Annotated in this window: 49 protein-coding genes (2 of these 49 running past the window's edge); 19 read left to right on the top strand and 30 right to left on the bottom strand. The window is 62.8% G+C overall.

Going from position 1 to position 57671, the window contains the following annotated elements; translation table 11 throughout:
• The 3 genes in view from KUW18_RS08555 to KUW18_RS08545 are tightly spaced (at most 29 nt apart) and all read left to right on the top strand, a layout consistent with a single transcriptional unit that may run on beyond the window.
• A protein-coding gene (locus KUW18_RS08555; protein WP_222561177.1) for a putative selenate ABC transporter substrate-binding protein crosses the window boundary here: on the top strand, positions 1–272 show its final stretch. The gene continues 604 nt to the left of window position 1, outside the view; the window shows 272 of its 876 coding nt (coding positions 605–876); its start codon lies beyond the left edge, outside the window; the stop codon is at positions 270–272.
• Between the two features lie 29 nt (positions 273–301).
• Entirely contained in the window at positions 302–1027 is a 726-nt protein-coding gene (locus KUW18_RS08550) for an ATP-binding cassette domain-containing protein (protein ID WP_206941255.1), read from the top strand.
• Entirely contained in the window at positions 1024–2529 is a 1506-nt protein-coding gene (locus KUW18_RS08545) for a PhnE/PtxC family ABC transporter permease (protein ID WP_261396486.1), read from the top strand. Before KUW18_RS08550 ends, KUW18_RS08545 begins: the two co-directional genes overlap by 4 nt.
• Before the next feature lie 109 nt (positions 2530–2638).
• Here the strand turns inward: KUW18_RS08545 and KUW18_RS08540 are convergent, their stop codons facing one another.
• Complete coding sequence (locus tag KUW18_RS08540; protein ID WP_222561176.1) at positions 2639–2998, bottom strand: RidA family protein; 360 nt, start codon at positions 2996–2998, stop codon at positions 2639–2641.
• A gap of 242 nt (positions 2999–3240) precedes the next feature.
• Between KUW18_RS08540 and KUW18_RS08535 the strand changes: the two genes are divergently transcribed.
• From KUW18_RS08535 to KUW18_RS08520, 4 genes are all read left to right on the top strand, one after another.
• On the top strand, positions 3241–3519 hold the full coding sequence (locus KUW18_RS08535) for a DUF2282 domain-containing protein (protein WP_206941259.1): 279 nt from the start codon (positions 3241–3243) through the stop codon (positions 3517–3519).
• 172 nt (positions 3520–3691) lie between these two features.
• A complete protein-coding gene (locus tag KUW18_RS08530) occupies positions 3692–4702 on the top strand; it encodes a DUF692 domain-containing protein (protein WP_261396484.1) in 1011 nt (336 codons plus the stop codon).
• Positions 4699–5622, top strand: a complete 924-nt coding sequence (locus KUW18_RS08525; RefSeq protein ID WP_222561175.1) for a putative DNA-binding domain-containing protein — start codon at positions 4699–4701, stop codon at positions 5620–5622. Before KUW18_RS08530 ends, KUW18_RS08525 begins: the two co-directional genes overlap by 4 nt.
• Before the next feature lie 59 nt (positions 5623–5681).
• Complete coding sequence (locus tag KUW18_RS08520) at positions 5682–6155, top strand: DoxX family protein (protein ID WP_222162762.1); 474 nt, start codon at positions 5682–5684, stop codon at positions 6153–6155.
• Positions 6156–6293: 138 nt separating this feature from the next.
• Here KUW18_RS08520 and KUW18_RS08515 read toward each other — a convergent pair whose 3' ends face one another.
• Positions 6294–7148, bottom strand: a complete 855-nt coding sequence (locus KUW18_RS08515; RefSeq protein ID WP_222484088.1) for a universal stress protein — start codon at positions 7146–7148, stop codon at positions 6294–6296.
• A 169-nt stretch (positions 7149–7317) separates the two neighbouring features.
• The gene (locus KUW18_RS08510; RefSeq protein ID WP_206941266.1) at positions 7318–8814 is read right to left on the bottom strand and encodes a SulP family inorganic anion transporter; all 1497 of its coding nucleotides are present in this window, start codon (positions 8812–8814) and stop codon (positions 7318–7320) included.
• Between the two features lie 275 nt (positions 8815–9089).
• On the opposite strand from KUW18_RS08510, the gene KUW18_RS08505 reads away from it, so the two are divergent.
• The 8 genes from KUW18_RS08505 to KUW18_RS08470 are packed head-to-tail and all read left to right on the top strand — an operon-like array spanning position 9090 to position 16191.
• On the top strand, positions 9090–10199 hold the full coding sequence (locus KUW18_RS08505) for an aminoglycoside phosphotransferase family protein (RefSeq protein ID WP_222561174.1): 1110 nt from the start codon (positions 9090–9092) through the stop codon (positions 10197–10199).
• Between the two features lie 45 nt (positions 10200–10244).
• On the top strand, positions 10245–11537 hold the full coding sequence (locus KUW18_RS08500) for an ABC transporter substrate-binding protein (RefSeq protein WP_261396481.1): 1293 nt from the start codon (positions 10245–10247) through the stop codon (positions 11535–11537).
• Entirely contained in the window at positions 11524–13251 is a 1728-nt protein-coding gene (locus tag KUW18_RS08495; protein WP_222561173.1) for an ABC transporter permease, read from the top strand. The genes KUW18_RS08500 and KUW18_RS08495 overlap by 14 nt, the downstream gene beginning before the upstream one ends.
• A 24-nt stretch (positions 13252–13275) precedes the next feature.
• Positions 13276–13995, top strand: coding sequence for an ATP-binding cassette domain-containing protein (locus KUW18_RS08490; protein ID WP_206941269.1), 720 nt, complete (start codon positions 13276–13278; stop codon positions 13993–13995).
• The gene (locus KUW18_RS08485) at positions 13982–14689 is read left to right on the top strand and encodes a TIGR04283 family arsenosugar biosynthesis glycosyltransferase (protein WP_222561172.1); all 708 of its coding nucleotides are present in this window, start codon (positions 13982–13984) and stop codon (positions 14687–14689) included. Before KUW18_RS08490 ends, KUW18_RS08485 begins: the two co-directional genes overlap by 14 nt.
• Positions 14679–15347 carry a TIGR04282 family arsenosugar biosynthesis glycosyltransferase gene (locus KUW18_RS08480; RefSeq protein ID WP_222162757.1) on the top strand — a complete coding sequence of 223 codons (669 nt, stop codon included), beginning with the start codon at positions 14679–14681 and terminating at the stop codon, positions 15345–15347. The genes KUW18_RS08485 and KUW18_RS08480 overlap by 11 nt, the downstream gene beginning before the upstream one ends.
• On the top strand, positions 15344–15925 hold the full coding sequence (locus KUW18_RS08475; protein ID WP_206941272.1) for a sigma-70 family RNA polymerase sigma factor: 582 nt from the start codon (positions 15344–15346) through the stop codon (positions 15923–15925). Before KUW18_RS08480 ends, KUW18_RS08475 begins: the two co-directional genes overlap by 4 nt.
• On the top strand, positions 15922–16191 hold the full coding sequence (locus KUW18_RS08470) for a zf-HC2 domain-containing protein (protein WP_206941274.1): 270 nt from the start codon (positions 15922–15924) through the stop codon (positions 16189–16191). Before KUW18_RS08475 ends, KUW18_RS08470 begins: the two co-directional genes overlap by 4 nt.
• 242 nt (positions 16192–16433) lie before the next feature.
• On the opposite strand, the gene KUW18_RS08465 is transcribed toward KUW18_RS08470, so the two are convergent.
• Complete coding sequence (locus tag KUW18_RS08465; RefSeq protein WP_222162755.1) at positions 16434–16922, bottom strand: DUF302 domain-containing protein; 489 nt, start codon at positions 16920–16922, stop codon at positions 16434–16436.
• Positions 16923–17188: 266 nt separating this feature from the next.
• On the opposite strand from KUW18_RS08465, the gene KUW18_RS08460 reads away from it, so the two are divergent.
• A complete protein-coding gene (locus tag KUW18_RS08460) occupies positions 17189–17860 on the top strand; it encodes a DUF3047 domain-containing protein (RefSeq protein WP_222561171.1) in 672 nt (223 codons plus the stop codon).
• A gap of 11 nt (positions 17861–17871) precedes the next feature.
• On the opposite strand, the gene purU is transcribed toward KUW18_RS08460, so the two are convergent.
• The 6 genes from purU to glyA form a co-directional block, all read right to left on the bottom strand.
• Entirely contained in the window at positions 17872–18783 is a 912-nt protein-coding gene (gene purU, locus KUW18_RS08455; RefSeq protein WP_222561170.1) for a formyltetrahydrofolate deformylase, read from the bottom strand.
• Entirely contained in the window at positions 18780–19457 is a 678-nt protein-coding gene (locus KUW18_RS08450) for a sarcosine oxidase subunit gamma (protein WP_224851985.1), read from the bottom strand. The genes purU and KUW18_RS08450 overlap by 4 nt, the downstream gene beginning before the upstream one ends.
• Positions 19450–22605, bottom strand: coding sequence for a sarcosine oxidase subunit alpha family protein (locus tag KUW18_RS08445; protein WP_222561169.1), 3156 nt, complete (start codon positions 22603–22605; stop codon positions 19450–19452). The genes KUW18_RS08450 and KUW18_RS08445 overlap by 8 nt, the downstream gene beginning before the upstream one ends.
• Entirely contained in the window at positions 22602–23027 is a 426-nt protein-coding gene (locus KUW18_RS08440; protein WP_222561168.1) for a sarcosine oxidase subunit delta, read from the bottom strand. The genes KUW18_RS08445 and KUW18_RS08440 overlap by 4 nt, the downstream gene beginning before the upstream one ends.
• Positions 23028–23042: 15 nt before the next feature.
• A complete protein-coding gene (locus KUW18_RS08435) occupies positions 23043–24293 on the bottom strand; it encodes a sarcosine oxidase subunit beta family protein (RefSeq protein WP_206941283.1) in 1251 nt (416 codons plus the stop codon).
• 110 nt (positions 24294–24403) lie between these two features.
• Complete coding sequence (gene glyA / locus KUW18_RS08430; RefSeq protein ID WP_222561167.1) at positions 24404–25726, bottom strand: serine hydroxymethyltransferase; 1323 nt, start codon at positions 25724–25726, stop codon at positions 24404–24406.
• Positions 25727–25789: 63 nt separating this feature from the next.
• On the opposite strand from glyA, the gene KUW18_RS08425 reads away from it, so the two are divergent.
• Complete coding sequence (locus tag KUW18_RS08425; protein WP_222561166.1) at positions 25790–26002, top strand: hypothetical protein; 213 nt, start codon at positions 25790–25792, stop codon at positions 26000–26002.
• A 97-nt stretch (positions 26003–26099) separates the two neighbouring features.
• Here the strand turns inward: KUW18_RS08425 and KUW18_RS08420 are convergent, their stop codons facing one another.
• The 3 genes from KUW18_RS08420 to KUW18_RS19745 all read right to left on the bottom strand — a co-directional run bounded on the left by KUW18_RS08420 (position 26100) and on the right by KUW18_RS19745 (position 28671).
• Positions 26100–27203 carry a GlxA family transcriptional regulator gene (locus KUW18_RS08420; RefSeq protein WP_206941288.1) on the bottom strand — a complete coding sequence of 368 codons (1104 nt, stop codon included), beginning with the start codon at positions 27201–27203 and terminating at the stop codon, positions 26100–26102.
• A gap of 93 nt (positions 27204–27296) precedes the next feature.
• The gene (locus KUW18_RS08415) at positions 27297–28403 is read right to left on the bottom strand and encodes a hybrid-cluster NAD(P)-dependent oxidoreductase (RefSeq protein ID WP_222237602.1); all 1107 of its coding nucleotides are present in this window, start codon (positions 28401–28403) and stop codon (positions 27297–27299) included.
• 145 nt (positions 28404–28548) lie between these two features.
• A complete protein-coding gene (locus KUW18_RS19745) occupies positions 28549–28671 on the bottom strand; it encodes a hypothetical protein (protein WP_261315894.1) in 123 nt (40 codons plus the stop codon).
• A gap of 101 nt (positions 28672–28772) precedes the next feature.
• Here KUW18_RS19745 and KUW18_RS08410 point away from each other — a divergent pair, with 101 nt between their 5' ends.
• Positions 28773–30059: an aromatic ring-hydroxylating oxygenase subunit alpha gene (locus tag KUW18_RS08410; RefSeq protein WP_222561289.1), complete on the top strand. Its 1287-nt coding sequence runs from the start codon at positions 28773–28775 to the stop codon at positions 30057–30059.
• Positions 30060–30165: 106 nt separating this feature from the next.
• On the opposite strand, the gene KUW18_RS08405 is transcribed toward KUW18_RS08410, so the two are convergent.
• From KUW18_RS08405 to KUW18_RS08330, 16 genes are all read right to left on the bottom strand, one after another.
• Positions 30166–33714 (bottom strand): EAL domain-containing protein, encoded by a 3549-nt coding sequence (locus KUW18_RS08405; protein ID WP_222561165.1) that lies wholly within the window; start codon positions 33712–33714, stop codon positions 30166–30168.
• Between the two features lie 477 nt (positions 33715–34191).
• A complete protein-coding gene (locus KUW18_RS08400; RefSeq protein WP_206941296.1) occupies positions 34192–35553 on the bottom strand; it encodes a GntP family permease in 1362 nt (453 codons plus the stop codon).
• 265 nt (positions 35554–35818) lie between these two features.
• Positions 35819–37063, bottom strand: coding sequence for a sugar diacid recognition domain-containing protein (locus KUW18_RS08395; protein ID WP_222561164.1), 1245 nt, complete (start codon positions 37061–37063; stop codon positions 35819–35821).
• A 77-nt stretch (positions 37064–37140) separates the two neighbouring features.
• Positions 37141–37404 carry a hypothetical protein gene (locus KUW18_RS08390; RefSeq protein ID WP_206941298.1) on the bottom strand — a complete coding sequence of 88 codons (264 nt, stop codon included), beginning with the start codon at positions 37402–37404 and terminating at the stop codon, positions 37141–37143.
• Between the two features lie 128 nt (positions 37405–37532).
• The gene (gene fdhF, locus KUW18_RS08385) at positions 37533–40520 is read right to left on the bottom strand and encodes a formate dehydrogenase subunit alpha (RefSeq protein WP_222561163.1); all 2988 of its coding nucleotides are present in this window, start codon (positions 40518–40520) and stop codon (positions 37533–37535) included.
• Complete coding sequence (locus tag KUW18_RS08380) at positions 40517–42262, bottom strand: NADH-ubiquinone oxidoreductase-F iron-sulfur binding region domain-containing protein (protein WP_222162741.1); 1746 nt, start codon at positions 42260–42262, stop codon at positions 40517–40519. The genes fdhF and KUW18_RS08380 overlap by 4 nt, the downstream gene beginning before the upstream one ends.
• 60 nt (positions 42263–42322) lie before the next feature.
• Positions 42323–43228 carry an electron transfer flavoprotein subunit beta gene (locus KUW18_RS08375; RefSeq protein WP_222561162.1) on the bottom strand — a complete coding sequence of 302 codons (906 nt, stop codon included), beginning with the start codon at positions 43226–43228 and terminating at the stop codon, positions 42323–42325.
• Complete coding sequence (locus tag KUW18_RS08370; protein ID WP_222561161.1) at positions 43218–44726, bottom strand: electron transfer flavoprotein subunit alpha/FixB family protein; 1509 nt, start codon at positions 44724–44726, stop codon at positions 43218–43220. The genes KUW18_RS08375 and KUW18_RS08370 overlap by 11 nt, the downstream gene beginning before the upstream one ends.
• On the bottom strand, positions 44723–46792 hold the full coding sequence (locus tag KUW18_RS08365; RefSeq protein WP_222561160.1) for a DUF3483 domain-containing protein: 2070 nt from the start codon (positions 46790–46792) through the stop codon (positions 44723–44725). The genes KUW18_RS08370 and KUW18_RS08365 overlap by 4 nt, the downstream gene beginning before the upstream one ends.
• Positions 46793–46955: 163 nt before the next feature.
• Positions 46956–49043, bottom strand: a complete 2088-nt coding sequence (locus tag KUW18_RS08360; protein ID WP_222561159.1) for an NADH:flavin oxidoreductase — start codon at positions 49041–49043, stop codon at positions 46956–46958.
• 143 nt (positions 49044–49186) lie between these two features.
• Entirely contained in the window at positions 49187–49729 is a 543-nt protein-coding gene (locus KUW18_RS08355) for a 4-vinyl reductase (protein ID WP_222561158.1), read from the bottom strand.
• 121 nt (positions 49730–49850) lie between these two features.
• Entirely contained in the window at positions 49851–50864 is a 1014-nt protein-coding gene (locus KUW18_RS08350; protein ID WP_222561157.1) for a dipeptidase, read from the bottom strand.
• Between the two features lie 340 nt (positions 50865–51204).
• Complete coding sequence (gene mtgA, locus KUW18_RS08345) at positions 51205–51903, bottom strand: monofunctional biosynthetic peptidoglycan transglycosylase (protein WP_206941308.1); 699 nt, start codon at positions 51901–51903, stop codon at positions 51205–51207.
• 224 nt (positions 51904–52127) lie between these two features.
• Positions 52128–53270 carry a GlxA family transcriptional regulator gene (locus tag KUW18_RS08340; RefSeq protein ID WP_222162734.1) on the bottom strand — a complete coding sequence of 381 codons (1143 nt, stop codon included), beginning with the start codon at positions 53268–53270 and terminating at the stop codon, positions 52128–52130.
• Between the two features lie 456 nt (positions 53271–53726).
• Entirely contained in the window at positions 53727–54584 is an 858-nt protein-coding gene (gene fghA / locus KUW18_RS08335; protein ID WP_206941310.1) for an S-formylglutathione hydrolase, read from the bottom strand.
• 147 nt (positions 54585–54731) lie between these two features.
• Positions 54732–55841 carry an S-(hydroxymethyl)glutathione dehydrogenase/class III alcohol dehydrogenase gene (locus tag KUW18_RS08330; protein ID WP_222162732.1) on the bottom strand — a complete coding sequence of 370 codons (1110 nt, stop codon included), beginning with the start codon at positions 55839–55841 and terminating at the stop codon, positions 54732–54734.
• 203 nt (positions 55842–56044) lie between these two features.
• Between KUW18_RS08330 and KUW18_RS08325 the strand changes: the two genes are divergently transcribed.
• Positions 56045–56974, top strand: a complete 930-nt coding sequence (locus KUW18_RS08325) for a LysR family transcriptional regulator (RefSeq protein ID WP_206941312.1) — start codon at positions 56045–56047, stop codon at positions 56972–56974.
• Positions 56975–57049: 75 nt separating this feature from the next.
• Here the strand turns inward: KUW18_RS08325 and KUW18_RS08320 are convergent, their stop codons facing one another.
• Positions 57050–57671, bottom strand: partial view of a branched-chain amino acid ABC transporter permease gene (locus tag KUW18_RS08320; protein ID WP_222484166.1) — the 3' portion only. 371 nt of this gene lie beyond the right edge of the window; 622 of the gene's 993 nt are visible here — the last part of the coding sequence; its start codon lies beyond the right edge, outside the window; its stop codon occupies positions 57050–57052.

Raw genomic sequence — 57671 nt, 5'->3', positions numbered from 1 at the left:
GGGACGCGGCGCTGGCCAACGGCGACGTGGATACGGACAAGGTCGACGTGATCTGGTCCACACCCAGCTACCCGGACTACCAGTGGACCCTGCGTGGCGACGCCGATGAGACCTTTGGCGCAGGCTTCACCGACAGAGTGCGCCAGGCACTGCTGAGCATGGATGATCCTGAGCTGCTCGAGAGTTTCCCGCGCTCAGGCTTTATTCCTGCCGACAACAACATGTACGCCCCCATCGAGAGCGTCGCCGAGAACCTCGGCCTGCTGCGCTGATGTCACAAGGCCCCAAAGACACTGCCTCGATGTCCGAGGCAGTGGACTTCACTGGCCTGAGCCTTGACGGCGAGGATCTCGGTCACGGACAGCAGATCGTGTTAAGGGATGTCCGGCTGCGGCTGGAGCCAGGCCAACGAGTGGCGCTGCTTGGGGAGAGCGGTGCCGGCAAGTCCACCCTGCTGGCCACCTTGCGTCAGCGTCTGGGAGCGCACGCTGCCTGGTGTCCACAACACCATGGTCTGGTGCCCCAGCTCTCGGTCTACCACAACGTCTATATGGGACGACTGGAGCACCACTCGGCGCTGGCGAACCTGTGGAACCTGGTGCGGCCACTGGCCAGCTGCTGGAAGGACATCACCGCGCTGTGCCAAGCGCTAGGCCTCGACGGACTCGCCCGACGACCGGTGGGCCGCCTTTCCGGCGGCCAGCGCCAGCGCGTGGCCATCGCCCGGGCCCTCTACCAGCAGCGGCCGGTATTCATTGGTGACGAGCCCGTCGCCAGCGTCGACCCCCATCAAGCCATGTCCCTGCTGGACCGGATTGACGCCCAGCACACCACGACGGTAATGGCGCTGCACCAGCGGGAACTGGCCCTGAGCCACTTTGACCGGGTCTGGGGCTTGGCTGACGGGCGACTCGTGCTGGATGCCCCCAGCCATAACCTGAGCCTTGCCGACCTGGACGCGCTGTATCCCAGTGCGACGGCTGCGCCTGACGCGTCCGCCATCACCAGTGAGTCAGCGATCCCATGATGGCCAGCGGTGACTCCCGTCCCGGTCTGCTGGCCGGCGACGGCATCGGCGCTCGGCTGGCCCGGCATAGCCTGTGGCTGATCGCGCTGGCACTGATCGCCATTCCGCTGGCGGACCTCGAGATTCTCAGCCGTGACCCCTGGGCGGAGCTGGGACGCATGGCGCTGGGCCTGGCGCTGCCGGATCTCGGTGCCATCGAAACGCCGCTCCAGGCCATCGGCCTGACCGTCGCGGTGGCGTTCTGGGGAACCTTGAGCGGTGTCGTGCTCGGTTTGCCACTGGCATTGGTCTACTCGCGCTCGCGCTGGGTGCGCGCCGCCTCGGCGGGTGTGCGCGCGGTGCACGAGTTGTTCTGGGCCCTGCTGTTCCTGCAGGTGTTTGGCCTGTCGGCGCTGACTGCCCTGGCGGCACTGGCGATCCCCTATGCCGGCATCTTCGCCAAGGTCTACGCGGAGATTCTGGAGCAGACCCCGCGGGCCGCCCAGGAGGCCCTGCCGGAGGGCACAAGCCGGCTGGCCAGGCTGGCCTATACCGAACTTCCTCTGGCATTCGCCCAGTTGGCCGCCTATACCCGCTACCGCTTCGAGTGCGCGCTGCGTGCCAGTGTTCTACTGGGCTTCGTCGGCTTGCCGACGCTTGGCTATCAGCTCGAGAGCGCCTTTCGCGAAGGCCGGTATCACGAGGCAGGGGCCCTGCTGTGGCTGTTCTACGCCTTGATCGCCACCTTGCCCTGGTGGGCCCATCGCCGCCTGCTGCCGCTGGGTATCGCCAGTGTCACCCTGCTGGGACCATGGCCGGAGATCGATGGAGGGCTGCTGTGGCGCTTCGTCAGCCAGGATCTCTGGCCTCGTGCCCTGCTGACGGGAGATATCAGCGGCCTTGTCGACTGGCTGATGAGCTTGCCTGCCCTGGTGACAGCGGTCGCCAATACCCTGCTGCTGGGCTTGCTCGGCACGGTGGGCGCTCTGCTGATCGCACTGGCGCTGTGGCCGCTGGCATCACGTCACTTCGGCAACTCGCTGACGCGGGGCGCAGGGCGGGGCATTCTGATCCTGCTGCGCTCTACCCCAGAGCTCATGCTGGCCTTCATCTTTCTGCTGCTGCTGGGCCCGTCGTTGCTGCCCGCCTGGCTGGCACTGGCACTGCACAATGGCGCATTGATTGCCTTTCTGGTCAGCCGCCACGCCCATGCCATCGAGCCCGGCATGGCAGGGCTGCCGGCATCAGGACGGCTGGCCTACGAGCTACTGCCCCGGGTCTACCCAGGCATGCTGGCCCTGGTCTACTACCGGGCCGAAGTGATTCTGCGGGAGAGCGCGCTGCTGGGCATGCTCGGGGTGGCCACCCTGGGTGACATCATCGACGATGCCTTCCAGATGCTGATGTTCGACGTGGCCTTCGCCCTGCTGGTGGTGACGGCACTGCTCAATATCCTGGTCGACGCCCTGGCGAGGCGTCTGCGTCCCTGCGAGCCGCCCATCGACGACCCCTGCCTGCGCTGACCTCATGCTGGAAACGACGACGCCGACCCAAGGGTCGGCGTCGTGGCTCACGATCTGCTGCACAACGGGCTGAACCAGTGTCGAGCTCAGCCGTTCACCGCAGGATGGCTCACCCCTTGATGGCAGCGGTCACGGTAATCTCAACCTTCAACTCGCCCGCCGGCATCGGCGCACAGACGCAGGTGCGAGCCGGAGCGTGACCTTCCGGTACCCAGGCGTCCCAGACCGCATTCATGGCCGCGAAATCCTCGCCTTCTTTCAGGTAGATGGTCGCGGTCAGCAGGTGCTCGCGATCACTGCCGACTTCGGCCAGCAGCTCGTCCACGCGCTCAAGCATGCTGGCGGTCTGGGCGGTGATATCGCCCTCACGCGCTTCGGGGCCGGCTACCTGGCCACACAGGTAGGCCACTCCCTGATGAATGACACCACGGCTCATGCGGGTCTTGGTGTCATGACGCTGAATGCTCATCGCGCTCTCCAAAAAAAGTGATATCAACTGTAAATTAGCAACAAGGAAGATGTTTCATCCGAGGTCTTCCCGGTAGTCTCGCCGGCTGCCTTGGGCCGGCGTTCAATATAGCCAACTTTCGCCTGCACGAGATAGCCCGATCGGGCGTTTTTGGCGGCACAACAGTGTCAGGTCTCTCTCATGAGGACGACTGAGTGATGACAGCCCGGCTGTCACCTTGTCTAAAACATGAGGGTTTACCAATGAAGCGTTCCATCATGATGGCAGCAGTGCTGTCGACCGCCATGGCACAAGCAGGAGTGATCGCTACCGCCCAGGCCGCCGACGGCGACATGGAAAAGTGCTACGGCATCTCACTGGCAGGCGAAAACGACTGCAAGGCAGGCCCAGGAACCACCTGTGCGGGCACCTCTACCGTCGACTACCAGGGCAATGCCTGGACGCTGGTTCCCGAGGGGACCTGTACCGGCATCGAGACCCCCCACGGCAATGGCAGCCTGAGCGAAGTCGAACGCCCCTGACGTCGAGTCAGACCTTCGACCACCGCGGGGCCAGGCGGACATGACCCCGCGGACTTCTTCCGCTTGAGGCCAGAAGCCACGTGGCTGAAGACCTCAGCTCGCCGTAAGGTGCCGACCGTCATCGACAGCTGGCGCCATGCAGGCGGCAAACGCCGCCAACGCGGAGTTCATTATGACGACACCCTCCACGCCCCCCGCCAAGACATCCTCGCTCACAGACTCGGTGTCGTCAGCCTGGACGCCGCCAGGATCTTTCCGGGCGACGGCACTGGCCGCCAAGGCGAGCGCGCCAGCGGCGACCACCGGATTGCCGCTGCCACGGGCTGCCATGGGCATCGGCCTGAAGTTTCAGCATCTACAGGAACTTGCCGCGCTGGAGAGCGGGCCTGACTTTCTCGAGCTCCACGCAGAAAACTACATGAATGCGGGAGGCCCGGTACAGGAACAGCTGGCGGTGCTGTCGCGTCGCTATCCGCTATCGGTGCATGGTGTGGGGTTATCCCTGGGAAGCGCTGAAGGCATCGACCCGGAGCACCTCAAGCGCCTGACAACGCTGGTCGACCAGCTCAAACCGGCACTGGTATCCGAGCACCTGGCCTGGAGCCGCCTGGATGGGCACAGTTACAACGATCTACTGCCCGTGCCTCTGAACCAGGAGTCTCTCAGGGTGATGTGCGACAACGTGGCACGCACCCAGGACAGCCTGGGGCGCCAGCTGCTGGTAGAGAATCCGAGCCTGTATGTCAGGCTGGATCAGACCATGAGCGAGACACAGTTTCTGCAGGCCCTGGTGGAGGCGACTGGCTGCGGGCTGTTGTTCGACGTCAACAATGCCTTTATCAGCGCCGCCAACCTGAATCGTGACCTGGACAGCTATCTGGAGGAAGTGCCCTGGCACGCGGTAGGTGAATGGCACCTGGCCGGCCATACCCAGGACAGCACCAGCGACCTCTATATCGACGACCACGGCAGCCCGGTGGCAGACCCGGTATGGCAACGTTATCGGCAGGTGGCCCGCCTGCGCCCGGAACTTCCCACCCTGGTGGAATGGGACAACAGAGTGCCACCGCTATCTCGTTGGCTGGAAGAAGTGGCCCTGGCACAACGCCATCATGCCAGCGCCCAGGATGCTCCACCCTCGCAACAGGCGAGGCCTTTACCCGCTAGCGGAGCCTTGCCATGAGCCGCCTACAGGACTGGCAGCGCCACTTCATCGACGCTGTGCGCCAACCCCACCGCCCTTCCTCGCCGATAGCCGATACCCCAGGCCTCGATGTCTATCGCAATAACATTCGCTCGAGTCTGATCGAGGCGCTCAAGGACACCTTTCCCCACACACTGACCCTGCTGGGAGAGCGCTGCTTCGTCGGTGAGGCCTCACGCTTCGTCGCCCATCATCCTCCCAGGGACCCTCGTCTGGCCCACTACGGCGGTGACTTCGTCACTGCGCTCAGGCAGTCACCTGACGTGTCGCGCTATCGCTTCGTTGCCGATATCGCGGGTCTTGAGCATGCCCGACTCAGGGTCAGCCATGCCGCCGACAGTGTCCCACTGGAAGCCTGTGAACTGGGCGCCTGTCTCGACAGCGACAGCTGTCTGGTACAGGCCTTGCCCGCCAGTCGGTGCGTCTCTTGCGAGCACGATGTGGAAGGGCTATGGCAGGCCCTGGAAAGAGGAGAAGGCAGCGCTCCGCTAGGGTCACAGGGACCCAGACATTGGCTGCTGGTGCGCCACGGCCAACGCGTCCAGATGACCCCCATCGATGACGTGACCGCAAACCTCCACCGGCGGCTTGATGGGACGACGTCACTGGCTCAGGCCCTCGGCGAGATGGAGCAGGAGCTGGCCGGGGGGCTACGTGCCAGCGACTCACTGGACGACCTGCTGGGGCGTGCCCTCGGCACACTGGTGGGTCAGGGGGCGCTATGCAAGCCCGCTGAGGCGTTTCATCAACCCGTTGAGGCTTTTCATAAAACCGCTGAGGCTCTTCATAAAACCGCTGAGGCTCTCCATCAACCCGCTGAGGCTCTCCATCAACCCGCTGAGGCTCAACCACCCAAGGAAGCGTCACACAACGCCGGTGCAACACCGCCACTCGTCTGAGCCAGCCGACGTTCAGGTGTCGCTGACAGCGTCTTTCTCGACCGCCAATGAGGATCGCCATGAGCATTCATACCACCCTGCTGACCACCTACGGACAGGCCTCGCGATGGCTGGACCATCGCTCGCTGGATCTTGTTTTGGTCCTCATGCGACTGGTTGTCGGCACCGTCTTCTTTCAGTCCGCCCTGACCAAGGTGGACGGCGTTGGCCTTGCCGACAGCACGTTCTTCCTGTTCGAGCACGAATACGCGCTGCCACTGATCTCTCCCGTGCTGGCCGCCTATCTGGCGACACTGGCAGAGTTTTCGTTGTCGCTGCTGCTATGGGCGGGACTTGCTACGCGGCTTGCGGCCACGGGACTGCTGATCATGACGCTGGTCATCCAGACCTTCGTCTACCCAGAAGCCTGGGTCACTCACGGGCTATGGGCTGCCAGTCTGGCCACCCTGGTGCTACGCGGGGCGGGACGACTCTCGCTGGATACGCTGCTGTGCCGACAGCTGTGCAAGCGGCCGGAAAGTGGACAGCCGTAGTGTCGGGCACTGATGCCAAGAAGACGGGTCGGCAGGAGACAGAACGGAGGGAAACGGCAAGACGAACGACGGGAGCAGCCTTCAACAACAAGACGGCTCCCGGCTTCCTTCTAGGAACTTCTCTAGAAACGTAGCGGCCTAGCGCAGCAATAGCACCGGCAAGCTGGTACGTCTCAGTACGCTGGTCGTGGTGCTGCCCACCAGCAGGTGCCGAATACGCGAGTGGCCGTAGGCACCCATCACCACCATGTCGATAGCATGTTGCTGCTGGTAGTCGCACAGGGCCTCTTCAACGTCGCCCGCGTAGATGCCACCTTCGGCCTCATGACCGGCCTCTCGCAGGGTCGTCAAGGCCCACTCCAGCTGGCTGCGATGGTCGCCGGTATCGGCTCCCACCATCACCACATGGCAGTCAATGCCATTGAACAGCGGGCTACGCGCCAGCAACTCAACCCCCTTGCGGGTGGTGTTGCTGCCGTCGAAGGCGATCATCACTCGCTTGGGCACGCTGAACGACTCAGGCACCATCAGGATCGGCCGGTGCAGTCCGCGAACTACCCGCTCCAGGTTCGACCCAAGGTGTTCGCTGGCCTGTTGGGCGCTCTCGCCGCGCTTGCCAATCACCAGCAGACGAATCTCATTCTCGAGCTCGAGCACTGTCTCGACCAGGGTGCCATTACGCTGGCGACAGTTGGGCTCGGAGATGCCGGCCGCCATGACGCGATCCTTGGCCGCCTTCAGCATCAGCCGGCCATGCTCCTGGGCCACCTTGGCACGCCGCTCGTCCAGGCTCGCCAACTCTTCCAGCAGGTGTTCGCGGGCACCCAATCCCAGATTTCCAGACAGGTCTGCCTCTGCTGTCTGAGGGTGATTGTCCACCACATGAAGGAAGGTCAGCGGCGCACCCAGGGCCTGACTGGCCCAGGCGGCTACGTCGCACACGCTTTCGGCAAACTGCGACCCATCGATGGCAGCCATCACCTGTTCTGTCATGATTCTCATCCTGCCTGGCGTTGATGGATAAAGGGCCCCGAAAGACGGCAAGGCGCCCCGATGTCCTTGCATGATGCCGCGTGGCAGCGCGACCCGTCTCGTCACTCTCTCATGCCACACGTCCTTGTGTCTCGGTGCCCCACCTATCGTGCAGCACCTGTCACCGTGATCAGTGTCCGCCCATCAGCTTTTCCACCGCTGCGGGATTATCGTGGATGGCATAGCGATCAACGATGGTCGCGCTGGCTTCATTGAGACCGATCAACTCCACCTCGGTGCCCTCACGACGGAACTTGATGACCACCATATCCAATGCCTGCACCGCCGTGATATCCCAGAAGTGAGCGCGAGATAGATCAATCACCACTTTCTCGACACTTTCCTTGAAGTCGAAGGCAGCGGAGAAGCGCTGGGAAGAGGCGAAGAAGACCTGTCCAATGACCCGGTAACGGCGCCCCTGACGCTCGTCACCTTCGAGTTCCTCACTGGCAACGTAGAGGAAGTTGCCCACCTTGTTGGCGAAGTTGAGCGCAGCGATCAACACCCCTACGAAGACCCCAATGGCCAGGTTGTGGGTCCACACCACCACGGCCACTGTCGCGATCATGACAACATTGGTCGACATGGGGTGTTTCTTGAGGTCGCGCAGAGAACTCCAGCTGAAGGTACCGATGGACACCATGATCATGACAGCGACCAGGGCGGCCATGGGGATACGCGACACCCAGTCGGACAGGAACACCACCATCAGCAGCAGGAAGATGCCTGCCAAAAAGGTCGACAGGCGACCGCGACCGCCTGACTTGATGTTGATGACCGACTGGCCGATCATCGCGCAGCCTGCCATGCCACCCAACAGGCCTGTGCCGATGTTTGCCATGCCCTGGCCCTTGCACTCACGATTCTTGTCGCTGGGGGTGTCGGTCAAATCATCGACGATGGTGGCGGTCATCATCGACTCGAGCAGGCCCACCACGGTCAGCATGATCGCGTAGGGGAAGATGATGCCCAGGGTCTCCAGGTTCAGCGGTACGTCTGGCCACAGGAACACCGGCAAGGTATCCGGTAACTCGCCCATGTCGCCGACCGTGCGGATATCCATGCCGCTGAGCAGATACACGGCGGTCAGTACCAGAATGCATACCAGCGGAGACGGCAGCAGCTTGCCGATGCGCGGAACGTAAGGAAACAGGTAAATGATGCCGAGCCCCGCTGCCGTCATCGCGTAGACATGCCAGGTGACGTTGGTCAGCTCGGGCAGTTGCGCCATGAAGATGAGAATGGCCAGGGCGTTGACGAAGCCGGTGACCACAGAGCGCGACACAAAGCGCATCAAGTCAGCCAGTCGCAGGTAGCCCGCCACGATCTGCAGTACCCCGGTCAGCAGAGTGGCCGCCAGCAGATATTGCAGGCCATGCTCTTTCACCAGGGTCACCATCAGCAGCGCCATCGCGCCGGTCGCCGCGGAAATCATGCCCGGCCGACCGCCGGCAAAGGCAATGATGACGGCCATGGAGAAGGAAGCATACAGGCCGATCTTGGGATCGACGCCAGCGATGATGGAAAAGGCGATGGCTTCGGGAATCAGCGCCAGCGCGACGACGATGCCGGACAGCACGTCGCCCCGAATATTGGAGAACCAGTCTTGTGTGATCGATCGCATCATGAGGCGGTCCAGGGGATGAGTGTGAAATGAGGCCGCGGTCAGCCGGCGCCAGCCGCTTCTCCACGAGGAAGCAGCGCTCTAGGCATGGTGCCTGGCGCTCGCTGATCGTGTCTGACGGGAAGTGGCGCAGTCTACCAGAAGCACACCCGCAAGGCGACGCCAGGCACGCTGCAAGGCCTGACCTGCACGGCATCGCCCATTGGCCAGCGGCGAAAAAAACCTGTAAGGATCGAGCAGGTGGTTCGACTTATGACAAAACGTCCAAGGAACGCGACATGGAAAAGTGCGCCCCGCCCAAGCCTAGCGAGCGTGATGGCCCTCCCCTGGCAGCGCTCAAGCAGAGCTTGTCGAGGCACGGTTGGCCCTTGCCCCAGCCCCCTGCATGCACGGACTCACTGCTGCAACCGCTAGCCGATACCGGTCTGGCACATTGGCACGTTCGGCTGCCCCACGGCAGCGAAGACGGCGCCTGGCTGGCACGACTGCCCAAGCAGAGTCAGCTGGGTCTGGATGCCACCAGCAACCTCAACTACCAGGTGGCCTGCTTCACCCGGGCGCAAGCCAGTGGCCATACCCCAAGACTCAACGACTGGCTACCCTGCGACGAGCTGTTGCCCAGGGGTGGCCTGGTAGTGGAAGCCATTGACGGCCGCTCGGCCAGGTTACCCAGCGACCTGCCCGCCATGACCACCGCCCTGGCCAGCTTGCACAGCCTGCCGCTGCCTGCCCTTGAGCAACGATCACCGTTGATATCACCTGCCGCCCCCTGGCGGGATATGCTCGATGATGTGCGGGCCCAAGCTCGGCACCTGCCCGACGCCAACCTGAGCCGCCACAGCCTGCCGCTGATCGAAAAGGCCCTGTCACAGCTGCCCTCGCAACTCCCCGTCGCCAATGCCGCCGTGAGCCTCATCAGCTTCGACGCCCACCCCGGTAATTTCCTGATCACGCCAGAGGGCCGGGCAGTGCTGGTGGATCTGGAAAAGTGCCGCTACTCACTGCCGGGATTCGACCTCGCGCACATGAGTCTGTATACCTCTACCACCTGGGACCTGCACAGTCGCGCGGTGCTGTTCATCGAAGATCTGGTGGCGCTCTACCAGCGCTGGCGGGCGCGCATGACCGAAAGCGGGCGCGACACGCATTGGCGCAACCTGATGGCCTGTCGCCATGCCATGTGGCTGTGGTCACTGACCTGGTGCGCCAAGTGGCGCGCGCAGCAGCATCAGCAGATAGATCGTCGCCATCGCGGTGAAGACTGGTCCGCTCAGCTCAGCCAAGCCGCGCTGGTCGATCACGTGGCCGACCGCGTGGATCACTACCTGTCCGCCCCCATCATCCAACGAGTCACCGACGAGCTGGCGGAGCTGGCCGATGCGGGCTGACTCGACTCCAGCGTTTTCGCCCGCTCATTGCACAAGGATGCGATCATGACCCGCTTTGCGTCACGCACACCCCTATCCGCCGTTGTCCGTCGACTCGCCGTCACCATGCTGGCGCTGGCTCCGGTCCAGGCCACTCTGGCCCAAGAGACTCAAGCACCAGGCACTCTTGCCCAGAGCTCACCGCCACCCCACCCGCTGCTCCAGCAAGACTGGAGCGACGTCGAGCAGCAGGCTGAGGGTCAGACCGTCTACTTCAACGCCTGGGGAGGCGATCCCAACGTCAATGGCTATCTCGATTGGGTGGCAGGTCAACTCGATCAGCGATACGACGTGGAGCTGGTGCACGTCAAGCTGGAGGACACTGCCGCCGCCGTATCCCGCGTGTTGGCGGAAAAGTCCGCAGGCAACGTTGACCAGGGAGCCATTGACCTCATCTGGATCAATGGCGAGAACTTTTCTGCCATGAAGGAAAATGGGCTACTGCTGGGCCAATTTGCCCAGCGCCTGCCCAACTTTGCGCTGACCTCCCCCGAAGCGAATCCCGAAATGACCACGGATTTCACCGTGCCGACTGACGGCTACGAGTCGCCTTGGGGAAAAGCACAACTGACGTTCTACTACGACAGTGACCGTGTCGACTCCCCCCCGCAGTCTCTTGATGCACTGCTGCAATGGAGTCATCAACATCCAGGCCGCTTCACCTATCCGCTGGTCCCGGATTTCCATGGCTCCACGTTCCTCAAGCAGGCGCTTCTCGCATTGGTCGACGATCCCGCCGTGCTCTCCCGTCCAGCCAGCGAGGTTGATGCCGAGGCGGTCATGACGCCACTGTGGGACTATCTCGATGCCTTGCACCCGCAGCTGTGGCGTCAGGGACGTGACTTCCCCGCCTCCGGGCCTGCCATGCGCAGCCTGATGGGTGATGGCGAGCTGTCACTGGCGTTCACCTTCAACCCGGCGGAACCCGCGGCGGCGGTCAGCTCCTACCAGCTGCCCCCTTCGATCCGCAGCTACGTGCTGGAAGGGGGCACCATTGGCAACGTTCATTTCGTGACGATTCCGTTCAACGCCAGCCATGTGGCCGGCGCCATGGTCACCGCCAACTTCCTGCTGTCCCCGGAAGCTCAGGCGCGCAAGCAACAGCTGGATGTGTGGGGCGACCCCACGGTCCTCGACCTCGAGCGCCTGGACAGCAACCAGCGGGATGCCCTGACGCCCATGGATGACCAGCCTGCGCGCCTGCCCGTTGCCGAGCTGCAAAACACCTTGCCTGAACCCCATCCGAGCTGGATGGAAGCCGTCGAGGCCGGCTGGCTGGAGCGATATGGCACGCGTTGACCAGCGTATCCTGGCCGCCGACACCTGGTTTGTGAGATTGACACGCTGGGCGCCTTTGCTCACCGTGTTACTGCTTGTCGTGCCGGTCATGGTGGGCGTTGCTGGCGTCACGGCGCCAGCCTTTGGCTGGCTGCCTGCGCTGGGCGGGGAAAGCCTCAGCCTGGCGCCTTGGGTCGCGCTGTGGCACACCCCAGGCCTGGGCGAGATGATCACGATGAGCCTTTCCACGGGCTTGATTAGCACGGCGGTGGCGCTGGTCATCGTCATCCTGTTTCTCGGGGCCTTCGCCGACAGCGCGGCATTTGTCTGGCTCAAGCGCCTGCTATCACCACTGCTGGCCGTGCCTCACGCGGCAGCGGCCATTGGCCTGGCCTTTCTGCTCGCCCCATCGGGACTGGCCATGCGGCTCGTTTCGCCCGGTCTGAGCGGTCAACAGGTACCGCCGGACTACCTGTTCCCCGGTGATCCTCACGGCATTGCCCTGATCGCTGGGCTGGTGGTCAAGGAAGTCCCCTTCCTGCTGCTGATGAGCCTGGCGGCGTTGCCTCAATGCCAGGCCCATCACCGCCGCCATCTGGCCCTGTCACTGGGCTACTCTCCCGTCACCGCCTTTCTCAAGGGCGTCTTGCCGAGCCTGTATCCATTGATCCGGTTGCCGGTCTATGCGGTGATCGCCTTTGCTTCGTCCAACGTCGATGTCGCCATGATTCTGGGCCCTTCGACTCCTCCGCCCCTGGCCGTCAGCGTTGTGCGCTGGCTAGGGGACCCGGACCTTTCCATGCGTTTCATGGCATCGGCGGCAGCGCTCACCCAGCTGGCGGTCACGCTGATGGCGCTCGGCATATGGTGGTGCATCGAGCACGCTATTCGCCTGCTGGCCACACCCTGCTTGACCGATGGTCAGCGCCACCTTGGCCAGCGTTTGGGAGTGGTGCTGGGCGGTGGACTGACCTGGCTCAGCGCGGGCCTGCTGTGTGCCAGCTTGCTGGGGCTGGTGCTGTGGTCTCTGGCCGCCTACTGGCCGTTTCCTGCCAGCTGGCCAACCCCGCTGACCCTGGCCAACTGGCGCGCTGCACTGCCGGGACTCCTGCCCGCTGCAGGTACTACGCTGGCCCTGGCAGTGGCTGCAACCCTACTGTCGACGATACTGGTCGTTGGCTGCCTCGAAAGCGAATCCCTGCATCAGCGCAGCATGGGCAAGGGCGCCACCCTGGTGCTCTACCTGCCACTGCTGGTGCCGCCCGTGGCCTTTCTCTACGGCCTCGTTCAGCTTCAGGCTCAGCTGTTTCTGATGCCAGGATTTTTCCTGGTCGTGGTCGGCCACAGCCTGTTCGTATTGCCATATGTGTTTCTGTCCCTGGCCGAGAGCTACCGCCGCCTGGATCCCCGCTGGAGCCAGGTCGCTGCCAGCCTTGGCAAGAGCCACGCCAGCATCTTCCTGAGGGTACGCTTGCCCCTGCTGCTCGCGCCGATGGCGACCGCCATGGCGGTGGGTCTGGCCGTCAGCATCGGCCAGTACCTGCCGACCTTGCTGTTGGGCGCGGGCAGACTGACCACGCTGACCACGGAGGCGGTTTCTCTGGCGTCCGGCGGCGACCGCCGGCTGACCGCTATCTATGCCCTGGCTCAATTGGCACTACCCGCCATTGGCTTTGCCTTGGCCATTGGCCTGCCTCGTCTGTTGCATCGACGGCGGCGAGCCCTGTTGACCTGACTCCACACAACCCGCGAGACCGCTATGCCCGAACTACGAGACACCGCTGGTACGTCGCGCCGCCCGTTGATCTTTGACGGCGTCAGCATCAGCCTGCAGGAGACACCGCTCGTCTCTCTGTCGGCACGCATCGACGCCGGAGAGGTCGTCAGCGTGATGGGGCCTTCTGGTGTGGGAAAGTCCACCCTGCTGGCGTTTGCCGCGGGCTTCCTCGCTCCGGCCTTTCACGCCAGCGGGGACGTTCGCCTGGGAGATCAGTCGATCACGTCACTGCCGACGTCCGCTCGTCGACTTGGCTTGCTGTTTCAGGATGCCCTGCTCTTTCCCCACCTTAGCGTTGCTGGCAATCTCGCCTTTGGCATGCCTCCGTCTCGACATCGCCGCCAGCGCCGAGAAGTCATCGATCAAGCCCTGTCGGACATCGGCCTGGAAGGTTTCGGCGAGCGCGACCCCGCCACCCTCTCGGGGGGCCAGCGTGCTCGCGTCGCCCTGATGCGTACGCTGCTGTCGCGCCCCCAGGCCATGCTACTGGACGAGCCATTCTCGAAGCTGGATGCCACCCTGCGCCAGGAGATGCGCGAACTGGTCTTTGGCCGCATACGGGAATACGGACTGCCTGCACTGCTGGTCACCCACGACCGGGCCGACGCCGAGGCCGCCGCAGGACCGATCATTGAGCTGTCGAGTGCCAGCACGGGACAGACCACCAGCACATGGCGGAGCGCACAGCATGCCCGACGCTGAGGCACTTGCCACGATGCCGCAACTCACCGTCATCATCCCCACCCTGAATGAGGCCAACATCATCACCGCTAGCCTTGACCGACTGGATGGCTGGCGCCGCGCAGGGGCCGAGATCATCGTCGTCGATGGTGGCAGCAGCGATGGCACCTGTGCGCTGGCGACATCACAGGCAGACCGGGTGATCTCCGCCGCTGCGGGGCGAGCCCGGCAGATGAATGCAGGCGCCGCCTCGGCTCGCTCGTCGGTACTTCTGTTTCTCCACGCGGACACTCAATTGCCGCCCGACGCCATGCCAGCGGTGTTGAAGGCCGTTGAAGCCCGTGCCTGGGGACGCTTTGACGTTCGCATACGCGGCCACTCGCCGATGCTGCCGATAGTGGCCGCCTGCATGAACCTGCGCTCACGACTGACGGGCATCGCCACCGGAGATCAGGCCCTGTTCATGCAACGCGCCACCTTTGTCGACCTGGGCGGCTTCCCGGACCAGCCCCTCATGGAAGACATCGAAATGTCCAGGCGACTCAAGCGTTCCTCCCGTCCCGCTTGCCTCAGGCTAAAAGCCACCACCGATGGACGTCGCTGGGAAAAAAGAGGCATCGCTGCGACGATCTGGCTGATGTGGCGGCTGCGCTTTCGCTACTGGCGTGGCGCCAGTGCTGTAGATCTCGCCAAGGAGTATCACCATGTGCGATGACAGCGCGCACTGTCAGGGGCCGGGCACCACCGATGGCGACCTGCCTGTCATCTCGATTCTGGCCAAGGCCCCACTGGCAGGACTGGCCAAGACACGCATGATCCCTGCACTAGGCCCAGAGGGGGCGGCGCGCCTCCAGCATCGATTGATCGAGCACACGTTGAAAGTGGCACTGGAGGCGACTTCTGCAAGTCGGATTACCCTATGGACAGCACTGGATCATCAACATCCCTGCTTTTTGCAGGCGCAGGATCGCTACGGTATTCGCCTTGCCCGCCAGCCCGACGGCGACCTGGGAGCGAGGATGTATGCGGCACTGGCCGCGACTGACGCCCCAAGCCTATTAATCGGCACAGATTGCCCGTTAATGGATAAGAAATTACTGAAAACTTGTCAGAAACGACTCAAACAGGTAGACAGCGTCTTTCTTCCCGCGGAGGACGGCGGCTATGCTCTGGTTGGAGTTCGCCGACATGACCCACGGCTCTTTGAGGGAGTCGACTGGGGCACGTCCGGGGTCATGTCCCAGACGCGTGCACGTCTGGCGGAGCTTTCTTGGACATTTGAGTGTCCAAGCACGGTCTGGGATCTGGATACCCCCCAGGACCTGGCTCGACTAGCCGACATGGAAGCCCTCTCGCTGGAGATTATGCCGTGACCGAAGACACACTCACTGACCGACACAAGAAGCTTGCCGCGGTTCGCCCTCGCTTGCTGTCCTTTGCACGCATGCACCTGCGCGACCATGCCGCCGCCGAGGATGCGGTGCAGGAAGCGATGATCGCTGCCATCGAGAAAAACGACAGCTTTTCAGGACGCTCCGGCTACGAGACCTGGGTCTTCGGCATCCTCAAGTACAAGCTGCTGGATCAGATGCGCCAGCAGAAACGTCACGGTCGCTGGGAACCCTTTGACGAAGAAACGACGGATGATGCCATTGATCGCATGTTCCAGCAGGACGGGCATTGGACTCACGAGGCCAAGCCCCAGGCCTGGGACACGCCAGAGCAGGCATTCGAGAACGAGCATTTCTGGAAAGTATTTGACGCCTGTATGCTGGGCCTTCCTGACAACGTGGCACGGGTATTCACTCTGCGCGAATTAATGGGCCTATCTACCGAAGATATCTGTAAGGAAGTGGGCATCAAAGAAAACAACGCATGGGTGATCCTGCACCGGGCTCGCCTCAAGCTTCGCGCTTGTATTGAAAAAGGTTGGAAGGAGGATGCGGCATGATGATGTGCAAGGCCGCTACCAAGCTGATGTCGAAGCAGCTGGATGCGCCCCTGACGACGCGAGAGAAGCTCTCGCTTCGTTTTCACCTGATGCTCTGTTCGGTCTGCCGTCGATGTGACAAGCAATTCGAGATGTTAAGAAAGGCGGGACGAGCCTATGGGGGGGCCTCAGCTGACAAGGCTGAACACCACTGCATGGCTAGCGAAGAGGACATGAAGAAGGTTCAGGAAGCGATTGCCCAGGCGGAAGAACGCCGCCAGGGATAATCGCCAGCCTATCCCCCGGCGGACCGCGTAGCGCTCGAGCTTCGACGGCTACAGCGAAAGCTTCAATGAACTACAGCAGAAGCTTCGACGACTACGGTATCAGCCCCGTTTGTCACACTCTTGTGAACCCCGCCTCCAGGCTATCTCTCCTACCTGCTACCGAGACAGCCTGACGGCGGTATTCCGCATCACGCGTACCGCCAGCAATCAACCGCACGGATCTGCGCGCCGGCGACTGCTGGCTAGTCACCCGCCGCTTCCTGTGCCAGCCCCGACAAGGCTTCTGCGATCTGGTCGATGGGCAGTTCACAGTCACCTAGCCCATGCCGCTTTGCCAGGTAATGCGGGTCATTCCACTCGAGCACCAGGTGATCGTCCTGCTGGCGAACCACCATTTTCTGGGGCAGATCCAGTGCCGTGCTGCCGTGACACTGCATCAGGCGTGTCCCTACCTCGGGCTTGCCGAAGATGTAGGTGCGCGTCGGCGGCAGTTCAAGGCCTACACCCTCCGCATTAGCCTGGTGGTCTACCATCGCCATCAAGCCCATGCCACGCTTCTCCAGACCCTGCCTGAAGCGCGCATCGACATCTTCTACGCTGTCCTGTGACGTCAGGCTGGCCACACCCGACTCATCGATCTGGGACTCTGCCGCTACACTTCCTGATCCGGCCAATACCAGACCCATGATCAGGCCCCCGACCCACTTCCTGCTGTAGTGACGCTGCCTCATACGATGGTTTCCTTGTTCAACGAGTGACACTGTGAGCTTGCCCATTGCCAGCGTGGAGGACGCAAGCTTGATCAACGTAAGCATGGACGAGGTAAGCATGGACAAAATAAGTGCCGCCCGACAAGTCGACATATGCCAATGACGCTGCGTGGTCGTGTAAGGATCGCGGAGTGCCAACCGACTCTGCAAAGCCTACCAACACTGCAGAGAAAGTAGGCTTTTGGCTAGCCATGTTTGCCCTACCGTCGCTATGGAGCCCGCCATCTATGCCTATATCCCACCGCCGTGCCTCTATCACGCTGCTATTGACTGCCTGTGGCGCCCTCTCGTTCGCTTCGACGCTCCAGGCAGCAAGCTTTTCGCCCCAGGTCTTGCTCTCCTGGCCAACCCGATCCTTCGAAGGCGAGACGTCGTATCGCGTAACAGCGCTAGAGGGCACCCAGGCACTTGAAGCACGTGCCAAGGGACAGGCGTCGGCCAAGTACCTGGAGCGTGAGATCGACCTGAAGGAGACACCTTATCTGCGCTGGTGCTGGCGCGTCTCGGGGGTCTATGCCAACGTCAATGAGCGCAGCAAGGCAGGCGACGACTACCCTGCCCGCGTCTATGTCGCCAGAAAGACCGGACTGCTTCCCTGGCAGGTAGAGTCGGTCAACTACGTGTGGTCATCGAACCAGCCCCGTGGTAACAGTTGGCCCAATGCCTTTACCGATAGAGCCATCCTGCTGGCCTTGCAGGGCGGTGACGAGAAGGTGGGTCAATGGGTGGCAGAAGTCCGCGACGTGGCCGCCGACTATCGCAGGCTGTTCGGCACTCAGCCCGACAGTATCGATGGGCTTGCCCTGATGAGCGATGGCGACAACGCAGGCGGTGATGCCACCGCCTGGTTTACCGGCCTTGAAATGAGCGCCTCGGCCTCACCGCCCAGCTGTCCGTAGAACAGCATTTATCATCGCTGAAACACCACCGTGCGGTTGCCGTTGAGAAACACCCGCCTCTGCAGATGCAGGGCAACCGCTCGTGCGAGCGTCAGACATTCGATGTCACGCCCTCGGGCGACCAGGTCATCCGCTGTATCGGCGTGGGTGACCGGCTCGACGCCCTGGCTGATGATCGGCCCCTCATCCAGGTCGTCATTAATGTAGTGCGCCGTGGCACCGACCAGCTTGACCCCTTTCTCGAAGGCCTGGTGATATGGCCTGGCCCCCTTGAACCCTGGCAACAGCGAGTGATGAATATTGATCGCTCGGCCGGCCAGACGCTCACTCATGTCGCTGGACAGTACCTGCATGTAACGCGCCAGGATCACCAGCTCAGCACCGCTATCCTCGATAATCTGCCACACCTTCGCTTCCTGCTCGGACTTGGTGTCCGCGCTGATCGGGCAATGGTGGTAAGGCAGCCCGTGCCATTCGGCCAAGGGCGCGAGGTCCGGGTGATTGGACACGATGGCCTTGATCTCGACCGGCAGCTGTCCGGTACGATAGCGATAGAGCAAGTCATTGAGACAATGATCTGCCTTCGACACCATGATGACCACCGGCGTCAGTCGATCAGGGGCCGTCAGCTCGAAGGTCATGGCAAACTCGGCGGCACGCTCGGAAAAACGTTGCTCAAAATCCGTGGCCGAAAAGCCCCCGTCAGCCGAGCCGGTGCTGGATGGCCCGCCCCCACCCGGGGGGCGAAACTCGGTGCGAATGAAGAACCGGCTGGAGCTGGCATCATCAAAGGACTGCTGCTCAGTGATATAGCACCCTTGCTCGCGCAGGAAGCGGGTCACCACGTCCACGGTGCCTAGGCGGCTTGGGCACTGGGCGGTCAGAATCCAGTTGGCAAGGCCCGTCGGGCGGTCAGTGCTCATGAACGCTCCCCATCAACGGCATCATCGACGTCACGCTCGACGCCGATGGCAAACTCCTCACCAGCATCCAGCAGCCACCGATAAACGTAGTCGACGAAGCTCGCCCGAACCACCAGCTCCCAGCCTTTGTCGTCAGGCCGCCTGAGGATCACGCTGGACTTGGCGAACACCGTCGTCACCCCCTTGCCAGGGGGAAAGTGACGCGGGTGAACGTCGTAGACGACCGATTTCATCAGTAGCTCGCGCATGGCGTCGTCATCCCCGCTCAAGGCGATCACCGTCTGTCCTGCACTGACATCGGTGAAGGCGACGCTGGCATCCCCCAGCACCGCGCGCAGACCGAGCTCGACCCGATGGGCATCACCCGGGGGCAGTATCGCCAGCCATTCATCCGGCGACAGCCATTGCAAAGACGCCGCGTCACCCTGCACCAGTTCGTGGGGACGCGCCGGCAGCGCCAGCCCCAGCACGCTGCGCACGGCTTCATCCAGCAAGATGGCCCCACCCCGCAGAATGAGGTGGTCGTGCCGGCGTTCTCGCATCACGACGCGAGACGCCGTCGATGGTGCCGGGACACCGACATGCTGATAGGACCAGGCCAACGGAGACGTCATGACCGATCTGCTGTGGGGATAGGCATCAAAGACATGCACAGTAGGCATCACTTCAGACATTCTGGCGCTCTCCCTTCGGATCGAGGAACACGGTAGAGACGATGCGCGCCTCGTGAGTCTTGCCATCCACACAGGGAAGATAGACGGTCTCGCCCAGGCGCTGATGACCTCCCTTGACCACCGCCAGGGCGAAGCCGGTCTCGAGGGTCGGGCTGTAGTAGCTTGAGGTGACGTGGCCCACCATGGGCATCGGCACCGGATGCTGGGGGTCGAGCACAATCTGCGCGCCCTCTTCCAGCACCACCTCGGGGTCGACGGGGCGCAGCCCTACCAGTTGCTTGCGATCTTGCCGCGCGGTATCAGTGCGGCTCAGGGCGCGCTGTCCGACCCAGGAGAACGGCTTGTCATAGCCTATCGCCCACTGCATGCCGAGATCTTCCGGCGTCACCGAGCCATCGGTATCCTGGCCGGCGATGATGAAGCCTTTCTCCGCCCGCAGCACGTGCATGGTCTCGGTACCGTAGGGGGTAAGGTCATACTTTTCGCCATGGGCAAACAGCGTCTTCCACACATGCAGGGCGGCGTGGGCCTGCACGTTGATCTCGAAGGCCAGTTCACCGGTGAAGGAGATTCGGAAGATGCGCGCCGGCACCCTGGCCACCCGGCCCTCTCGCCACTCCATGAACTTGAACGCCTCGCGATCCAGGTCGATATCCTCTACCACTTCGCTCATCAGCTCACGCGCCTTCGGCCCCGTCACGGTCATGGTCGCCCAGTGATCCGTAACCGAGCTGAAGGTCACGTCGAGATCCGGCCACTCGGTCTGGTGCCACAGCTCCAACCATTCGAGAACGCCAGCGGCACCGCCGGTTGTGGTGGTCATCAGGAAATGGTTGTCGGCCAGACAGCTGGTCGTACCGTCATCCATGACCATGCCGTCGTCCTTGCACATCAGCCCGTAACGCACCTTGCCCACGCCCAGCTTGGCCCACTTGTTGGTGTAGATGCGGCCGAGGAACTCGCGGGCATCGGGGCCCTGGATGTCGATCTTGCCCAGGGTCGAGGCATCGAGGATCCCGACGCCCTCGCGGACCGCCAGGCATTCACGCTTCACCGCCTCATGCATCGTTTCAGGCTGGCCATTGTGGCGCCGTGGAAAGTACCAGGGGCGCTTCCACTGTCCGACATCCTCGAACTCGGCCCCTCGCTCCACGTGCCAGGAGTGCAGCGCACTGTAGCGCTCAGGATCAAACAGTGCTCCACAGTGGCGCCCCACCACCGCGCCGAAAGTGACCGGCGTATAGTTGGGCCTGAATACCGTGGTACCGACCTCGGGAATCGAACGACCCAGGCAGCGAGCGGCGATGGCCATGCCATTGATGTTGCCCAGTTTGCCCTGATCGGTGCCGAAGCCCATGGCGGTATAGCGCTTGACGTGCTCGATGGATTCAAAGCCTTCACGGGTGGCCAGCTCGATGCCGGCAGCGGTGACATCGTTCTGCAGATCCACAAACTGCTTGGGGGCACGCAAGGTCGGTTTATCGTGGGGCACCTGGAACAGCGCCACCGCCTCGCCCTGGCGCACTTCCGTCACTCTGGGAAGCCGGCCTTGCGAGCCAGCGTGGCTGTCATTGCCGTCAGTGTCGTCGCTGTCAGAACTGTGGTTGTCAGAACTGTGGCTGTCAGTACCGTTACTGTCAGTATCATTAAGCGTCGTACCCTGACCGCCGACATCCAGGTTCGCCTCTGCCGCCGCCTGGCGACCCGCCTCCTGCCCCTCGGCCAGGGTGGACGCCAGGGTAAAGGTGCCACCGGCACTGCCCGCCACCAGCATGCCCTGGGGCAAGCTGGGCACGAAGGCGATCAGGTCGTCGCGCCAGCTCGGCCGTGCCCCGGTATGCGACGCCAGGTGAATCACCGGGCTGAATCCGCCGGACGTCGCCAGCGTGTCGCAGGCCAGGGTCTCAGCGCTTCCGGCGAGGCCGAAGCCGTCGATATCGATGGCCGCCACCCGCACCGAGGCAACGCGCTGCTCGCCGCGTGCCTCGATCACTGCCGAGCCTGGCAGGATGCGGACACCTCGTGCTCTGGCCTGCTCGACCAGCTCGCCGTCAGGGGCAGAGCGGGCGTCCGCCACCGCGACCACCTCGCGGCCAGCGTCGAGCCAGTCAAGCACCGCACGATAGCCGTCATCGTTACTGGTAGACACCACCAGGCGCTGTCCCGGCACGACGCCATAGCGACGAATATAGGTCGACACCGCCGAGCACAGCATATTGCCTGGCACGTCATTACCGGCATACACCAGCGGTCGTTCGTGGGCTCCTGTGGCCAGCACCACCCGAGCGGCACGCACGCGATGCAGGCGTGAGCGCGCCTGGCGCCGCCCCTCGATTCGAGGAGCACAGTGCCCAAGATGTTCAGTGCGCCGCTCATGCAGCGTGACGAAATGATGGTCGTGGTAGCCATTGGCCGTGGTGCGGGGCAACAGGGTCACATCAGCACAGGCGGCGAGCTCTGCCACGGCCTCCTCGACCCAGGCGCTGGCCGGGCCATCATTGAGTCGCTCACGGCAATCCAGCAGCGAACCACCGAAGGATTCCTGCTCGTCACACAGGATGACCCGAGCCCCCGAGCGGGCAGCCTCCAGGGCGGCGGCAAGACCAGCAGGGCCCGCCCCGATCACCAGCACCTCGCAATGACGGTTGATGTGGTCATAAATGTCTGGATCGGCCTCCATGGGGCTACGCCCCAGGCCCGCACTCTTGCGGATATAGCGTTCATAGATCATCCACAGCGAGGCCGGTGCCATGAATGTCTTGTAATAGAAGCCAGGGGGCATCAGCTTGCCACCGACCTTGCCCAGCATGCCCATCAGGTCCCGCTGGACGCTTGGCCAGCCATTGGTGGAGCGAGCGTAGAGGCCATCGAACAAGGCCTGCTGGGTAGCCCGCACATTGGGCACCTGCTCTGCCTCATGCTGGCCAAGCTGGACCACGGCATTGGGCTCCTCGGCTCCAGCCGCAACGATGCCGCGGGGCCGCGCGTACTTGAAGCTACGATTGACGACATCGACCCCGTTGGCCAGCAGCGCCGACGCCAGCGTATCGCCCTGATAGCCGGTGTAGGACTTGCCGTTGAAGGTAAAACGCAGGGGGACGCTGCGATCGATCAGCCCCCCTGTCTCGAGGCGGTTGAGCTGGCTCATGCGCGCACCTCCCGGGTATAGGAAGAATCGTGGGACGCGTCGTGGGATGAAGCGTGAGACGAGAGCTGGGACGTGGCACGGCCCGCGCCGCCATGGCCGTCATCACCGGCGTCAGCTGGTGCCGTCTTGCCGTCAGGATTGGCCTGGGTGAATCGCGGCGCCTCGCCGATGCGGTAGGTCTCGAGAATCTCGTAGGTCTGGGTGTGGCGCGTCATGTTGAAGAACTTGCGACAGCCGACCGCATGAACCCACAGCTCGTGATGAATACCCCGCGGATTGTCACGAAAGAACAGATAGTCCCCCCAGGCTTCATCCGAGCACTGGGCAGGATCCTCGGGCCGCTGAATATGGGCCTGTCCCTTGGGGTGAAACTCTTCTTCCTCGCGCCACTCATTGCAGTGGGGGCAATGGATGTAAAACATGCAAACCTCCTGGACTCAGTGGGCGACACCCGCAGCGCCGTGCTCATCGATCAGGGCACCACTGTGGAAACGGTCGATGGAAAACGGTGCGGCCAACGGATGCATCTCGCCCTTGGCCAGGCTTGCTGCAAACACATGCCCAGACCCGGGCGTGGCCTTGAAGCCGCCGGTACCCCAGCCACAGTTGAAGTAGAGCCCTTTGATGGGGGTCTTCGACAAGATCGGACAGGCATCCGGACAGGTATCGACGATGCCCCCCCACTGCCGATTCATGCGCACCCTTGAGAAGATCGGGAACATCTCGACGATGGCCTGCAGGGTGTGTTCGATGGTGGAGTAGCTGCCGCGCTGCCCATAGCCGTTGTAGCCGTCGATCCCGGCGCCGATGACCAGGTCCCCCTTGTCGGACTGGCTGATGTAGCCATGCACGTGGTTCGACATGACCACAGTGTCCAGCACCGGCTTGAGTGGCTCGGACACCAGCGCCTGCAGCGGATGGCTTTCCAGCGGCAAGCGCAGGCCGGCCAGACCGGCCAGGACACCCGAGTTGCCCGCGGTCACGCAGCCTACGGTGGTGGCCTCGATGTCACCACGGTTGGTATGCACCCCGAGGATGCGCCCATCGCGGATCTTGAAGCCGGTGACTTCGGTCTGCTGCAGAATATCCACACCCAGGGCGTCGGCACCGCGGGCATAGCCCCAGGCCACCGCATCATGACGCGCCACCCCAGCGCGGGGCTGCCATGAGGCGCCCATGACGGGATATCGCGCGTTTTTTGAACAGTCCATGATGGGCACGAGCTGTTGCACACCGCGGGCATCCAGCACCTCGCCGTCGATGCCATTCAGCCGATTGGCATTGACCCGGCGCTGGATATCGCGCATGTCCTGCAGGGTGTGCCCCAGGTTGAGCACCCCTCGCTGGGAGAACATCACGTTGTAGTTGAGGTCCTGGGAAAGGCCCTCCCACAGCCCCATCGAATGCTCATAGAGGGCCGCCGCCTCATCCCACAGGTAGTTCGAGCGCACGATGGTAGTGTTGCGAGCGGTATTACCGCCCCCCAGCCAGCCCTTCTCGATCACCGCGACGTTACGTACCCCGAACTCCTTGGCCAGGTAGTAGGCGGTCGCCAGGCCGTGCCCGCCGCCGCCAACGATGATCACGTCATAGGCCGCCTTGGGAGTGGGGTTACGCCACTGTCGCTGCCAGTTCTCATGGTGGCTGATGGCATGGCGCGCCAGCGCAAATCCGGAATAGCGTTGCATGATGTCTCCTCAAGGATCTCTTTTTCCGCTCAGTGGCATCAGCCCAGTAACGTCAACCCAGTGCCACGGCCACTGCACCGCCAGCTCGCGCCTGGGGTTCCACTACCTGACTAGGCGGACTGCAGCTCGGATGGGTCGGCCATCGCGTAGACCGGGTGACGCGCACACAGCTCAGCGACCCGAGCTCGTACCTCGTCTTCGATGGCGGCGCTATCGTCGCCCCGGGTCAGGGCGTCCAGAACGTCACAGATATCACCGGCAAGCTGTGCACACTCCGCCTCATCGAAGCCCCGGGTGGTAACAGCAGGGGTGCCAATCCGCAGGCCCGAGGTAACGAAGGGACTTTGTGGATCGCCTGGCACGGCGTTCTTGTTGACGGTGATGTGGGCACGGCCCAGCGCCGCGTCAGCATCCTTGCCGGTAATGCCCTGGCGGATCAAAGAGACCAGGAACAGGTGGTCATCGGTGCCACCGGACACCACGTCATAGCCACGCTCAAGGAATGTCGACGCCATGGCTCTGGCGTTGGCGATCACTCGCTCTTGATAGCGCACGAAATCCTGGCTCATGGCCTCGCGGAAGGCGATCGCCTTGGCCGCGATGACATGCATCAGCGGGCCTCCTTGCTGACCAGGAAACACAGCGCCATTGAGCTTCTTGTAAAGCACCTCATCACCGCTGGCCGACAGGATCAGGCCACCGCGAGGACCGCGCAGGGTCTTGTGGGTCGTCGTGGTCACGACATGGGCATGGGGCAAAGGACTGGGGTACAGGCCTGCCGCCACAAGACCGGCAACGTGGGCCATGTCGACCAGCAGCCAGGCTCCGACACTGTCGGCGATGGTGCGAAAACGACGCCAATCCACCACCCGGGAATAGGCCGAAAAACCCGCCACGATCAACTTGGGACGATGTTCGCGTGCCAGGCGTTCGACCTCGGCGTAGTCGATGCGGCCCGTCGCTTCATCCAACCCGTACTGCACCGCCCGGTAATGCTTGCCAGAGAAGTTGGGCGCCGCACCATGGGTGAGGTGACCGCCATGGGCCAGACTCATGCCAAGTACGGTGTCACCCGGCGAGACCAGCGCCATGAAGGCGGCAGCATTGGCCTGGGCACCACTGTGGGGCTGAACATTGGCATAGTCCGCCCCAAACAGGGCACAGGCTCGCTCCATCGCCAGGCGCTCGACCACATCCACGTGCTCGCAGCCACCGTAGTAGCGCTTGCCGGGATACCCCTCGGCGTACTTGTTGGTCAGTTGGCTGCCTTGGGCCTCCATCACCGCCGCACTGGCGTAGTTTTCCGACGCGATCAGCTCTACATGCTGCTGCTGGCGAACCTCCTCCGCGGCAACGGCCTCAGCTATCTGGGAATCGAATCGTGCAAGACAGAGCGACGTCCGCGATGAATGCGCCGTGAACAGATGGGACATGGGGTGCCTCCCGCTATGGCAAGCAACGGTTAAGCGACCGCACTCGCCTGATCAGATTTATCGTTGTCATTGCAGGCACGGGCCGGCAGTCTCACTCGCGAGGTCATCTTCAACCTCCAAGGTAAGCTGCTGCCACAACGCAATCGTTCTGAAAGCGACATCGACGTCTTCAACAAGGACATCTGTCACTCCCGCATGGGTGTCGGCGTTGTCGGCAAGGTCACCGCCTGCTGCCTGGTGCTGTCATTGAAGCCGACACGCCCCGGCGTGACTTGAACAAATGCGACAGCTTTATTGGACGCGGGTGACCGAGACGGTCTGTGTTTGCGAGAGGGTCAGGCTGGGTCGAGAAGGTCAGGCTGGGTCGAGACGCTCAGCCTTGGCCGAGACGAGTGCCAATATGCAGAAAGAAGGGGTCGACGCCGGCTTCCTCGCGCCCCTTGGGATCGCGGCGCAACTGGGAGGGAGACTGGCCATAGGCGGCGCGAAAATGGCGGGAGAAGTGTGCGGTGTCGGCGAAGCCACAGCGTTCACCGATATCGGTGATGCTGTGCTCGGTGAAGTACAGTAGCCACAGGCCATAGCGCAGTCGCAGGTCACGGGCGAACTTCTGTGGCCCGATGCCAAAGCTGTCCTGAAACTTGCGCTCGAGGCCGCGACGGGAGGCGCCTACGCGGCTGGCCAGCTCATCCACGGAAATGACTTCCCCCAGATGCTGCTCCAGGATCGTCACCGCCCGGCGCACGATGCGGTCCTCGATACGCTCGAATACCACGGGCTGTGGCTGGCCATGCTCTCCGCCGCGGTGCCCATCCAGCAGCATGATGTTCAGACTCTTGCGCGCCCAGGCGCGGCCCAGATGACGCTCCACCAGGTACGCCGCCAGATCGGCCGCCGCGGCGCCACCCGCACAGGTCAGACGATCGCCATCATCCACATAGAGCCGATCGGCCACCGCATTGACCTGGGGAAAACGGCGCACCAGGTCCGCATGGTGATACCAGCTGACACAGCAGCGTCGCCCCGCCATCACGCCAGCCTGGATCAGTGACAGCACACCCGTACAGACGCCGACCAGGGGCACGCCAAGCCGAGCCGCCTGACGCAGGTACTCTGACGCCGCAGGATCGTCCGTCGGTGAGCCGTCGAGCACTCCGCCAATGACCACCAGATAGTCGAACTGACGCGGGTCACAAAAGGGCGTGGCAAAGGGTTCACAGGGTGAGATGACCGCACCGCAACTCGACGGTGCATCCTCCCCATCTGCCGTAAGAAAGCGCCAGCGGCAGCGCAATTGACGACTGCGGTCGCCCTCATCGGAGGCCAGTCTGAGGCAATCCACAAAGGCAGCAAAGGGCAACAACGTAAAACGACGCAGCAACACGAAACCTACCGACAGCGCCGGCGGTTGGGCCACCGACGTTGACGCCTCAGACTCAGCCTCAGACAGGGGGGAGGAAGAATCGGTAGGAAACATATCGCTCGTATGCCAGCGGAGGTGGCTGACCAGCGTACCCGATTCCCCCCGACCGCCTCCACTGGGCGTGGATTTTGCTACTGGCACGCCTCGCTACCAGTCGACAGTGACATTGCCTCGGGGCCGACTGCAGCAGGACAGAATGTAGCCCTCGGCCACGTCTTCGTCGGTGATGCCGCCGTTGTGGTCCATCTCCACCTCGCCTGCCACCAGCGGCACTCGACAGGTGCCACAGATCCCCATGCCGCAGGCCTTGGGAATGTGCAGCCCCAACTTGGCGGCCGCTGCGTGCACGGTCTCACCTGGCTGGATACGCACACTTTTCCCTGCAGCCGCGAACTCCACGCAGTGCATGTCCGCGACATCCAGCTCCTCGGCGAGCGCTTCGGCCTGCTCGGCCAGCTCGTGCACGTCCTCCTGAACATCCACCGGCGTCGCGCCAAAGGACTCCTCATGGTAGCGGCTCATATCGAAGCCGCGCTGAACCAGCAGCCGTCGCACCGCCGCCATGAAGGGTGTCGGCCCACAGCAAAAGACCTCGCGATCCATGAAGTCCGGCGCCATCAACTCCAGCATGGCCTCTGACAGGAAACCGCGGTATCCGGCCCAGGACTGGTTCAGATCACTGTCACGCTCGCACACGATGTGCAGCCGAAATTCAGGAAGTCGAGAGAAGATATGGTCGAGCTCTCGGCGAAAGATGATATCCCTGGGAGTTCTGGCACAGTGGACAAAGTCCAGATCCACCGCCGCATTGGTGTCGAAAAACCAGCGCGTCATCGACATCAGCGGCGTGATGCCCACCCCACCGGACAGCATCAGCACCTTGTCGGCCGCATGATCGATACAGTTGAACTCGCCCACGGGGCCGTGCACCGCCAGTTCGTCGCCGACCTTGAGCGACTCATGCAGCCAGTTCGAGACACGCCCTCCCGGCACCCTCTTCACCGTGATCGAGAAGCTGTAGGGAACCGAGGGGGCACTGGCGATGGTGTAGGAGCGAAACACGCACTCATCGTCGATCTCGAGCTCCAGGGTGACAAACTGCCCCGGCTTGAAAAAGAACATGACCGGCTGCTCCGCCATGAAACAGAAGGTGCGCACGTCCCAGGTTTCCTGAATCACCTTGACGCAGCGCACCACGTGGCGTCCGTTGGACCAGGTCTGGGTCGTCACCGGGCTGAGAAAATTCGTCACCATGGCGTCGTCGCTCGCAGCTAGTGGTGGCTCTGATGACCGGGCAACGGCTACCGGCCAGGCTAATGAGGGAATTCTGCCCCTCGTCCTCCCGCCATCACTTGTCTAATCACGACATCAGCATGCTCGATTCCCCCGGGCATGCTCGTCACGGCAGCGATAGCGTCGCAACGGCATCATCTGGTGTCGTCGCCAGACAGCCCTGCTTCGAGCCCTTGTTCCAGACTGCCAGCACGCCACGCCCCACATGCCAGCCACCAGAGGCGTCCATCGCCCGTGACCTGCACGCGCACTGGGCCGTCACCCAGTACCCATTCGATGAGCAAGGACGACGTTCACCGCGAGCGTCTGCCGCATGACCTGGAGAGCAACATGGACCCCATTGCATCACCCCGTCTGGGGGACCCTCTGGAAGAGGCCCGCCACTTCGCCCTGGAAACGGCCATGCATCATCCTCACGGATTTTCGCTGCCCCAGGCGTTCTACAACGATGACCGCCTGTTCAGACTGGACATGCGAACCATCTTTGAAAGGGAGTGGATCTTTGCCGGGATGAGCTGCGAAATCCCAGCGAAGGGGCAGTTCATGACCCTGGATATCGGCGACAATCCGATCATTATCGTGCGCGGAGACGGCGGCAGCCTGCATGCCTTCCACAACACCTGTCGCCATCGAGGCTCACGCCTGTGCGCCACTCAAAGCGGCAAGGTGGCCAAGCTCGTGTGTCCCTACCATCAGTGGACCTATGAACTCGATGGCCGCCTTCTGTTTGCCGGCACGGAGATGGGCGCAGACTTTCGCCTGGAAGACCATGGTCTGGCCCCTGTTGCCCTCACCGAAGCCGGTGGCTATCTGTTCGTCAGCCTGGCCAGCGAGCCACCGGATGCCAGCGATCTCAAGGCCGCCTTTGACAGCTACCTGAGCTTCTACGACATGGATAACCTCAAGGTGGCGGTTACCACCACCATCGAGGAACAGGCCAACTGGAAGCTGGTGCTGGAAAATAACCGTGAGTGCTACCACTGCAACGGCTCGCACCCCGAACTGATCAAGACGCTCTACGAGTTCGACGATACCGAGGACCCACGAGCGACCCCGGAATACCGGGCCCTGGTGGAACGCAAGCAGCAGGAATGGGATGCGCTCGGTATCCCCTGGAAAATGCGCTGGGCAGGCGGCAAGCGCAATCGGTTGACCCGCACGCCACTGGTCGAGGGCACAGTGTCGATGACCATGGATGGACGTCCCGCCTGTTCAACGCCGCTGACCCACCAGGGAATCGAGGACATGGGGTCACTGCGTCTGCTACATCTGCCCAACAGCTGGAATCACTTTGTCGGCGACCATGCGGCGGTGTTTCGTGTGTTGCCGCTGGGCCCCCAGCGCACCCAGGTCACGACCAAATGGCTCGTCCACAAGGACGCGGTGGAAGGCATCGACTACGATCCCGAGAACCTGCGGCGAGTGTGGGATGCGACCAACGCTCAGGACCGTCGCCTTGCCGAGGAAAACCAGCGTGGCATCAACTCACTCGCCTATCGGCCGGGACCTTACTCCCCCACCTACGAATACGGAGTGATCGACTTCATCGACTGGTATCGCAGCACCTTGACCAGCAACCTCTCGGACACCCCGGAACTGAGCCTGGTACGCGCATGATCGAGGTATCCAGGACCTGACCAGCAGGCGGCCTGGCTAAGGCGGCCTGACTAAGGCCGCCTGACTAAGGCCGCCTGACTAAGGCCATCTGACTAGGGCCGCCTGACTAGGGCCGCCTGCTGTCCGTCGCCACCAGCGGGATAACCTCGCCACTCTCGGCGGCCGTTGGTGGCGTCAGATGTTCACGGCGCAACAGTGCATCAAGCTCACGAAACGGCACCGGTCGCGAGAACAGATAGCCTTGGAATGTGGCGCAGCCCAACTGCTTCAAGGTGTAGCAGTGTCGCGCGGTCTCCACGCCCTCGGCCAACACTTCCAGGTCCAGCTCTCGGGCCAGTGAGATAACGCTCCTGCACACGGCAAGGTCTGGCTCGCTATCGAGACAGTGAGCGACGAACCCACGGTCAATCTTGATCTTGTCGATGGGCAGCGACTTCAAGTAGTCAAAGCTGGAATAGCCGGTACCAAAGTCATCGATCGCAGCCGTCACGCCGCGGCGGGACAATTTTTCCAGGGTCTTGGCCACACCCGGCTTGTCTTCCAGCAGCATGCCTTCGGTGATTTCCAGCTCCAGCCAGTCCGATGGCAGCTGAATGTCATCCAACGCCTGGCACACACTGGACAGGAAGTCTTCACGGTGGAATTCCAGTGGCGACAGATTGACCGCCACCCTGCCTGGCGATAAGCCCAGCTGTAACAATCGCTTGGCGTCCTGACAGGCTCTACGCAGAATCCAGCGGCCCAGCTCGATGATCTGGCCGGTTTCTTCCGCCAGAGGAATGAACTCGGCAGGCGACACCCAGCCCAGGTCCGGGTGACACCAGCGCGCCAGTGCCTCCAGTCCCGTGACACGACCAGCACCATCCACCTGGGGCTGGTAGAAGACCTGCAACCGCTGCTGGTCCAGCGCCACCCGCAGTGCATTGCGCAGCATGACATGTCGACCGGAGGCTCCCTCCAGCGTGCGCGAGAATAGCTGGCACTGGTTTCGTCCTCGCTGCTTGGCCTGGTACATGGCCAGGTCCGCCTGCTGGATCAACCGCTGAGAGCTCACCGCCGACTCACTGTCCAGCATCGCAATCCCGATACTCGCGGAGATATGCAGCTGGTGGCCATCCACGCGGAAAGGCTCATGCAACTGCTCAAGCAGCCGTTCGGCCACCACCACCGCTTCCTCTCGCCCACCAATGTCCACCAGCACCATGACGAATTCATCGCCACCGAGTCGTGCCAGGGTGTCCGAGCGGCGCTGTCCTCGCCCCAACCGCTTGGCGACCTGCACCAGCACGCGATCACCGGTTTCATGGCCAAGGCTATCGTTGATCGGCTTGAAGGCATCCAGATCCAGGAACAGCACGGCCAGCCCCTTCTCATGCCTCTGCGCAAGCGCCACATCATGCTCCAGACGGTCTGACAGCAGCAGTCGGTTGGGCAGACCGGTCAAGGCATCGTGGGTGGCCTGATGGGCCAGCATCTCCTCCTGGGCCTTGCGCTGAGTGACATCGTCGACAATGCCGATGAAGTGGCTGACACCCTCACGACTGGCGTGTACCGGAGACAGGGTCATGTCATACCAGCGGCAAGCCCCCACGTCCTGCGTTGCCAGCACCGTGACGGAGCCGGCCTGCCGAGTCTTCATCCAATGACAGATTTCGCCTTCCGTTACCGGGTCAAGTCCCATACGCCGCGCCAGTTCACTGGCCTTGAGGCCGATCAAGTCAGCGTTGCGCGCACCCAGCATGCGACACACCGCGGCATTGACGTAGATGACCGGCCCGCCCCTGGCGATGGCATCGAAAATGACCACGCCATTGGTGCTTTCGGTCAGGCAGCGCTCCATGATCGAGAGCCTGGCCTGCTCCACCTGACGCTGGGTCACGTCGGTAAAGCTTGCAAACAGGCCTGCACAGGCCCCCTCGACCCGAATCTGCTGCAGCCTCACCAGGAAGCAGGAGTGCTGCGTATAGCACTCGAACTTTACCGACTGCTGGCGCCCGGACATGACCTCGTCGAAATGCTCATGCAGCTCAGACGGTGGCGTGTCGCAGCCCATCAACCGGCAGGCGATGTCACCAAAAGGCTGACCGATGGCAGTGGTTTCCGATGAGCCTGCCGACACCGAGACGGCGCCTACCGATGCATGCTGATTCAGGGCACGCTCTGCCGATGCATTCAACTCGGTGACCAGTCCCGAGCGACGTACCTGCAACATGGGATCAGCGCTCAGCCCGAACAGGGAGCGGAACTCCTGCTCTCTTGCCGCCAGGGACATGGCCTGACGACTGCGGATCTTGGCCAGGGAGATCCACACCATCAATTGGTAAGTCGCGAACAGCCCCAATGCCGCCAGCATCGCCGGCAGCAGGACGCCCACCAGCTTTAACGGCAGCGATGCCTGAATACGCAAGGTGCCGCCACCAGACATGGCGATGTCCTCCCGCATCAGCCCAGCAAGACGACCGTGCTCTACCCAGACCTCGCCGGGCCTATGCTCCACCAGCATGCTTTCATTCCAGCCGATCAGCGTCATTCTGGCTTCCAGCCCCTCACTCATGCGATCGAGCCATGGCCCCATACTCACCAACGTCACCAGCCTGGGGCCGAAGCTGCCAAAGCTATTGACCTCCAGCAGGGCGTCTCCCTCGGCGAGTATCCACCAGCGCATGGGTTCATCACGCCGGCGAGCGAGCCAATCGCGAACCTGAGGCATGTCGAGCAGCTCCGCCAGTCGGCTGTCGGCCGAGCCTGAGTCAGGACCAAGACGACGCAACACCTTGCCATCCTGCCACCAGACATAGTCGACGATCTCTTCGTGGCCTGAAGACCCTGTCGGTTCAGGCGACCCTCCGGCCTGGGTCAGCGGCATACTCCATTCGCTCCAGCCTTCGCTGTAGCGTTCCTGCCATTGCGCAATACGACTCCCGAGGATATCCAGCTGGGAGGCGAGATTGTCACTGAGACTGCGTGAATAAAGGTGGTATCCCCCAAACGCCACCAGCAGACTGAGACTGGTGCCTATCAGTCCAGCCCATACGGCACGAGGAGCAAGAACACGGAAGTTGATCACATCAGGGCGTGGCATCAACAGCAAGATCACCCCGAAAATGATGATCATCAGGGTCCCCAGGGGGCGCGTCTCGAACAATAGCTGCCGCCAGCGCGGCACATCCTCGGCATCGCTGATCATCAACAGGGTCAGGCTGCCGCAAGCAATACTCGTCCCGCCGAGGCACTGCAGCAACCATCGCTTCCAGCGATCCGAAGACTCAGTCTCCCGACTGTCCTGCCACACCGAAACGGCCAGCAGCATCAGCAGCAGCGAGGACATGCCCGGCTGGGCGGTCACTCGCCCCGGGTGTTCCCATGCCTGGTCCAGCAGCCATAGCGCCTGGAACAGACCATAGCCAAGCAGCAGCAACGCTGCTCCACGCTTGATGACGCGACGCTGCTGGATCAGCGCAATGATGCCAGCCGTCGCCAGCAGCGACGCCAGGGCCCCCGAGCGACTGAAGGTCAACAGCTCGAACAGGAACAAGGCTGGGGATGGAGGCGCAATCAGCGCATGCAGGGCCACCAGCCCACCAAACGTCAGCAACACCACCACCAGCAGCGTGGTCGCCAATCCCGCTCCTTCTTCCTTATGCCGATCCATCATTCGTCAACCTCGCTCGCGGCTGACTTTCCCGGCGATCCTGCCTGCTGGCTTCCTGCAAACGCCAGCATTATCTGCCATGGCGCCCCTGCTTCAGCGGATACATAGCTTGCGCGTCGGAAAGTCCATCGTTATTTCTGCCTTTGCTAACTATCCTGCACAAGTTGGTGACGTCGCTCTTGGTAACAATATCGTAAACTCATGTAAGAATAATGCTACAAACTTTACAGTCACATCCTACTTAGGGGGAACAACGCCTGACGGCAGTGAGGCCCTATCACTGCGGTCATGGAGCGTTGCTGTGAGCCGGCAGTCATGTGGCCAGGAGCATCGAGCGCCTTGCAAGAGGCCATATGCAGGCGAAAAAGGCAGGTAAAAACAGCAGAGACACACAGTAGGTACTCACCATCGGTACAAACAACAGATAAAAAAGAGGGCAGGCCATTGGCCTGCCCCGTATCGGATCATCGTGACGTGCAGTTAGAGCATCACCAGTGACAGCAGATAGACCAAGGCCATCGCCGTCACCCCCTGCACCAGGGTCGCCAGGGTCTGGGCGCGATAGGCCAAGCCCACGCTCATCCGACTGAACTGAGACACTACCCAGAAGAAACTGTCATTGGCATGGGATACTGTCATCGCCCCTGCGCCGATGGCCATGACGGTCAGCACCCGTCCCATGTCACTCTCGAGACCGAGATCTCCCAGCATCGGGGCCACTAGGGCAGACGTTGTCACCAGCGCCACGGTAGAAGACCCTTGGGCAGACTTGAGCGCCGCAGACACGATAAAGGGCATGAAGATGCCAACCCCCAGTGCGGAAAGCGTCTGCCCAAGGTATTCGCCCAGCTCGGTCGCCTTGAGCACCGCACCGAAGGCACCGCCGGCACCGGTGATCAGCAGAATTGGCGCGGCAGCGACAATACCTTCACCGATACGCTGGCTAAACTCTTCGATCTTGCTCTCACTCTTGAGCAGCATTGTGGAGAGCAGCAAACCGATGACCAGGGCAGTCAACGGCTGTCCCAGGAAGCTGAGCACGGTCAGCACATCACCCTCACCGAAGGGAGCCGCCGGCAGGCGCGCCACCGAACCGATGCAGATCAGCAGGATCGGGATAAAAATCGGAGCAAACGCCGCCATCGGGCTGGGCAGACGGCCGTAGCTGGCACGCAGCGCCTCCCAATCCTGATGGTGGTCGCCGTCCTCGAGGGCCGGATTGGCCACGTCCGGCTCGGTATGACGGAAGCGACGCGCCCACAAGGTGCCAGCCAAGGCGGCAACCGCGGCGACGAAGACCCCCACACCAATCACCAGGCCCAAATTGGCCTCAAGCCCAAGGTTGCCCGCGGCAGCAATCGGACCGGGAGTCGGCGGCACGAAGGTATGCGTGGCATAAAGCCCTGTTGCCAAAGCGACACTCATGGCAATGGGCGATGTCGTCAACTTGCGGGCCAGGGACTCTTTCAGCGAGTTCAGAATCACGAATCCGGAGTCACAGAAGACAGGAACCGAGACGATATAGCCGATAATCGACATGGTCAGCGTCGGAAAGCGATCCCCGAGCTTGGCGATGATCACATCCGCCATGGTGATCGCGGCCCCACTCTTTTCCAGAATGATGCCGATGATGGTGCCCAACACAATGACCAGGCCGATATAGCCAAGGATGCCACCAAAGCCCGATGTGATCGTACTGACCACCGAATCGAGTGGCAGCCCGTAGGCAAAGGCCGCGATAAAGGCCGACGCCAACAGCGCCAGAAAAGGGTGAACCTTTAACTTGCTGGTCGCGATCACGATGAACGCAATCACCAGCAGCAGGATGACAACCAGACTCATGGCGTCTTTGTCTCTCTATGTGGATGAATGGAAGACACCGCCAGCGGACGTGGCAAACGCTCACATCCCGCGACTCACGAGGTGTCCTGCTCCCTGAGGGCCCGGGACCTGCGGAGCTGAGGGGCCTGAGGCCTGACAACGGAAGATCTGATCCCAGTGGGCCAGCATTTCCCCGTGGGAGTATGCCTGATCCGGCCGCGGATAACGCCGTCATCTTGCACAAAATCCGCTGAAAATTGACCGCCCAGGTTGTGCGGATCACCAACTATCCATCATCGATGGACAGCTGAAGTCCCAGGTACAGCTCCACCAGGCCGGTGAAGCGGTGAGGAGAGATGCCGGTGATGTCGTGGATCCGATCGAGACGATAACGCAAGGTATTGCGGTGTATATGCAGCGCGTCGGCACAGCGACTCAGATTGCCCTGGTGCTTGATCAGGCTGTTCAGCGTCTTGAGCAAGCGCCCGCCGCTGTCGTTCTGGTGAATCAGGTCAATCGCAGAGCGAAGCTCATGCCCTTGCCACCCATCCGCCAAGGGCGACAGCAGCACCGGCAGGTGAAGGTCATCGTAGTAGTAGGTCGTTCGCTGCGGGTAGTGCTGCTTGCCGACCTGCAACACCTGCTGGGCACTTTCCACCGACAGGTGCAGGTCCTGGGGGGCATCGAAGGCCCGCCCTACGGCGACCCTGACATCGTCGATGCCATGCCCCCGCAGTCGTTCCAGCAGGTCATTGATCCGCCGCTGTTCATCTGCCATGCCCTCCGCGCCGCCGGACGCCCTGCCGCGCCCCCGATTCATCATCGGCCGTGGCTGCTCTGTCGAGCTCTCACCCCTCGAGCACTGACCCCTCGAGGACCGGTCTGACACAGGCTTGGAGCTAAGCGGCTTGAGGACGAGGATACGGTGCGACGACACCAGCGACACCAGGTTATCCCGCTGAGGTGTAGCCAGCAGCTCCATCAAGCGCTGCATATCGGTCAGGCGCGACGTGGGACTAGCGCGATCCAGCTCAATCAAAACCGCCACCCGAGGCACTCTTACATCAATGCCTAGGCGCTCGGCCCAATCCAGCAACTGGTCGGGAGCAAGCTCATTGTTGATCCAGGAAAGGATAAACCCTTCGCGGTGGCGCTTGGCCCATTCCAGTCGCGCCAGCATATCGGCTTGCTCCACCAGCATTTCAGCCGCGACCTTGACCAGTCGCGCAGACTGGCGGACCCGTTCCGGCTGGCCCGTGATGCCCAGCACACCGACCGTTTTGCCGGCACACTCCAGCAACAGGTTGATGCCAGGGCGCGCGCCCTTGAAGGCCGCCACGTCGGCATCACCGATCTCGAGCGCATTGCCACGTTTCAACGCCAGCACCGCTCCATCATGCAGCGTCCCCAGCCGAGCGGCATCGCCACTGGCGATGATGACCCCGCGTGCATCCATCACATTGATGTTGGCATCGAGGATATCCTGGGTCTTGTCGATGATCTGCTGTGCGAGCTCAGCGCTCAGAATCATGGGGCCACCTGCCACCGTTGGCGAAGAGCCTCCATCTTCTCCGGCGCTTTAGCGAGCTGCAAGCCAGGTGTAAACGCTCAATGGGGGGCAACCAGTCCCCCTTCGTCGTTCAAGCCCATCAGGTGGGCATGGATGGCCTGATACACGGATGGCAGTACGATCTCACGCTGGCCCAGCAGCTCCGTGACCAGGGAAGCCAGTCCGGGCAGGCCGCCTTCACGGGCCTTGAGCCGCGCCATACGGGCGCAGGTCTCGGGACAGGCGTCTTCCGGCAATCTCAGCCCAAGAGCCACCAGGCGATCTCGAAAATCACGGCCATCCACCAGCTCGGCAATCATCATGTTCGCGCCCTCTTCTTCATCAGCTCGGCCACGGAAGCGAGGCATCCGGAGTGGATCGCAACAGCACAGGGTCCGCTCTCGCCGCCCAGACCCAGTACGAGCCCTCAGCCCTCAGCCCCAACAAGACCCTAGGACTCTACGGTATCAGCGACAGGCTCGGCGCGGGTCAGACGACACGCTGCATACTTGAACTCCGGAATCTTGCCGTAGGGGTCGAGCGCCGGGTTGGTCAACAGGTTCACCGCTGCTTCAACATAGCAGAAGGGCACGAAGACCATGCCGTCCGGCATACCGTCATCAAGCCGGGCCACCAAGGTGATGGCACCCCGCCGGGTGGAGATCGTCAGCCGCTCACCTGGTTGCATGCCCAGGCGTGCAAGCTCTCCCGCCGACAGGCTGGCCACCGCTTCGGGCTCGAGCTCATCAAGGACACTGGCTCGTCGGGTCATGGACCCGGTATGCCAGTGTTCGAGCTGACGCCCGGTAGACAGCACCGTCGGGTAGTCATGGTCGACAGGCTCGTCGGGGGGCATAGGTAGCGCCGGAGAGAACGTTGCCTTGCCATTGGCCGTAGGGAAGGCGTCAGAGAACACCACATCGGCACCTTCGGCGTCCGGTGCCGAGCAGGGATAGGTGACCGCCCCTTCCTGTTCGAGGCGCTCCCAGCTGATGTTATCGAACGAGGCCATGCCCTTCTGCATCTCGGCGAAGACGTCACGGGGGTGCTGATACTGCCAGTCGAGCCCGAAACGTCGCGCCATTTCCTGAATGATCCACCAGTCCGGTCGGGCATCTCCTGGCAATGGCAGTGCCTGACGCCCCAACTGCACCTGGCGATTGGTGTTGGTCACGCTGCCGTCCTTTTCCGGCCAGCTCGAGGCCGGCAGGATGACGTCGGCGAACTGAGCGGTCTCGGTCACGAACAGGTCCTGCACGACCAGGTGCTCCAGGCGGGCCAGCGCTCCCCTGGCATGAGCCAGATCCGGGTCGGACATGGCCGGGTTCTCGCCCAGGATGTACATGCCACGAATAGTACCGGCGTGAATGGCATCCATGATCTCGACCACGGTGAGGCCCGGCTCGGGATCAAGGCCGCTGCTGTCCAGGCCCCACAATTCCTCGAAGGATGCCCGTACCTGAGCATCCGAGACCGGCTGATAGTCGGGAAGGACCATGGGAATCATGCCCGCATCAGAAGCCCCCTGAACATTATTCTGGCCACGCAAGGGGTGCAGTCCGGTACCTGGACGGCCGGTGTGGCCACACGCCAGCGCCAGGGAAATCAGGCAGCGCGCATTGTCGGTGCCGTGGGTATGCTGGGAGATCCCCATGCCCCAGAAGATCATGGCCCGCTCGGCGCTGGCATACTCCCTTGCCGCCGCCCGTATCTCCTCGGCGGGAACCCCGCACAGGTCCGCGACCGACTCCGGTGTCTGGCCTCGCACGGCATTGGCCAGCCGCTCGAAGCCCTCGGTATGGTCGCGAATATAGTCCTCGTCGAACAGCGCTTCCTCGATGATGACCTGCAGAATGGCATTGAACAGGGAAACGTCGGCACCGGGGGTAAACCGCAGCACCCGGTGGGCATGCGCACCCATGGCCTGACCACGGGGGTCGATAATGATAAACCGGGTACCGCGCTGGGCGGCCTGCTTGAAGAAGGTGGCCGCCACCGGATGATTGACCGCTGGATTGCAGCCGGTAAGGATCACCACATCCGCCTGCAGCGCCTGCATGAAGGAGGCCGTTACCGCACCAGAACCGATACATTCCATCAGGGCCGCAACGGAGCTTGCATGACACAGGCGCGTGCAGTGATCGACATTGTTGCTGCCGAAACCAAGACGCACCAGCTTCTGGAACAGCCAGGCTTCTTCATTGGAGCACTTGGCGCTCCCGAAGCCCGCCAGCGCCCGCGGACCGTGGCTTGCCTTCAATTGCGTCAGGCCACCCGCCGCCAGGGCCAGCGCCTCTTCCCAGGACGCTTCGCGGAAATGGGTCAGCGGATTGGCGGGATCAAACGCCAGGTCCAGCCCCTTGGGCACGCCCTCACGGCGTATCAAGGGGCGCGTCAGGCGCGATGGGTGACGCGGATAATCAAAGCCGAAGCGCCCCTTCACGCATAGCCGCCCCTGATTGGCCGGCCCGTCACGCCCCTCGACAAAGGCGATGGCATCGTCCTTGATGTGGTAGGTCAGCTGACAGCCAACGCCACAGTAAGGGCAGACCGAGTCGACCTGGCGATCGATATTGGCACGACTGCCCCTGCCGTGGTCGTCGACCATGGTCGCGGGCATCAGGGCACCGGTAGGACACGCCTGGACACACTCACCGCACCCCACGCAGCTGCTGTCGCCCATGGCGTCGTCAAGGTCGAACACGACCTTGCTGGCAGCCCCACGATGGGCCATGCCAATGACATCGTTGACCTGTACTTCTCGACACGCCCGAACACACAGGTTGCAGGTGATACAGGCATCCAGATTGACGGTCATGGCCGGATGACTGGCATCGTGACCCGCCGCCCCTTTAGCTGGCGTCATCGGTGATGTGGGAGGTGAGACAAGGTGCCGCCCTTCGGCCCCATCGCATCGGCCAGGCGGGGTCGGTAAGTGCTCACCGGGGAGGCGATAGTCAGGGGCGTGTCGCACCACATCGCGGCGCCTGCGCGGATAGCGCGCCCGCGCCTGGGTAGCGTCCACCGCCAGCCGCTCGGCCATGTTCCACAGCTGACTCGAGCGATCAGGGCTGTCTTCCTGGGCGGGCTGATCGCTGAGCAGCAGCTCCAGCACCCCTTCCCGCGCCAGGCGGGAACGCTCCGAGGTGAGGCTCTTTACCACCATGCCTGGGCGTGCCTCGCGCAGGCAGCTGGCGGCGAGTACTCGCTCACCTTCAATTTCCACCATGCAGGCACGGCAATTGCCATCAGCGCGGTAGCCGGGGGCCTCCTTGAAACACAGATGGGGGATCGTTTCACCGGCGCGCTTGGCCACCTGCCAGACAGTCTCGCCTGGGTAGGCGCTCACTTCGGCGCCGTCCAGCGTCAGCAGAAAGGCCTCTGGCAGCGCCTCGTCCGCGGCGGTGGAAGCGCCCGCGGTCTTGGTGACCTTGGTCATGATGTGGCTCCTTCCGCTGCGTCGCTGACAATGATGTCATGGCGGGAGAGGTCATCGCGGAAATGCCGCAGCAAGCTCAGCACGGGATTGGGGGCAGCCTGCCCGAGCCCGCAGATGGAGGCGTCCTGCATGATGCGCGAAAGACGTTGCAGGTCTTCCACCACCCAGTGCTTGCGCTCCAGCAGGCTCAGCATCTTCTCGCTGCCTACCCGACAGGGCGTGCACTGGCCGCAGGACTCATCGGCGAAAAACGCCAGCAGGTTCACGGCGACGGCGCGCAGGTCATCCTGATCGGACAGCACGATGATCGCCGCAGAGCCGATAAAGCAGCCTTCTGCCTGAAGGGTATCGAAGTCCAGGGGAAGGTCCGCCTTGGACGCGGGCAGGATGCCGCCTGAAGCGCCCCCTGGCAGGTAGCCGGCCAGCCGGTGACCGTCAGCCATGCCGCCGCCGAATTCCTCGATCAGTTCGTTCAGGCTGATCCCGGCGGGAGCCAGATAGACGCCGGGACGACGCACCCGTCCTGACAGCGAGAAGCTCCTCAATCCGCTGCGCTGGCGTCGTCCTTCCCGCGCGTACAGCGCCGCCCCTTCACGCCACAGCACCGGTATCCAGTAGAGCGTTTCGACGTTGTTGACCAGGGTCGGTCGACCGAACAAGCCCTGCTGGGCGACCAGCGGCGGACGGTGGCGCGGCTTGCCGGGCTTGCCTTCCAGGGATTCGATCATGGCCGACTCTTCGCCACAGATGTAGGCACCGGCCCCTCGGCGCAGTATCACCTGCCCAGGGTTGATCAACCCCTGGTCCTCGAGTTCAGCGATGGCCTCGCGCAGCACCCGATGCGCCCCCGGGTACTCGTCGCGCAGATAGATATAGACACCTTCCGCCTGAACCGCCCAGCAGGCCACCAGGGCGCCTTCCAGCATCTGGTGCGGGGCTCGCTCCAGGTAGTAGCGATCCTTGAAGGTGCCGGGCTCGCCTTCATCGGCATTGACGGCACACCAGCGAGGTCCGGGCTGTTCGCGCACGGTGCGCCACTTGCGGTGTGTCGGGAAACCGGCACCCCCCAGCCCGCGCAGGCCTGAGCGCTCAAGCAGCGTGGCCAGGTCCTCGAAATCGACCTGCCCCGCCTGGCATCCCTTGAGCAGCTCGTAGCCCCCTTCCTGCTGGTAGCTGGCCAGGGTCTGCCACACCACCGCCTCTGGGTGGGTACGCCCGGTATCCAGCAACACTTCCACCGCTTCCACGCTGGCATGCCCCAGATGATGATGCCCTACTTCCACTACCGGGGACTGATCGCAGCGACCCATGCAGGGAGCACGGGTCACGCGCACCTGTGCGGGATCCAGGCCGTCCGCCAGTGCATCAGCGAGCCGCTGTGAGCCCGCCAACTGACAGGAAAGCGAGTCGCACACTCGAACGGTCAAGGCAGCAGGCGCTGGCTCATCGTCGTGCACCACGTCGAAGTGGGCATAGAAGGTGGCTGTTTCATACACGGCCGCCATGGGCAGCGACATGTAGCTGGCCAGCGCTCTCAGCCACTCCAGCGCAAGATAGCCATTGGCATCCTGAATCGCGTGGAGGTGCTCGATCAACAGCTGTCGCTGGCGCAGCAGGGGTTGCTGACGCTCGTCCCCGAGCAGATGGCGCAGTGCTTCCAGCACCGAGGGAGTGGTCTGGCGCCCCTTGAGCGTCTTGCGGGTTCGCCTGGCAGGACTGGCGGTCACGGTTTCTGCGGTCATTGTTTGACTCTATTTATGTGGCGTTAAGGTCACCTGGTGACATGCTGGCACCAGCGGCTCTCAGCGTCCATTACCTTGTCGCGCATTAGTGACAGCTGCGCGACTAACCACACCTTCGGCATCAAGAAAGTCAAGAATCGCCGTCGCGCCCTCTGTGGCGGACACCTGCTCGAGTACCCGCCCGCTGCCCGACTCTGCCTTTGCCGCAGCTGCCTTGAACCGTTCGCGCGCATTGGCCGAGGTGACGATCTTCAGCCGCTTCGGCCTTGGCGTGGCAGGCATCAAGGGCCAGGTCGCGCCGGCGGGGTCTATCGGCGGCTCTGCACCGCTGTCGAGCTGCAACAGCTGCCCTCGCCGGGCCGGGCCGAAAGCGCTCTGGCGAGGCGCTGGTGCCGCTGCCTCGACCCCGAGAATGGCCGGGAGCCTGACCGCGATGCGCCGACGCTGCCCCCTTGGCAGGGCCTGCAGCACGACGGCCTGGGCCACGCCGGACGATATGGGCTCGATGGCCTCGATCGCGACCACCCCTGGCACCCAGCGCCAGTCCAGACGCTCGGCCAGGGCGATCGGCAACAGACCACTGCCCTCCCCCTGCTCGGCGTGCATGCCACACAGCACCAGTCGTGCGTCGGCGTCGACGGGTGCCCGCAACGCCTCATGCAATGGTGCAAGGGCATCCCCTGCTGCCGCCATATGCATCCAGCGAATGGAAGGTAGCCCCATGCCCAGATAGGCGCGCAGTGCTGTTTCGGTATCCTGTTCCGCCGGGCCAGCGTGCCAACAGGACAGGGTGGTATTGCCAGGCTTGCCCTTGTGCTGGAAGGTCAGCGCCATCTCCAGCGCACGCGCGTCCAGATCGGCCCTTCGAGGGCGCTGAGTCAGGCCATGACGGCCCAGCGACAGCAGCACGTCCAGGCATATCGACGCCGGCTCTACAGCTGCCGGGGCTCGCGGTTCAAGCGACATGGCGGCTCTCCTTGATACGGTCGGAAAGAAGCGAAGGCATGTCGGGGCTCTCGGTAGGGTCTGTCGGCGACGGTGCCTCTGGTCCCTCCCCCAGCTGCTGCCGGCTGTCCCTTTGTTCGACCAAGGAGGGTTCGACCAGGGAGACCAGCTCGGCCAGGATCGCATCGCCGTCACCGATCACCGAGAGGTCCGCACGCTTGACCATGTCGCAACCGCCATCAGAGTTGATGGCGATCACCTTCTCGCAGCGCTGAATTCCCTGCAGATGTTGAATCGCACCGCTGATGCCGACGGCCAGATAGACGCGGGCACTGACGAAGGTACCCGTGGCGCCCACCTGACGCTCTCGCGGCATATGCCCTTCATCCACCGCGACCCGCGAGGCGCCTTCGCTGGCCCCTAGCACCCTGGCCGCATGATGGAAGCCGTCCCAGTCACCGACGCCGTTTCCACCCGCAAGAATAAAGGGTGCCTCGGCCAGGGCAATCGCCGCCGGATCCACCGCCACGGCACCGAGATCTTGCATCGGCAGCGGTGCCTCCGGGTGATCGCAGGACGTTCGAGACAGCGGCCATTCACGGGCTTCGTGCCGGGTCGCCGTCACCGGCTCCGCGCATTGTGCGGCAGCCACCACCACACGCGGCAGCGGACGCGCCAGGTCCTGGCGGCCCGAGCCCGAGCGGCATAGGCAGGACCAGCCGCTGTCACTGGCGTCATCCGGCTCCACGCGCCACAGCCCGCAGGCAGGCCGCTCGCCCAGACGTACCGCCAGGCGGCGGCCCAGGTCTCCGCCCTCCAGGGTAGCGTCCGGGAACAGCCAGTGCCGCGGTGACAGCGCCCGGTCCGCCGCCAGACAGGCTGCAAGGCGATCCTCAGGGGAATATCCCGGCGCTACTGGCAGCACGATGACCCGATCTGCTCCGGCCTCGGCCAGCGCATCGTGCAGGGCGCTTTCGAGGGTTGCCGACGGCGATGGCAGCAACAACAGCGCCGTCACGGCAAGCGAGCTGCCGTCGATGTCAGCCCTTTCATCGGTCCTGTCATCGGCCCTGTCATCAGCCCTCTCATCAGCCCTCTCATCAGCCAGTCGTCGGGCCAGGCCAAACACGTCGCGGTCGTGTTCGCTCAACCGACCTGAGGCGAGATCCGGCACCACGGCAATGACCCCCGCGGGATCGGCCACTACCACGTCGCGACGCTGATCTCGCTGCGTTGCTGTTCGACCCTGTTGTGGTCCGGCGGCGCCGACCAGAGCACCACTGCGATCAATCCGCCGCCGTCCATTGGGCCCCATGACGCCGACAAGGTGGGGATCGCGGCGCATGCGTCCGTTGGGCCCCATCCAGGATGCCTGGCCCTCACCGCCTTGACCGAGGGCCGCCAGCACGGCGAGATGCTCCGGGTGACGTCGATTGCGAGCAATCCCTTCCAGCCTGGGATCTCGGCGGCGGCGAACATCGTGTTGCTGATGCTGGGACGTCGAATGAACATCACTCATTGGCTTGCCTCCTCGACGAGTCGACCAGGATGCCCCGTCTGGCGGGGCCGCCGCCGAGGACCTGTGGCGGTCGACGATGCCTCGGACACCGATTGCTCTAACACCAAGGCCTCAGCCACCAGTTCGGCGATGTCCCGAACCTCCGCCTGGCGATCCACCACCCCCTCCAGCATCACCGTACACTGGGGGCAGCCCACCGCTACCACATCGGCCTCTACCTCGGCCACGTCGGCCATGCGCATGTCGGGAATCCGCCGTTCACCAGGGATATCGGTGACCGGGGCTCCCCCTCCTCCTCCGCAACAACGCGAGCGAAAGCCAGAACGCGCCATCTCGGTCAGCTCGATGCCCAGGACAGCCAGCACCCGCCTCGGCGCATCAAACTCACCGTTGTAGCGCCCCAGGTAGCAAGGATCATGGTAGGTCACACGGGACCGCGGGCGTGGCGCTATCTTGAGCCTTCCCTGCTGCAACAGCTCATCCAGGAAGGTGCTGTGATGACGCACGCAATAGTGGCCGCCAAAGGCTGCGTATTCGTTGCCAAGAACATGAAAGCTGTGAGGGTCACAGGTGACGATGGTCTGGAAGCCATAGCGCGACAGCGTTGCCACATTGTCCCTGGCCAGGCGTTGGAAGGTGGCCTCATCGCCGAGCCGTCGCGCCACATCGCCGCTGTCACGTTCTTCATCCCCCAGCACCGCAAAATCCACCTGGGACGCCCGCAGGATCTTCACCAAGGCTCGCAAGGTTCGCTGGTTACGCATATCGAAGGCTCCATCACCGAGCCACAGCAGAACGTCTACCTGCCCCAGTTCACGCATCAGCGGCAAGTTCAGGTCTGCCGCCCAGTGCATCCGCGAGTCCGGCGCGAAGCCCCCGGGATTGTCCGTCGCGATCAGGTTGTCGAGCACCGCCGCCCCCTTGCCCGGCGTGGCGCCATGTTCCAGGGTCAAATGGCGACGCATGTCGACGATGGCATCGACGTGCTCGATCATCATTGGGCACTCCTCCACGCAGGCCCGGCAGGTCGTACAGGACCACAGTGTGTCCGCATCGACCAGCGCCCCGCCCGAGGTCACGACCATCGGGCCGCCAGGCTGGCCACGGTGCTCACCAAGCGGCTTGCCCGGATAGGGCGAGCCATGAAAGCCTGCGTCGCTGCCGCCGGTCATGCCAAGCACCATGTCCTGGATCAGTTTCTTGGGGTTGAGTGGCTGTCCCGCCGCGAACGCCGGACACACTGCCTCGCAGCGACCGCATTGCACGCAGGCATCGAAGCCCAGACGCTGATTCCAGGTGAAGTCCTCCGACGTTTCCACCCCGAGCGGAGCATCAGGGTCGTCAAGATCAAGCGGCTTTAGCCCCGTCGACCGCGGCGATACACCGTCGCGATCGCTCTGCCGGGTCGAGAAGCGTTCGGCACGCCGATGCCACGCCAGGTGCAGTGCGCCGGCAAAGGCATGTTTCATCGGACCGCCCCAGGTCATGCCGAGAAACATCTCGCTAAGCCCCAGCGCCAGCCCAGCCAGCAGCACCAGTGCCAGCGTCCCGCCGAGCACCCCCGTGAGCCACGCCGCAGGCAGCCAAGTGACCATCAGCATGATCAGAGACAGGCCTGCCACGCTGGCGGCAAATACCGTCAGACTCCTTGGCAGTCGCTGCCAGGGGCCGCGGGATAGCCGCGACGGCGGACGTCGACGGCGCCTGGCTACCCGCCGGGCACCGCCCAGCATGACCAGACTCATCACCAGCATCAGCCCTGTCAGTAACGTCTCTCCACCCTCGGGCAGGGGCGCCAGGGTCACCAGCAGCAATAAGCCTGCAGCAGCGACAAACCCGCCTGCGGTAGCCACATGGGTATGAGCAAACGCCTTGTCTCGCGCCACCACATGATGCAGGTCCACCAGGTAGCGACGGGGCATGGCAGCAAGTCCCCCGAGCCATGGCACTGGCGACGGACGACCACGGCGCCACAGCAAAAAGCGCCTGGCGGCCCCCACCAGCGCCAGCAGCAGAGCAGCAAGCACCAGCCCCGTCAGGGAACCGTAAAGAAGCGTCGCGGACATGGGTGGCCTCCTGAACAATGTGGTGACGAAAAGCGGTGGTGAAGAAAGGCGGTGATGAAGGGCGGCGAAGAAAGACGCTGAGGAAGGGAAGCGCCAGAGAGGCAGCGACATGGCGACAGAGACAGGGGCGAGGACCCGCCGACGGCCTCTGCCGAGGTGCCGCCTACACGTCCTTGCACAGGCGGAGCGCATCATAGATGGCGGCATGCACGTTGCGCGGGGCGACCCCATCCCCCAGCCGGAACAGCACGTATCCACCCTTGTGCTCGTCGGCCTCCAACTCCGCCAGACACGGCTGGGGCTGGGCGGCATACAGCGCATCCAGGTCCACCTGTCCACGGTTCAAGGAAGCGGCCTTCATCGCCAGGTACAGGGTTTCGTCGGGCCGTACCCCGTTTTCCACCACGATCTGATCGACTACCCGCTCTTCCTGCACACCGCTGTACTCGTTCTCCAGCACCGCGATCAGGTTGCTGCCCTCTCGGTACACCTCATGGAGCATCATGTCCGACGTCATGATGACCTCCTTTTCATAGAGACTGCGGTAATAGGTAGGAAAGGTGGTTCCCCCAACGGCGGCCCCCGGCTTGATGTCATCGGTGACGATCTCGACCTTGGCGCCCTTGTCGGCCAGGAAATCTGCCGCGGACACCCCGGCGAATTCGCAGATACTGTCGAACACCAGCACGTTCTTGCCCGGGGCCACCTTGCCTGACAGAACGTCCCAGGTGCTGACGATCAGGCTTTCCTCGGCATCCGCGGAAAACCCCCAGGCCGGATACTGGTCGAGGAACGGTCTTCCCCCGGTCGCCAGCACCACCAGATTCGGGCGCAGATCGTCGATGGTGGCAACGTCGGCGCGGGTTCCCAGACGCAGGTCGACCTTGAGGCGTGCCAGCTCGAGCTGATACCAGCGAGTGATGCCAGCGATCTGATCCCGCGCAGGTGCCTTGGCCGCAAGGGTGATCTGGCCACCGAGGCTGTCGGAGGCTTCAAACAGGGTCACCTGATGGCCTCGCTCGGCCAGTACCCTGGCGGACTCCATGCCTCCGGGGCCTCCTCCCACCACGACCGCGCGCCGTGTCGGTCCCTCGCTCGGCGTGATGATGTGCGGCAATCCCATGTATTCCCGCGAGGTCGCGGCATTCTGGATGCACAGCACATCGAGCCCCTGGTACTGACGATCGATGCAGTAGTTGGCCCCGACGCACTGGCGTATCTGGTCCACCGCTCCCATCTTGATCTTGGCGATCAGGTGGGGGTCGGCAATGTGTGCTCGGGTCATGCCCACCATGTCCACATACCCACCCTCGAGAATGCGATTGGCCTGGGTCGGGTCCTTGATGTTCTGGGCGTGTATGACGGGCACGCTGACCACTTCCTTGATGCCCGCCGCCAGGTGCAGGAACGGCTCCGGTGGATAGGACATGTTGGGGATGACATTGGCCAAGGAGTTGTGGGTATCACAGCCAGACCCCACCACGCCAAAGAAGTCCACCTGGCCCGTGGCGTCATAGAAGGCGGCGATGGCCTTCATGTCATCGTGAGTGAGACCGTCGGGATGAAACTCGTCGCCGCAGATGCGCATGCCCACCACGAAGTCGTCGCCGACCTCGGCGCGCACGGCCTTCAGCACCTCGAGACCGAACCGCATGCGCCCTTCAAAGCTCCCCCCCCATTCGTCCTCACGCTTATTGACCCTGGGACTCCAGAACTGATCGATCAGGTGCTGGTGCACGGCGGACAGTTCGACACCATCGAGGCCGCCCTGCTTGGCGCGACGAGCCGCCTGAGCAAAGTCACCGATGATGCGCCAGATTTCCTCCTCCTCGATGGTCTTGCAGGTGGAGCGATGGACCGGTTCGCGGATACCCGAGGGGGACACCAGGGTGGACCAGTGATGGCCATCCCAGCGGGAGCGGCGCCCCATGTGCGTGATCTGGATCATGATCTTGCCGCCGTGGCGATGGACCGCCTCGGCCAGGTTCTGGAAGTGCGGAATGATCCGGTCAGTGGACAGGTTGACCGAGCTCCACCAGGCCTGTGGACTATCGATCGAAACGACAGAAGATCCGCCGCAGATACACAGGCCGCAGCCCCCTTTTGCCTTCTCTTCGTAGTAGCGCACATAGCGCTCGGTGGTCATCCCACCCTCGGTCGCATAGACCTCGGCGTGGGCAGTGCTGACCACCCGATTACGAATGGTCTGGCGGCCGATGGTGATCGGCTGAAAGATCGCGTCGAAGGCCATGAGAAGGCTCCTCTGCCTGAACGAGGACGACAGGGGTGGCGTACCCGATGGACACCTTGCCTGTGCGTTCTGTGGGAGATGTGGCGTGATGCCCAACCAGCGGGTTTCGCGACGGGAGCGGGCCCGCCTGGCGCCCCGCTCGGTCAGTCTCGACGAGGCTCTGGCCTCACCTCGAAACGACCGACGTCGCAACCCGGTTCGGCGGCGCTCTGGGTCTGTTCGGCACGGGTACGCAGGGGGGATCCCGACGCTGCCAGAATCTGGTCCATGGCGCCGGCAAACCAGCCGGTGAACATGTAGTCGACCCGAGTTCCGGTCTTGCCCAGCTGCAACACAAAGGCACTGTGCTCCAGTCGCACCGTGGCGCTGCCTTCGGTCAGCGCTATGGCTTCAGTGACAAAGCGTCCCCAGCCACGCTGGGACAGGCGACTCATGTAGTGCTGAAAGACCGCCTCACCGCTCAACCCATGCAGCTCGGCTTCCTTCTCGCACCAGTGCCAGGCGCTCTTGTAGCCGGCGTGGTACAGGATGTCGGCATAGGCCTCGACCCCAAGGGCCTGTTCCACCGCCATGTGGTTGTTGATAAAAAAGTGGCGCGGCACGTAGAGCATCGGCAGGGCGTCGGTGGTCCAGACCCCGGTATCGGCGTCTACCTCGATAGGCAGCTCGGGAGCGATGGTCGTCACGGTAAAGTCCTCGGCAGCGGTCAGTGGTGTGGTCTTGTAGCTGTCGTTGTGGTTTTCGTTGTGGTGTTAGCTGTGGTGTTCGTTGTCGTTGTCGTCCGCAGTGACGATGGGGCGGGGAGGTCTACTCTCCCCAGACATCTGCCAGTACCCGCACCCAGTTCTCGCCCATGACCTTGCGCACCTGGGTCTCGCTCAGCCCATGGCGCAGCAGCGCCTCGGTAAGGTTGCCGAACTCGCCGATGGTGCGAATCCCCTTGGGATTGATGATCTCGCCGAAGGAGGTCAGACGACGGGCGTACCCCTTGTCGTGGGTCAGCCACTCGAAGAAGGCCTGATCTTGCCCCTGGGTAAAGTCGGTGCCGATGCCGATGGCATCTTCACCCACGATGTTCATGACGTAGAGAATGGCTTCGACGTAGTCATCGACGGTGGCATTCACCCCCGCCCGCAGAAACGGCGTGAACATGGTGACACCGACAAAGCCGCCGTGATCGGCGATGAAACGCAGCTCTTCATCGGACTTGTTGCGCGGGTGCTCCTTGAGGCCCGACGGCAGACAGTGGGAATAACACACCGGCTTGTTCGAGGCTTCGATGACTTCACGGGAGGTGTTGGCCCCGACGTGGGACAGGTCGCACATGATCCCGACGCGATTCATCTCGGCGACGGTTTCGTGCCCAAAGCCGGACAGTCCGCCGTCCCGCTCGTAGCAGCCGGTTCCGACCAGGTTCTGGGTGTTGTAGCAAAGCTGGACGATACCGACGCCGAGCTGCTTGAAGACCTCGACGTAGCCGATCTGGTCCTCGAAGGCGTGGGCATTCTGAAAACCGAAGATGATGCCCGTGCGGTCCTCCTGCTTGGCCTTGCGAATATCGGCGGTGGTACGTACCGGGCGCACCAGATCGCTGCATTGCTCCATCAAGGTCCGGGTCGCCACGATATTATCCACGGTCACCTGGAATCCTTCCCACACCGAGACCGTACAGTTGGCCGCCGTCAGGCCGCCTCGTCGCATGTCCTCGAGCAGCTCTCGCTGCCACTTGGCAATAATCAGGCCATCGATGACCGTGGCTTCGCGGTGCAGCGAACGAGCGTCAATGGAACGAGTGTCGGATTGCGTCAGGGGGGAATTCATCGCGATAGCCCTTGCCCGGTGGACGAATGGACCGGACTCGAGCCGGCGTCATGGAGGCAGGATAGCGCTGCCGGAAGCGGCCACGACGCCTGATTGCGACGGCAAGAATTCCAAAAGCGTCACGTCATTCCGATAACGACAACAGCCCCCGACGCATGGCGTCAGGGGCTGTGCAGGAAGGATTATCTGGCGGGTTCAGCATGGCGGTCGGGAAAGACGCAAGGACAGGGATTGAGAAGAGGTCTTGAGCAGAGCGCTGACGCCATTAGGCCAGGCACTCCGTGCTTCCCTCACGCCAGTGATTCCCTAGCGCCAGTGATGCCCTAACGCCAGTGATGCCCTAAAGCTTGTCGAGATACCTGAGCCCCAGGTTATTCATCTGGCGCTGAATCCAGGCGGCGCGGTTGGCGGTACGAGGCCCGGGACGAGAGGCGCTGCGTTCGAGGGGATTAGGCAGCACAGCCGCCAGACGGGCAGCTTGCACCGCATTCAGTTGGTCGGCACCGACCCCAAAGTAGTGCTGGCTGGCGGCCTCCAGCCCGAACACGCCGCGATCGAACTCGACGATATTGAGGTAGACCTCAAGGATACGTTCCTTGGGCCACAACAACTCCATCAAGGTGGCGAACCAGGCCTCAAACCCCTTGCGCACCCAGTCACGCCCCGTCCACAGGAACAGGTTCTTGGCGGTCTGTTGGGTAATGGTGCTGGCACCGCGCAGCGATCCCCCGTTTCTGGCGGATTCCACGGCACGTTTCAGCTCCACCAGGTCGAATCCGTTATGCTCGGGGAAACGCTGGTCCTCCGCCGCAATCACCGCCAGCTTGGCGTTGTCCGACAGTTCGTCCCAAGGCCGCCACTGCTGCTGAATGTCCAGCGGTTCCCCCGAAAACCAGGAAGACACCTCTCGCTCCAGCATGACCATGGAGCCAAAGACCGGCACCACACGAAAGAACAGCACCAGCACAACGGACCCCAGCACAAAGGCAAGAGTGGCGCGAAGCAGAAGTCGTAGGATGGGGCGCCACCGGATATGCATGCCTTGAGCTCTGTTGAAGGACGTGCCCGCAGTATATCAAGGCATTGGGCCAGCGCGACAAATGCGGCGCAGGCTGCGGCGACAGCCTGGCCAAGGAGAGCGACAGACCAGCGAGACGAGCCTAGATGACACCCCGCTGGCATGCATCAAGCGTTCTCGGACTCAGGCTCTCTCGTGTTCAGGCTCGCCTGGACTCACCTCTCCTGAACTCACTTCTCTGGGCCTTAACCTATCTTTGACGTGACCCGGAAGCTGCCATAGGTTGGCTCTCCCCGGGCTTCTTCCAGCGCCGACAGGGCGCGGGATACCGGTTCCTGCACCGCTCCCGACACCAGCGGGGGTGCCAGGGTGCCCGCCACGACAGGAGAAAAAGCGCTCCATCCCAGGCGCTCTTCGCGGGGAGGCAGCCCGAAGCACTCGCGGTAGCACTTCGAAAAGTGGGGCGTCGAGACAAACCCGCAGGCGGCGGCGATATCGATGATCGACATTGAGGTCTGCTTGAGCAGTTGCCGAGCCCGGTTGAGGCGCAGCCGCATGTAATAGCGTGAGGGTGAGCAGTGCAGGTTACGCTGGAACAGGCGTTCGAGCTGGCGCCGGGACAGGCTGACATAGCAAGCCAGTTCGTCCAGGTCGATGGGTTCCTCCAGGTTGTTTTCCATCAGGGCCACGATTTCCTGGAGCCTTGGCTGGGCGGTCCCCAGCATATGCTTGAGAGGCACCCGCTGCTGGTCCTGCTCACCACGCACCCGGTCGCACACAAACATGTCGGAAATCCCGGCCGCCAGCTCGCGCCCGTGGTCCCTCCCGATCAGCGTCAGCATCATGTCCAGCGGCGCGGTCCCGCCGGAGGCGGTACAGCGATCCCGGTCCATGGAAAACAGCTTGGACGTCAGGCCGATACAGGGGTACGCCTCTTGCAGGGCCGCCTGACATTCCCAGTGGGTGCTGACCTCATAGCCGTCAAGCAGCCCGGCACGTGCCAGCGCCCAGGCACCGGTACAGATGGAACCAAAACGCTTGAGATGTCGCGCCTGGGACTTCAACCAGCTGACATGGCCCTGGTGCACGTGACGGGTGGGTGCCACCCCACCGCACACCACGACCATATCCAACGACAGGGGGACGCTGAGCGACGAATCCGGGGTGACGGTCAGCCCGTCGCTGGCTTCCAGCGGCGCACCGTCGAGACTCAGTGTGAACCAGCGATAAAGCTCCTGGCCGGACAGCTGATTGGCCATGCGCAATGGCTCGATCGCCGACGCCAGCGAGATCAGGGTGAAGTGTTCCAGCAACAGGAAGCCGATGGTCTGGGGTCCTTCGTGGCCCCCCTGGGATACAGCCCGTCCGGGCTTGTTGGGCAAGCTCATGGTCACCTCCTCGACACGGTCGGTCTGCCCCTCGTCTGATCTGCTCCGCAGAAAGAGGCACCGCCGCGATCCATTATTGTTATGGCGGCATCATCTAGATGTCAGCACCGGCACTGAGCCCCGACATCGAACCCGGTTTTACATGACTTTAGGTCGTACCGACGTGTCATGACATCACAATAATCGCTATCGACATGCCCTTGACCAGTCGTCTGCGACAATGATGTCGCGAATAGCTACGTCAATGTCGCCATGGCGCACAAAAGCGACGATCTCTTCGTCGCATGACGATTTTCGCGACATGCCTGGTTCCCAACGCGACCCCCTCGACCAATGGCGACTTTGCAAGGGGCGTCAATTGCGCCTGGCCATTCTTCGGCCAGATACAACGCGGCCCTCGTCACAGGACGAGGGCCGCGTTGTCCGCGCTCTTTCGCGTGCAGCTTGTCGCTGCTGTCAGCGCTTGGCGTAGAGCTTCTCCGCGTGGTAGCGCAGGTGGTCTTCGATGAAGGTCGCGATGAAGAAGTAGCTGTGATCGTAGCCGGGCTGACGACGCAGGGTCAGCGGATGATCGCGCTCAGCGCAGACGGCCTCCAGGCGCTCCGGGCACAGCTGCTCTTCCAGGAAGTCATCGGCATCCCCCTGATCGATGAACAGGGGCTGGCGGGACGCCCCGCGCGCTACCAGTTCACAGGCGTCGTACTGGGTCCACTTGCTGGTGTCCTCCCCCAGGTAAGCCGTAAAGGCCTTGCGGCCCCAGGGGCACTGGGTCGGATTGACGATAGGCGAGAACGCCGAGACCGAGCGATAGTGGCCGGGCTTGCGTAGCGCCAGAATCAAGGCCCCATGACCGCCCATGGAGTGGCCGCTGATGGACTCACGCCCATTCAATGGGAAGTGCTGGCGTACCACCGACGGCAGCTCCTCGGTCACGTAGTCGTACATCCGATAGTGGGCCTTCCAGGGCTCCTGGGTCGCATTGACGTAGAAGCCGGCACCGGAACCCAGGTCATAGCTGTCGTGCTCGCCAGGCAGGTCCGTGCCTCTCGGGCTGGTGTCCGGGCACAGGATGGCGATACCCAGTTCGGCGGCCAGACGATGCGCACCCGCCTTCTGCATGAAGTTCTCGTCGGTGCAGGTCAGCCCGGACAGCCACCACAGCAGCGGAACCTTCTCGGTCTCGGCCTGGGGTGGCAGGTAGATGGCGAAGGTCATCTCGCAGTCCAGCGCCCGCGAGTGATGACGATAGCGCTTGTGCCAACCGCCGAAGCTGCGGTTGGCGCTGACCAGTTCCAGATGCTCGCTCATGGACATGGCGAATCTCCTTCGACAATGATGCCCCGCCAGGCGGGGCCGTGAATCGACAAGGGCTCGAGCGAACCACAGCATCGCCATGGTGGCTCGAGCGCCTGTGGCAAAGCGCCGCTAGCCCGGCGTCGACCGAGCCAGCAGGCGTGGGCGTCAGTAATGCAGCACGGTACGGATACTCTCGCCCGCATGCAGCAGGTCGAAGGCCTCGTTGATCTTGTCGAAGGCCATGTTATGGGTGATGAAGTCGTCGATGTTGAGCTCGCCGTTCATGTACTGCTCGACGTAGCCAGGCAGCTGGCTGCGCCCCTTGACCCCGCCAAAGGCCGAACCTTTCCAGACACGCCCGGTGACCAGCTGGAACGGACGGGTGGAGATTTCCTGACCGGCTCCGGCCACACCAATGATGATCGACTCGCCCCACCCTTTGTGGCAGCACTCAAGCGCGGAGCGCATGACATTGACGTTGCCGATACATTCAAAGGAGTAGTCGACGCCGCCATCGGTCAAGTCAACGATGACCTGCTGGATGGAGTCGCTGTAGTCCTTGGGATTGACGAAGTCGGTCGCCCCAAACTGCTTGGCCAGCTCGAACTTCTCGGGGTTCACATCGATGGCGATGATACGGCCGGCCTTGGCCATCACCGCGCCCTGGATGACAGCCAGGCCGATGGCGCCCAGACCGAACACGGCAACGGTCGCGCCCGGCTCCACCTTGGCGGTGTTCAGCACCGCACCAATGCCGGTGGTCACGCCGCAACCCAGCAGACAGATCTTGTCCAGCGGTGCCTCCTGGGAGACCTTGGCCAGGGACACTTCAGGCACCACCGTGTATTCGCTGAAGGTCGACGTGCCCATGTAGTGGTAGAGCGGCTTGCCCTCGAAGGAGAAGCGGGTAGTGCCGTCAGGCATCAGGCCCTGGCCCTGTGTGGCACGCACGGAGCTACACAGGTTGGTCTTGCCAGAGCGACAGAACTTGCACTCGCCACACTCAGCGGTGTACAGCGGGATCACGTGATCACCCGGCTTCAGGCTGGTCACGCCCTCGCCCACCTCTTCGACAATACCGGCGCCTTCATGGCCCAGTACCGAGGGGAAGATGCCTTCAGGATCCGCCCCGGACAGGGTGAACGAATCGGTGTGGCAGACACTGGTGGCAACGATACGAACCAGCACTTCCCCCGCCTTGGGACCTTCCACGTCGATCTCTGTCAGGGTTAGCGGCTTGCCGGATTCCAAAGCAATGGCGGCACGTGATTTCATGGCAACATCCTCGAATAACGTCGATTAACGCAATAGGGCGCGTGTCCCCGAGCAGCGATGGTGGCACCAAGTGGCAGTGCCGACACGATATGGCCGGCCGCCACCGCTGACGGTAGTGGCATCAGTCTAGACCTCGCCACGGGCTGGGATAAAGCACGCAGACGACATAACATTGTTGCCATATAGCAATAATGGAGACGACCATGCACCCATGGGCCGGTATCGAAGCGTTCATTGAAGTCGTGCGGCTCTCGTCGTTCGCTGCCGCGGCAAGGCGCCTGGGCGTGTCCAGCTCCCACATCAGCCGCCAGGTCGCAGCGCTCGAAAGTCGCCTCGACACTCCCCTGCTCTACCGCACCACGCGCCAGATCAGCCTGACCGAGGCCGGGCGTCTCTACTACCAGCAATGCGAGGCGCTGGTAGACGGTTTTCGCGAGGCCGATGCGGTCGTAAAAGACTTTGAGGCCCAGCCCCGAGGGGAACTCGCCCTGACCTGCGCGACCACCTTTGGCGAGCGCTACGTGGCCCCGTTGATCAATGACCTGTTGATACAGTACCCGCAGCTGGGGGTACGCCTGCACTTTACCAACCGGCAGGTGGACCTGATCGAGGAAGGCTTTGACATCGGCATACGCATGGGCACCCTGGAAGACAGCACCATGCTGGCGCGCCGACTGGCTGACCGGCGCGAATACGTGGTCGGCTCTCCGGCCTACTTCCAGCGCTTTCCCCAGCCCCATGCCCTATCGGAATTGAAGCACCACCGCTGCCTGCATGGCTCACGTGATCGCTGGCGTTTCGCCGTCGACGGCATACCCCGGGAAGTGTCCATCAAGGGGCCGTGGCAGGGCAATTCAGGTCCGGCCCTGCTGGACGCCGTGCTCAAGGGCGTCGGCCTGGGACAATTGCCGGATTATTACGTCGAGCACCATCTGGCCAAGGGTGAGCTGGTCTCGGTGCTCGACACCTACCGACACAGTGATACCGGCGTCTGGGCCGTCACCCCACACCATCGCCAGCGCTCGCCCAAGGTGCGCGTCGTCATCGACTACCTGGCAGAACACCTGGCCAACCAGCTGCCACCCCGCTATCACAACCGCCGGGAAGTGGACGAGCCAAAGACACAAATCTAAAGTTACCCGCACAATGAAGAAGCCCGGTACTTTTACCGGGCTTCTTTAATGCCAATCATCAATACCAAAGTGCAGCTACTTGAAGTTCTTACGCACCATACGCTGAATCTCACCTACGATCCCGCTTCTAAAACTCAGCACGCAAAGTACGAAGATGGCGCCCAAAATGACGCTGACCCAATTCCCCAGCGGTGACTGCGCCAGCTGAGTCTGCAGGCTGACCACCAGGCCAGCGCCCACCAGCGGGCCAAACAACGTCCCGACACCGCCGACCAGGGTCATCAGAATCACCTCTCCCGACATGTGCCAATGGGCGTCGGTCAGCGATGCCAGCTGAAACACCACTGTCTTGGTCGCGCCAGCAAGCCCGGCAAGTCCTGCCGACAGCACGAAGGCCACCAGCTTGTAGGCGTCCACGTTGTAGCCCAGGGACACCGCCCGCGGTTCGTTCTCGCGAATGGCCTTGAGCACCTGCCCGAAGGGTGAATGCACGGTTCGCTGAATGATGGCGAAGCCGATCACGAAAATCGCCAGCACCACGTAGTACATCGCCAGGTTGTTCGACAGGTCGATCAGTCCGAACAGCATGCCCCGGGGTACACCGTGAAGGCCGTCCTCGCCGCCGGTAAATGGCGCCTGAATGTAGAAAAAGAACATCATCTGCGCCAGCGCCAGCGTTACCATGGCGAAATAGATC

Origin of the sequence: Halomonas sp. DP5Y7-2, assembly GCF_019802025.1 — a bacterium.
GTDB classification, from domain to species: Bacteria; Pseudomonadota; Gammaproteobacteria; order Pseudomonadales; family Halomonadaceae; genus Halomonas; species Halomonas litopenaei_A.
The sequence above is the reverse complement of the archived record's forward strand: the minus strand, read 5'-3'. Positions and strand labels throughout refer to the sequence as shown.

What these genes read in the sequence shown, in the direction of transcription:
- KUW18_RS08550 (WP_206941255.1), top strand. Translation starts at nt 302, where the DNA reads ATGTCCGAGGCAGTGGACTTCACTGGCCTGAGCCTTGACGGCGAGGAT.
- KUW18_RS08545 (WP_261396486.1), top strand. Translation starts at nt 1,024, where the DNA reads ATGATGGCCAGCGGTGACTCCCGTCCCGGTCTGCTGGCCGGCGACGGC.
- KUW18_RS08540 (WP_222561176.1), bottom strand. Translation starts at nt 2,998, where the DNA reads ATGAGCATTCAGCGTCATGACACCAAGACCCGCATGAGCCGTGGTGTC.
- KUW18_RS08535 (WP_206941259.1), top strand. Translation starts at nt 3,241, where the DNA reads ATGAAGCGTTCCATCATGATGGCAGCAGTGCTGTCGACCGCCATGGCA.
- KUW18_RS08530 (WP_261396484.1), top strand. Translation starts at nt 3,692, where the DNA reads ATGACGACACCCTCCACGCCCCCCGCCAAGACATCCTCGCTCACAGAC.
- KUW18_RS08525 (WP_222561175.1), top strand. Translation starts at nt 4,699, where the DNA reads ATGAGCCGCCTACAGGACTGGCAGCGCCACTTCATCGACGCTGTGCGC.
- KUW18_RS08520 (WP_222162762.1), top strand. Translation starts at nt 5,682, where the DNA reads ATGAGCATTCATACCACCCTGCTGACCACCTACGGACAGGCCTCGCGA.
- KUW18_RS08515 (WP_222484088.1), bottom strand. Translation starts at nt 7,148, where the DNA reads ATGACAGAACAGGTGATGGCTGCCATCGATGGGTCGCAGTTTGCCGAA.
- KUW18_RS08510 (WP_206941266.1), bottom strand. Translation starts at nt 8,814, where the DNA reads ATGATGCGATCGATCACACAAGACTGGTTCTCCAATATTCGGGGCGAC.
- KUW18_RS08505 (WP_222561174.1), top strand. Translation starts at nt 9,090, where the DNA reads ATGGAAAAGTGCGCCCCGCCCAAGCCTAGCGAGCGTGATGGCCCTCCC.
- KUW18_RS08500 (WP_261396481.1), top strand. Translation starts at nt 10,245, where the DNA reads ATGACCCGCTTTGCGTCACGCACACCCCTATCCGCCGTTGTCCGTCGA.
- KUW18_RS08495 (WP_222561173.1), top strand. Translation starts at nt 11,524, where the DNA reads ATGGCACGCGTTGACCAGCGTATCCTGGCCGCCGACACCTGGTTTGTG.
- KUW18_RS08490 (WP_206941269.1), top strand. Translation starts at nt 13,276, where the DNA reads ATGCCCGAACTACGAGACACCGCTGGTACGTCGCGCCGCCCGTTGATC.
- KUW18_RS08485 (WP_222561172.1), top strand. Translation starts at nt 13,982, where the DNA reads ATGCCCGACGCTGAGGCACTTGCCACGATGCCGCAACTCACCGTCATC.
- KUW18_RS08480 (WP_222162757.1), top strand. Translation starts at nt 14,679, where the DNA reads ATGTGCGATGACAGCGCGCACTGTCAGGGGCCGGGCACCACCGATGGC.
- KUW18_RS08470 (WP_206941274.1), top strand. Translation starts at nt 15,922, where the DNA reads ATGATGATGTGCAAGGCCGCTACCAAGCTGATGTCGAAGCAGCTGGAT.
- KUW18_RS08465 (WP_222162755.1), bottom strand. Translation starts at nt 16,922, where the DNA reads ATGAGGCAGCGTCACTACAGCAGGAAGTGGGTCGGGGGCCTGATCATG.
- KUW18_RS08460 (WP_222561171.1), top strand. Translation starts at nt 17,189, where the DNA reads ATGCCTATATCCCACCGCCGTGCCTCTATCACGCTGCTATTGACTGCC.
- purU (WP_222561170.1), bottom strand. Translation starts at nt 18,783, where the DNA reads ATGAGCACTGACCGCCCGACGGGCCTTGCCAACTGGATTCTGACCGCC.
- KUW18_RS08450 (WP_224851985.1), bottom strand. Translation starts at nt 19,457, where the DNA reads ATGTCTGAAGTGATGCCTACTGTGCATGTCTTTGATGCCTATCCCCAC.
- KUW18_RS08445 (WP_222561169.1), bottom strand. Translation starts at nt 22,605, where the DNA reads ATGAGCCAGCTCAACCGCCTCGAGACAGGGGGGCTGATCGATCGCAGC.
- KUW18_RS08440 (WP_222561168.1), bottom strand. Translation starts at nt 23,027, where the DNA reads ATGTTTTACATCCATTGCCCCCACTGCAATGAGTGGCGCGAGGAAGAA.
- KUW18_RS08435 (WP_206941283.1), bottom strand. Translation starts at nt 24,293, where the DNA reads ATGCAACGCTATTCCGGATTTGCGCTGGCGCGCCATGCCATCAGCCAC.
- glyA (WP_222561167.1), bottom strand. Translation starts at nt 25,726, where the DNA reads ATGTCCCATCTGTTCACGGCGCATTCATCGCGGACGTCGCTCTGTCTT.
- KUW18_RS08420 (WP_206941288.1), bottom strand. Translation starts at nt 27,203, where the DNA reads ATGTTTCCTACCGATTCTTCCTCCCCCCTGTCTGAGGCTGAGTCTGAG.
- KUW18_RS08415 (WP_222237602.1), bottom strand. Translation starts at nt 28,403, where the DNA reads ATGGTGACGAATTTTCTCAGCCCGGTGACGACCCAGACCTGGTCCAAC.
- KUW18_RS19745 (WP_261315894.1), bottom strand. Translation starts at nt 28,671, where the DNA reads ATGGACGCCTCTGGTGGCTGGCATGTGGGGCGTGGCGTGCTGGCAGTC.
- KUW18_RS08410 (WP_222561289.1), top strand. Translation starts at nt 28,773, where the DNA reads ATGGACCCCATTGCATCACCCCGTCTGGGGGACCCTCTGGAAGAGGCC.
- KUW18_RS08405 (WP_222561165.1), bottom strand. Translation starts at nt 33,714, where the DNA reads ATGATGGATCGGCATAAGGAAGAAGGAGCGGGATTGGCGACCACGCTG.
- KUW18_RS08400 (WP_206941296.1), bottom strand. Translation starts at nt 35,553, where the DNA reads ATGAGTCTGGTTGTCATCCTGCTGCTGGTGATTGCGTTCATCGTGATC.
- KUW18_RS08395 (WP_222561164.1), bottom strand. Translation starts at nt 37,063, where the DNA reads ATGATTCTGAGCGCTGAGCTCGCACAGCAGATCATCGACAAGACCCAG.
- KUW18_RS08390 (WP_206941298.1), bottom strand. Translation starts at nt 37,404, where the DNA reads ATGATGATTGCCGAGCTGGTGGATGGCCGTGATTTTCGAGATCGCCTG.
- fdhF (WP_222561163.1), bottom strand. Translation starts at nt 40,520, where the DNA reads ATGACCAAGGTCACCAAGACCGCGGGCGCTTCCACCGCCGCGGACGAG.
- KUW18_RS08380 (WP_222162741.1), bottom strand. Translation starts at nt 42,262, where the DNA reads ATGACCGCAGAAACCGTGACCGCCAGTCCTGCCAGGCGAACCCGCAAG.
- KUW18_RS08375 (WP_222561162.1), bottom strand. Translation starts at nt 43,228, where the DNA reads ATGTCGCTTGAACCGCGAGCCCCGGCAGCTGTAGAGCCGGCGTCGATA.
- KUW18_RS08370 (WP_222561161.1), bottom strand. Translation starts at nt 44,726, where the DNA reads ATGAGTGATGTTCATTCGACGTCCCAGCATCAGCAACACGATGTTCGC.
- KUW18_RS08365 (WP_222561160.1), bottom strand. Translation starts at nt 46,792, where the DNA reads ATGTCCGCGACGCTTCTTTACGGTTCCCTGACGGGGCTGGTGCTTGCT.
- KUW18_RS08360 (WP_222561159.1), bottom strand. Translation starts at nt 49,043, where the DNA reads ATGGCCTTCGACGCGATCTTTCAGCCGATCACCATCGGCCGCCAGACC.
- KUW18_RS08350 (WP_222561157.1), bottom strand. Translation starts at nt 50,864, where the DNA reads ATGAATTCCCCCCTGACGCAATCCGACACTCGTTCCATTGACGCTCGT.
- mtgA (WP_206941308.1), bottom strand. Translation starts at nt 51,903, where the DNA reads ATGCATATCCGGTGGCGCCCCATCCTACGACTTCTGCTTCGCGCCACT.
- KUW18_RS08340 (WP_222162734.1), bottom strand. Translation starts at nt 53,270, where the DNA reads ATGAGCTTGCCCAACAAGCCCGGACGGGCTGTATCCCAGGGGGGCCAC.
- fghA (WP_206941310.1), bottom strand. Translation starts at nt 54,584, where the DNA reads ATGTCCATGAGCGAGCATCTGGAACTGGTCAGCGCCAACCGCAGCTTC.
- KUW18_RS08330 (WP_222162732.1), bottom strand. Translation starts at nt 55,841, where the DNA reads ATGAAATCACGTGCCGCCATTGCTTTGGAATCCGGCAAGCCGCTAACC.
- KUW18_RS08325 (WP_206941312.1), top strand. Translation starts at nt 56,045, where the DNA reads ATGCACCCATGGGCCGGTATCGAAGCGTTCATTGAAGTCGTGCGGCTC.